We start from the raw sequence: 57,369 nt of genomic DNA on the forward strand, positions 1-57,369 counted from the left end.
TTTTGCATCCGAAGATGCTGGATATCGTCTTGTGGAGTGCCCACACAGATTGTCTGATAAATTGTTAAAGAGCAGTGCCGAGAAACTCATCGGCGCGGGCTGCGTATACTACGCTTTTCGCCCGGAGAGTCAAGCGTTTATTTCGCTTTCTTCTCGCTGACCCGGCGGCTTGTCAGTCGTTGTTCCCGGTCAGTGGAGGCGCATTATAGGGAGTTCTCGGCAGGCCGCAACCCCTAATTGCAAAAAACTTTTCAAGCGCGGATTTTTTCAACAAAAGGGCGAAAAAGCGGCGAATTAATGTCACTTTTTCAGGTAAACAGCCATAAAAGCTGGCGATCACTGGAGTAAAATAGAAATAACGATGTCAGTAAGGATCCGCAGCCATGCCGTTAAATGCACAACAACAGGCCGCCCAACGCAATCTTTCTTATCTGCTTGCAGAAAAACTCGGCCAACAAATTCTGGCAGGCGATTATCAGGCCGGCAGCATCCTGCCTGGTGAAATGGAACTGGGCGAGCAATTCGGCGTCAGCCGCACCGCGGTGCGCGAAGCGGTAAAGATGTTAGCCGCCAAAGGCATGTTGTTGCCGCGCCCGCGCATTGGCACCCGCGTGATGCCGCAAAGCCAATGGAATTTCCTCGATCAAGATTTACTGACCTGGTGGATGACGCGGGAAAACTTCGATCAGGTGATGCAACACTTCCTTATCTTGCGCACCTCGCTGGAGCCGCAGGCCTGCGCGTTGGCGGCAAACCACGCCAGCCCGCAACAAACCAAGTTGCTGGCGGGGCTGATGGCGGAAATGCGCGCGCTGCATACCCAGTTTGATCGCGAGCGTTGGATCCAGGTCGATACCCAATTCCACCAGCTTATCTACGAGGCCAGCGGCAACCCGTTCCTGACCTCGTTCGCCAACCTGTTCAGTTCGGTGTACCAAAGCTACTTCCGCGCCATCACCGGCAATGAAGTGATCAAGCTGCGCCATCATCAGGCTATCGTCGATGCGATACTCGCCGGAGACAGCGCAGGCGCACTCGTCGCCTGCCAGGTGCTGCTGAAAGAGAAAGACTAGACACGCTCCCCGCTTATATATAGAAGAAAGAGACGAGGGACAGACGACCATTTAACCAGGACCGACCATGACCCAATCCGCGCGCAGTATGGCAGGACTACCGTGGATCGCCGCAATGGCGTTCTTTATGCAGGCGCTGGACGCCACTATCCTCAACACCGCGCTGCCGGCGATCGCCCAAAGCCTGGGGCGTTCGCCGCTGGCGATGCAATCGGCCGTCATCAGCTACACGCTGACGGTGGCGATGCTGATCCCGGTCAGCGGTTGGCTGGCGGACCGCTTCGGCACCCGCCGCGTGTTCATCTTCGCCGTCACGTTATTCACCCTCGGTTCGCTGTTGTGCGCCCTCTCCCCCACGTTGAGCGTGCTGGTTGCCTCTCGCGTGCTGCAGGGCATCGGCGGCGCGATGATGATGCCGGTCGCGCGGTTGGCGCTGCTGCGCGCCTACCCGCGCAGCGAACTGCTGCCGGTGCTGAACTTCGTCACCATGCCCGGCCTGGTCGGGCCGATTCTCGGGCCGCTGCTGGGCGGCTGGCTGGTAACCTACGCCACCTGGCACTGGATTTTCCTGATCAATATCCCTATCGGTCTGCTCGGCATCTTCTATGCACGCAAATACATGCCGGACTTCACCACGCCCAAACGCCGCTTCGATTTCCTTGGTTTTATGCTGTTCGGCCTGAGTCTGGTGCTGATCTCTACCGGGCTGGAACTGTTTGGCGAGCGGGTGCTGGCGAGCTACGTTTCGCTGGGCATTCTGCTCAGCGGCTTCGTGATGCTGTTCGGCTACATCGCGCACGCACGCCGCCACCCTCAGCCGCTGATCGGTCTCGACCTGTTCAAAACCCGCACCTTCTCGGTCGGCATCGCCGGCAACGTCGCCTCTAGGTTGGGCACCGGCTGCGTGCCGTTTTTAATGCCGCTCATGCTGCAGGTGGGATTCGGTTACACGGCAATCGTCGCCGGTTGCATGATGGCGCCAACCGCCATCGGCTCACTGATGGCGAAATCCACCGTCACTCAGGTGCTGCGCTGGTTCGGTTATCGTAAAACGCTGGTCGGCATCACCGTTATCATCGGGGTGCTGATCGCCCAGTTTGCCCTGCAAAGCCCAGGCATGCCGCTGTGGCTGATGATCCTGCCGCTGTTCGTGCTGGGCATGGCGATGTCCACCCAGTTCACCGCCATGAACACCATCAGCCTGGCGGATTTGAACGACGCCAACGCCAGCGCCGGCAACAGCGTCCTGGCGGTCACCCAACAACTGTCCATCAGCTTCGGCGTGGCGATCAGCGCGGCGGTGCTGCGTTTTTACGAATCCCTGTCGTTAGGCACCATGATCGACCACTTCCACTACACCTTTATCACCATGGGGATCGTCACCGTGGCGTCGGCGCTGGTGTTTATGTTGCTGAGAAGGAAAGATGGCCGCAATTTGATCAGCGGCCAGGAAAGCAAGAAAGAAGCGAAGGCGGCCAGTTAACGGCGGCCCACCGAAGCGCGTTCCACCAGCTCGGGCGTCAGCACCAGCACCTGGGGCGCGCGCTCCGGGTTTTGCAGGCGGTTGATCAGCGCATCGATCGCCAGCTCGCCCAACGAATCCTTCGGTTGATGAATGGTGCTCAGCGGCGGCGCCAGATAACGCGCCAGCTCAATATCATCGTACCCCATCACCGCCATATCCTGCGGCACGGAAAGCCCGGCCTGATACAGCGCCTGATAAACGCCTACCGCCACCGCGTCGTTGCCGGCGAACACCGCATGCGGCGGTTCGTCCAGCGCCAACAGTTGGCGCATGGCGTTCACGCCGCCCTCAAACTCAAAGTCGCAATGCACTTCATACCCTGTCGGAACCGGTAATCCGGCGCGCCGCATCGCGTTGCGATAGCCTTCCAGCCGGTGACGGGCGGTGGTTTTATCCTGCGGGCCGGCGATGCAGGCGATCTTGCGGTAGCCGCGGGCGATCAGATGATCGGTCGCCATCTCGCCGCCCAGCAGCGAGTTATCCTGAATAATATCGTTCGCGCCCTCGAACGGCGCCCAGTCCATCATCACGATCGGCAATGACGGGTAGCGGCTCAGGGCATCTTGCGATGGCCGGTGGTTTTCGGTGCACATCAACAGCAAACCGTCGACGCGCTTTTGCAGCAGCGTCTCCATGCTGCGGTTCATGCGCGCGGCGTCTTCTTCGGTATTGCACAGGATCAGACTGTAGCCACGTTCATAGCAGCTGCGCTCCACGCCGCGCACCACTTCAGCATAAAACGGGTTGTTGCTGGCGGTCACCAGCATGCCGATGGTGCGGGTCTGATTAAGCTTCAGGCTGCGCGCCAGCGCAGAAGGCGCATAGTTCAACTGTTCCACGGCCGCCATGACCTTGTCGCGCACGCTGTCGCTGACAAAGCGATTGTTGTTGACCACATGCGAAACGGTAGAGGTTGAAACGCCCGCCAGGCGGGCGACATCTTTCATGGTGGCCAAAGGATCACCCCTGTTGCTGCAAGAAGGCGTCAATCTCTTCGCGCCACGGCACCGAAGGCTGCGCGCCGGGGCGGGTTACGGCGATCGCCGCCGCCGCATGGGCGAAACGCACCGCGTCGGCCATGCTGTTGCCTTCCAACAGGGCGGTCACCAGCGCACCGTTAAAGGTATCGCCGGCGGCGATGGTATCCACCGCTTGCACTTTGAAGCCGGGCACCCGTTTGCCGTTGCCGTTTTCGCTCAGCCACACGCCACGGCTGCCGAGGGTGATGATCACCGTCGCGATGCCTTTGTCGTGCAGCGCCTGCGCCGCGCGCGCCGCATCGGCGTCGTTGTCCACAGCGATGCCGGTCAGGCGCTGCGCTTCGGTTTCATTCGGGGTGATCATATCAATCATCCCCAGCAGCTCGTCCGGCAGCTCGCGCGCCGGGGCCGGGTTGAGGATCACCTGCGTTTGATGTTGCTTCGCCAGGCGGGCGGCGGCGATCACCGTCTCCAGCGGCGACTCCAGCTGCATCAGCAGGGCATCGGCGTCGATGACTTTTTGCCGGTAGCGCGCCAGGTAATCCGGCGTTACCGCGGCGTTGGCGCCGGCATTGATGCCGATCACGTTCTCGCCTTCGGCGTTGACGAAGATCAGCGCCACGCCGGTGGTGCTGTCGGCGATGGCTTCAATCGGTTGGGTATCAATGCGATCGCTCGCCAGCTGCCGGCGGACACGCTCGCCGATATCGTCGGCGCCCACGCAGGCGATAAAGGCGATCTCCGCCCCACTGCGCCCGGCCGCCACCGCCTGATTCGCGCCCTTGCCGCCAAACGCCACCTTATACTGCTTCCCGATCACCGTTTCGCCCGGGTGGGGGAATTGTTCAATATTGAGGATATGGTCGGCATTGATGCTGCCCAGAACCACCAGCTTACCTGTTTCCATCGCATTGATTCCTGAATTGCGCGCCATCGTAAACGCCCCGTCCCGATGGCGCTGGTATGACTTACTTAGTGACCAGTTTCAAATCGACCGGAATGGTCGCCGGCACTTTTTCGCCTTTCAGCACTTTATCGGCGGTTTCCACGCCTATCACGCCGATCTGATCGGGACGCTGCGCCACGGTCGCCGCCAGCTTGCCGCCTTCAACCGCTTTCACGCCGTCGGCGGTGCCGTCGAAGCCTACCACGATCACGTCGGTTTTACCGGCGGTTTGCAGCGCACGCAGCGCGCCCAGCGCCATTTCATCGTTCTGGGCAAATACCGCCTGCACATCCGGGTGAGCGGTCAGCAGGTTCTGCATCACGTTCAGGCCCTTGGTGCGGTCGAAATCGGCCGGCTGGCTGGCCAGCAGCTTGAATTTATTCTGATCCAGCGACTGTTTGAAGCCTTCGCCGCGTTCACGCGCGGCGGAGGTGCCGGCAATGCCTTCCAGCTGAATCACCTTGGCGTCGGCGCCCGCTTTCTTGGCGATGAAGTCGCCGGCCATTTTGCCGCCCACGCGGTTATCCGAAGCGATATGGCTCACCACTTCACCCTTGCTCGCCACGCGGTCCAGCGTGATGACCGGGATCTTAGCCTGGTTGGCCATCTTGATGGCGTTGCCGACCGCATCGGAGTCGGTCGGGTTGATCAGCAGCAGCTTAGGCGCCCGCACCATCAGATCCTGCACGTTGGCCAGCTCTTTCGCCGGGTTGTTCTGGGAGTCCAGCACCACCAGGTTGTAGCCCAGCTTATTGGCCTCTTGCTGCGCTCCGTCCTTCATCGAGACGAAGAACGGGTTGTTGAGGGTGGACACCACCAGCGCGATGGTCTCTTTGGCCATGGCATTGGCGCTCAGGGTGGCGCTCAGCGCGATGGCGGAGGCTAAGGTTGCCAGTTTTTTCATTTTCATCATCGTGATTCCTGTAGGGGGAGGTTACTTGTTGCTTTTGTTATCTACCAGAACCGCCAGCAGTATCACCACTGCCTTCACGATCATTTGGTAGTAGGAAGAAACACCCAGTAAATTCAGGCCATTGTTCAGGAAGCCGAGGATCAGCGCCCCGATCAGCGTGCCGACGATGCGCCCCTTGCCGCCAGCCAGGCTGGTGCCGCCCAGCACCACGGCGGCGATGGCGTCCAGCTCATAGCCGGTACCGGCGGTCGGCTGTGCCGACGACAGGCGCGCTACTTCGATCACCCCCGCCAGCGCCGCCAGCAGGCCGCACAGCGAGTAGACGATAATCTTCACTTTATCGACGCTGATGCCGGACAGACGGGTCGCCGCCTCGTTGCCGCCCAAGGCATAAATATAGCGGCCCAGGCGCGTATGGTGCAGCATATACCAGGCGGCGATGAACACGATCGCCATGATCCAGATCGGCGTAGGCACACCCAGCGGACGGCCGATGCCGAACCAACCGAAGGTGTCGGCCACGTCGGTGAAACCGGTATTGATCGGGCTGCCGTTGGTGTACACCATGGTGACGCCGCGCAGCAGCAGCATCATCACCAGCGTGGCGATAAAGGCCTGCACTTTGCCTTTGGCGACGATCACCCCGGTGCAGGCGCCAATCGCGGCGCCCAGCGCCAAGGCCGCCGCCACCGCCACCAGCGCGTTGACTTCAAAGCCGACGATCGACGCCGCCACCGCGCCGGTCAGGGCCAGCAGCGATCCCACCGACAGATCGATGCCGGAAGTGAGGATCACCAGCGTCATCCCCACCGCCATGATGGCGTTGACCGAGGTCTGCTGCAGAATATTGAACAGGTTGTTCAGGGTGAAGAAGTTCGGGCTCATGGAAGAGACCACAGCGATCAGCACCAGCAGCGCAATCAACGACTTCTGCTCTAACAGCCACTCTTTACTGAACCAGCGCTTAGCTGCGATAGTCTGGGAACTCATATCTGATTACTCCTGCTTTACGCCGTATTGCTTGCCGACGGCTGCCGCCATCAACGCTTCCTGGGTGGCCTGTTCAATCGGGAACTCGCCGCTGAGATGCCCTTCGTGCATCACCAGAATGCGATCGCTCATGCCCATCACCTCCGGCATTTCCGAAGACACCAGAATGATGCTCAGCCCTTCCTGCTTGAACTGGTTGATTAACTGATAGATCTCTTTTTTCGCCCCGACATCGACGCCGCGCGTCGGCTCATCGAGGATCAGCACCTTCGGCCGGGTCATCAGGCCGCGGGCGATCGCCACTTTCTGCTGATTGCCGCCGGAAAGCAGACCTATCGGCTGCTCCATCGACGGCGTTTTGATATTGAACAGGCGGATGAAATCTCCCACCGCCTGCCGCTCGTCGGCCTGTTTCAGGCTGCCGTCGGCGCGGCTGAAGTAGCGCAGCGCGGTCAGAGACATGTTTTCCTTCACCGACATGCCCAGCACCAGGCCGTCGCGCTTGCGGTCTTCCGAGATATAGACGATGCCGTTCGCCAACCCATCCTGCGGCGAATGGGCGACCACCTCGCGGCCGTCCAGGCTGACGGTGCCGGCCTTGCGCGGCGCGGCGCCGTACAGGATCTTCATCAATTCGGTGCGCCCGGCGCCCATCAGCCCGGCCACGCCGAGGATCTCGCCGCGGTACAGCGTAAAGCTGACGTCTTCAACGCCGGGGCCGGAAAGATGACTGACTTCCAGCCGCTTTTCACCACGCGGCAAATCCAGGCGCGGATATTGTTCTTCCAGCTTGCGGCCGACCATCATCTCAATCAGCGAATCTTCCTGCAGCTCGCTCACCGGCCGCTCGGCGATAAACTGCCCGTCGCGGAACACGGTCACGTCGTCGCAGATTTCAAAGATCTCTTTCAGACGGTGCGAGATATAGACGATGCCGCGCCCTTCGGCCTTCAGCTCATTGATCACCTTGAACAGCGAGGCGGTTTCGGTGTCGGTCAGCGCATCGGTCGGTTCGTCCATGATGATCACTTTCGATTCGAAGCTCAGCACCTTGGCAATCTCCACCATCTGCTGATCGCCGATCGACAGCTCGCCCACCAGCCGGTGGCTGCTGTAGCGCAGATTGAGGCGCGCCAGCAAGCGATCGGCCTCGGCGTACATGCGCTTCCAGTCAATGCGGCCGAAACGGTTGACGAACTCGCGGCCGAGGAAGATGTTTTCCGCAATCGTCAGCTGCGGGATCAGGTTCAGCTCCTGATGAATAATGCCGATGCCCGCTTCCTGCGAATCCTTTGGCCCGTTGAACGCCACCTCTTTACCGAGAAAATACTGGCTGCCGGCGTCTTTCTGGTAGATGCCGGTCAGCACTTTCATCATGGTGGACTTCCCGGCGCCGTTTTCCCCCACCAGCGCCATCACCTTGCCGGGATAAACGCTGAGGGCAGCGCCGGAAAGCGCCTTCACGCCGGGAAAGGCTTTATCAATCCCTTTCAGTTGCAGTAAAGGTTGCATAAACGCCTCAGAAAGTTACGCCGGCGCACAGGATCACGTTCGCGTAAGGCGAACACTCCCCGCTGCGGATCACCGCCCGGCTGTGCTCGGTTTGCGCTTTAAACGCCTGATGGCTGATATAGCGCACGCTGATGGTATTGCCCTGGCGTTGGCCCAGTGCGGTCAGTTCAGCCAACAGAGCCTCGTGGAGCGACGGATTCTGTTTCACGATCTCTTCCGCCAGAATGGCGCTTTCTACCTGCATCTCTTGCGTGACCGCCGCGAACACCTGCATGAAGGTCGGCACGCCCTGCGTCAACGCCAGATCGATGCGCTGCGTCGCCGCCGGTATCGGCAGGCCCGCATCGCACAGGGTGAGCTGGTCGGTATGCCCCAGCCGGGCAATCACGGCAGACACGTCAGAATTCAGTAATACGCCTTTTTTCATCTTCTCACTCCGCTAGCGAAACGTTTCGCTCTTTGGGGGAGTTTAAAAAAACGGCAGGGGAAGGCAACCGGGACAATGCAGAAGTGTGATCGTTATCGAAACGTTTCGTTCGCGCACGGAGAAAGCGCAAACAAAAGGGGCTCAGCCATGCTGAGCCCCTGTCAGGCGGATTAGATCTCGACCTGCGTACCGAGTTCGATGACCCGGTTCGGCGGGATTTCGAACTGATCCGGCGCGCGCAGGGCATTGCGGCTCAGGGCGACGAACAGTTTGCCGCGCAGGTAGAGGTACCACGGCCGCTTGGTGAGGATCAGCGATTCATGGGACATGAAGAACGACGTCTCCGACATGCGGCACGGCAACCCTTCCAGCCCGCAGCGGTGGAACACCTCCTCGACGTTCGGCGTTTCGCGCCAGCCGTAGCTGGCCACCACCCGCCAGAAGGTCGGCGACAGCTGCTCGATGGTCACCCGGCGCACGTTGTGCACGTAAGGCGCATCCTCGGTGCGCAGCGTCAGCAGCACCACGCGCTCGTGCAGCACCTTGTTGTGCTTCAGGTTGTGCAACAGCGCAAAAGGAATGACGTTGGTGGCGCGCGACAAGAAGACCGCGGTGCCCGGCACCCGTACCGGCGGCGATTTCTCCAGCGAGGCAATCATCGCCTCCAGCGAGTTGCCGTGCTCATGCAGACGACGCAACAGGCGGAAACGCTCGCTCTTCCAGGTAGTCATAATGATGAACATCACCAGCGCCAGGGTCAGCGGTAACCAGCCGCCGGAGAACAGCTTCAGGGCGTTGGCAGAGAACATCGGCACGTCGATGATCAGCAAGATGGTTACGATGCCGATCGCCAGGAAGCGGTTCCAGTGCCAGTTATTAATCGCCACCGAAGTGACCAGAATGCTGGTCAGCACCATGGTGCCGGTGACGGCGATGCCGTACGCCGCCGCCAGGTTGCTGGAGTGCTCGAAGCCGATGATCACCAGCACCACCGAGATGTACAGCGTCCAGTTGATCACCGGAATGTAGATCTGGCCGGATTCCATTTCCGAGGTGTGAATGATGCGCATCGGCGACAGATAGCCCAGGCGCACCGCCTGGCGAGTCAGCGAGAAGACGCCGGAAATCACCGCCTGCGAAGCGATCACCGTCGCCAGGGTCGCCAGAATCAGCAGCGGGATCAGCGCCCAATCGGGCGCCAGCAGGAAGAACGGGTTTTTGATCGCCTCCGGATTTTTCAGCAGCAGCGCCCCTTGGCCGAAGTAGTTGAGCACCAGCGAAGGCAGCACCACGGTGAACCAGGCCAGGCGGATCGGGAACTTGCCGAAGTGCCCCATATCGGCATACAGCGCCTCGACGCCGGTGATCGACAACACCACTGCCCCCAGTGCGAAGAACGACACCTTCTTATATTCAATGAAGAAGTTGAGCGCCCATTTGGGATTCAGCGCCTGCAGCACTTCCGGGTTTGAAATGATGCTGCGCGCGCCCAGCACCGCCAACACGATGAACCACAGCAGCATTACCGGGGCGAACAGCTTGCCGACGCTGCCGGTGCCGTGCTTTTGGATAACGAACAGCAGCGTCAACACCAGAATGGAGAGCGGCACGATATAGGCGTCAAGCGCAGGCGCGGCGATTTCCAACCCCTCTATCGCCGACATCACCGAGATAGCCGGGGTGATCACCACCTCGCCATAGAAGAAGCTGCCACCGATCAGGCCCAGTATCACCAGCACCGCAGTAGTACGCGCCGAGGTATTGCGCCCGGCCAGCGACATCAGCGTCAGAATACCGCCCTCGCCGGCGTTGTCCGCGCGCATCACGTAGGTGAGATATTTGAGGGAAACGATCACGATCAGCATCCAGAAAATCAGCGACAGGAAGCCGAAAACCACGTCTGGACGAACATCGAAGCCGTAATGGCCGGAGAAACACTCTCTCAGCGTATAGAGAGGGCTGGTGCCGATATCACCGTAGACCACGCCGATGGCAGCCAGGGTTACCGCCGATAAGGACTGCTTATGCTCTGCGCTCATAATTCGTTTCTTTATCAGAACATCCGTTAGCGATGCATCCGCATCAGGCAAAATACGGGCTCAAAGATCCGTCACGCCCACCAGAAAGCCGCACAGTATGCACCATTTATACCGCTTGCCTACCCTTATATCAGAGCCGAAAAATAAACAAAATGTGAACCGAATATCCGACTTAACGTAGAAAAATATTACTAATCAACGGGCTATACCACTAAAAATAATGGTGGTTTATCATCGGATTATCGACCAAGATTGGCTAACTCTCGGACAATGCGACAATTATATGACGCCATCATCCCTTCTGGCAGAACGAATTTCCCGCCTCAGCAGCGCGCTGGAGAGCGGTCTTTATGAGCGGCAAGAGGCAATCCGTCTGTGCCTGCTGGCGGCGCTGAGCGGCGAAAGCGTATTCCTGCTCGGCCCGCCCGGCATCGCCAAGAGCCTGATCGCGCGCCGGCTGAAGTTTGCCTTCCGCAACGCCCGCTCCTTTGAATACCTGATGACGCGTTTTTCCACGCCGGAAGAGGTCTTCGGCCCGCTCTCTATCCAGGCGCTGAAAGATGAGGGGCGCTATCAGCGTCTGACCGCCGGCTATCTGCCGGAAGCGGAGATCGTGTTTCTGGACGAGATCTGGAAGGCTGGCCCGGCGATCCTCAACACCCTGCTGACGGCGATCAACGAACGCCGCTTTCGCAACGGCAACAGCGAAGAACCGATCCCGCTGCGCCTGCTGGTCACCGCCTCCAACGAACTGCCCGAAGCGGACAACAGCCTCGAAGCCTTATATGACCGCATGCTGATCCGCCTGTGGCTGGACAAGGTGCAGGATAAACAGAATTTCCGCTCGCTGCTGGTCAACCGCCAGAGCGAAAGCCAAAACCCGGTGCCGGCGGCGCTGAGCATCAGCGACGAAGAGTTTCTGCAGTGGCAACCGCAGATCGACAAAGTCACGCTGCCGGAAACCTGTTTTGAGCTGATTTTCCAGCTGCGCCAGCGGCTGGACGCGCTGGAGCAGGCGCCATACGTCTCCGATCGGCGCTGGAAAAAAGCCCTGCGCCTGCTGCAAGCCTGCGCCTTCTTCAGCGGGCGCGACGCCATCGCCCCGCTCGATCTGATGCTGTTGAAAGACTGCCTGTGGCACGATCTCACCTCGCTGAAACTGCTGCAACAGCAGATCGATCAGCTGCTGACCGAGTCGGCCTATCAGCAGCAGTCGATGCTGATCCAGTTGCAACAGATCCACACCCGCTGGCTGCAGGACCAGCAGCAACAAAGCGACCGGCAGGCCATCAGCCTGGTGAAAAAAGGCGGGATGTTCAGCCGCAAACCGCAATACGCGCCGGCCACGCCGTTCGCCGGCGGCACCCTCACTCTGCTGTTGCAAAAGCCGCTGCAGCTGCATGACATTCAGGTCAACCATCTGAGCATCGAAAGCAGCGCGCTGGACAACTGGCTGCAAAAAGGCGGCGACGTGCGCGCCAAGCTGAACGGCATCGGCTTTGCGCAGCCGATCGACCTGGAAGTGGATGACCAACTGCACCTCACGGTGTTGGACGTCAGCCGCCAGCCGTCGTTGCTGGCGCTGCCGGGCAAACAGGCCACCGCCACGCCGCAGGCGCTGCTGGATGAAATGGATGGATTGGCCCAGCGCCTGGCGGAGCAACGCCGCGCCTTCAGCCAACATCAGCCCTGTCTGTTCACCCCCGCCGCCGGCCTGGCCAAAATCGAAGCCAGTCTGCTGCAGGTCGCGGAACAGGTTAAACAGCAACTGCAGCAAATGCGCGGCCAGTAACCATGCTCAGTCTGGAGACGCTCGATCTGCTGCTGGCGATCACCGAAGGCGAGATGATCGAGGAGATGATCGTCGGCATGCTGGCGGCGCCGCAGCTGTCGGTATTCTTTAAAAAGTTTCCGGCCCTTCGCCGAGCGCTGGATCGCGATCTGCCGCGTTGGAAGCTGCAGCTCAAGGAGCGTCTGCAGGAGGCGATGGTGCCGCCGGCGCTGGCGCAGGAATTCTATCGCTACCAGCAGTGCCAGCTGGAGAACAACACCCAGTTCTATCACAACCTCAACGACACCATGGAGCTGCTGCGCCAGCTGGTCTCACCGTTTTATGAACAGGCGCGCGCGCTGGTGGACGCCGCCGATCTGCCCAATCATCCGCTGGACGACAGCTTTCAAACGCTGTTTCTGCAGCGCTGGCGCATCAGCCTGACGCTGCAGGCCACCATGCTGCACCACCAACTGCTGGAACAAGAGCGCGAGCAGCTGATGGCGGAGCTGCAGGAGCGGTTGGCGCTGAGCGGCGCGCTGGAACCGCTGCTGTCGGAAAACGACACCGCCGCCGGCAGGCTGTGGGACATGAGCAAAGGCCAGCTGCAGCGTGGCGATTATCAGCGGCTGGTGGAGTACGGCAACTTTTTGCAGCAGCAGCCGGAGCTGAAAAAGCTGGCGCAACAGCTGGGCCGCAGCTATCAGGCCAAGGCGGTGCAGCAACAGGACGCGCAGCCGGAGCCGTTCAGGGTCATGGTGCAGGTGCCGGCCACGCTGCCGGAAGAAGTGAGCGGCATTCATCAGAGCGACGACATCCTGCGCCTGCTGCCGCCGGAGCTGGCGACGCTGGGGATTGAAGAGCTGGAATTCGAGTTTTATCGCCGCCTGTTGGAAAAGCGGCTGCTGAGCTACCGTCTGCAGGGCGACGTCTGGCAGGAACAGATCCTGATCCGCCAGGTCACTCACCAGCAGCAGGATCAACAGCCGCGCGGGCCGTTTATCGTCTGCGTGGACACCTCCGGATCGATGGGCGGTTTCAACGAACAGTGCGCCAAGGCGTTCTGTCTGGCGCTGCTGCGCATTGCGCTGGCGGACAACCGCCGCTGCTATATCATGCTGTTCGCCAACCAGATCGTGCATTACGAACTCACCGCCGCCAGCGGCATCGAGCAGGCAGTGCGCTTTCTCGGCCAGCAGTTTCGTGGCGGCACCGATCTGGCGGCCTGCCTGAACGCCACCGTCACCAAAATGGCGGAGAGCGGCTGGTTCGACGCCGATGCGGTGATCATTTCCGATTTTATTGCCCAGCGGTTGCCGGAGGAGGTAATAAAGAAGGTGAAACAGCAGCAGCAAAGCCACCAGCAACGTTTCCACGCGGTGGCGATGTCCGCCTACGGCAAACCCGGCATCATGCGCATCTTCGATCATATCTGGCGCTTTGATACCGGGCTGAAAAGCCGTTTGATGCGCCGCTGGCGGCGCTAGGCGGGATTAGAGCAGACCTTCAACCGCGCCGCGCACTTCCGGCGACCACACGCCGCATTGCACCTGGCCGATATGCGACAGTTGCAGCAACAACATCACCAGACGCGACTGACCGATGCCGCCGCCGATGGTCTGCGGCATATCGCCGCGCAGTAAGGACTGGTGCCATTCCAGCTTCATGCGCTCTTCATCGCCGGTCAGCGCCAACTGGTGTTTCAGCGCGGCGGCGTCAACGCGGATCCCCATGGAGGACAGCTCGAAAGCGTCCTGCAGCACCGGGTTCCACACCACGATATCGCCGTTCAGGCCCGCCAGGCCATCCGCCGTCGGCGTGGTCCAGTCATCATAATCCGGCGCCCGCACATCGTGCGATTTACCGTGTGACAGCTTGCCGCCGATGCCAATCAGGAACACTGCGCCCAATTCTTTGGCAATCGCCCGCTCGCGCCCCTTGGCGTCCAGATCAGGGTAGCGCTGCAGCAAGGTTTCGCTGTGCACGAAGTGGATTTGTTCCGGCAGGAACGGGGTCAGGCCATGCTCGCGGCTGACTTCCGCCTCCGTCGCCTTGATCGCAGCGTAAATACTGCGCACGGTGTTTTTCAGGTAGTCCAGGCTACGCTCACCGTCGCCCATCACCCGTTCCCAGTCCCACTGATCGACGTACACCGAGTGGATAGGCGTCAGGCGGTCTTCATCCGGGCGCAGCGCCTTCATATGGGTATACAGGCCTTCGCCGGCACCGAAATCGTAGCTGCCCAGGGTTTTGCGTTTCCATTTCGCCAGCGAATGCACCACTTCGAAGGTGGCGTCCGGCAAGGTTTTGACTTTGACCTGCACCGCTTTCTCGCTGCCGGAAAGGTTATCCTGCGTGCCGTCGCCCAGGCGGCTAAGGATCGGGGCTTGCACTTCGATCAGACCGAGCTGTTGCTCCAGCTGGCGGGAGAAGAAGGCTTTGACCTGGCTGATTTGTTGTTGTTTTTGGATAAACTGTTTTTTCATTGCCGTATCTCTTGTAAACCTGTCTCTGTTGCCATCGATTAAGCAACAAAATGACACGACAATTCAATATCCATTAATCAATATTGCCTTTTCACTTTTAATCGTTCATTTTTACCCGGACAGAATTCAACAATCGTTAATTAATGGGGGATTAAATGGCGGAAATTTATCAGATCGATAATCTCGATCGCGGCATTCTCAACGCCCTGATGGACAATGCGCGCACACCGTACGCCGAACTGGCGAAAAACTTCGCCGTCAGCCCCGGCACCATTCATGTGCGGGTGGAGAAGATGAAGCAGGCCGGGATCATCACCGGCGCGCGCATCGACGTCAGCCCCAAACAGCTGGGCTACGACGTGTGCTGCTTTATCGGCATCATATTAAAGAGCGCCAAGGATTACCCTTCGGCGCTGAAGAAGCTGGAAAGCCTGGAAGAAGTGGTGGAAGCCTATTACACCACCGGCCACTACAGCGTCTTTATTAAGGTAATGTGCCGATCGATCGACGCGTTGCAACAGGTACTTATCAACAAGATCCAGACCATCGACGAGATCCAGTCCACCGAAACGCTGATCTCACTGCAGAACCCCATTATGCGCACCATCGTGCCGTAACCCGCCAAATTGCATACCCACATTATCCACAGGTAGATCCCAGCCGATTCACAGCGTACAATGCAGCCACTTTGAGTGAGAAGGTTGGGATCGTTGGTTCATGGCAGACATTACTCTGATCAGTGGCAGTACGCTTGGCAGCGCCGAATACGTGGCTGAACATTTGGCTGAAAAGCTGGAAGACGCGGGTTTCTCTACCGAGATGCTGCACGGCCCTGAACTGGATGAACTGCCGTTGACCGGCCGCTGGCTGGTGGTCTCTTCCACGCACGGCGCCGGCGAACTGCCAGATAACCTTCAACCGCTGTTGGAACAGATCGCTGAGCAGCAGCCGGATCTTTCCGAGGTACAGTTCGGCGCCGTCGGTTTGGGCAGTTCGGAATACGACACCTTCTGCGGTGCGATCAAACAGATCGACGATCTGTTGATCGCCAGAGGCGCTAAAAGGATCGGCGATCGTCTCGAGATCGACGTGACCGAGCATGAAATTCCCGAGGATCCGGCCGAGGAATGGGTAAAAAACTGGATTAATTTACTCTAATTCGTCTAAAGAACGTGCGAACGATTGTGGATAACTATACTTAAAAGCAGGGTAAAAGCCGTAGTTATCCCAATAACAACCGTAGTGCGCTTTTTGTCCTGTGTATAACAAGCCTTTTAGATCCCAGCTTATCTGCGTCGGGATCACCGATCATTCACAGCAAACGATCCTCCTTAATCTGCTGATCTTCATCGTGAATAGTCACTTATCCACAGAGGATCGCGATCCTAATAAGAGATCTAATAAAGAGATCTTTAAATAAAAAAGATCTTCTTTTAATTACCGACGATCCTGACCACTTGGTCGATCGTCTAAACTTGAGTAGAATCCCCGACCCCAGGGCAAATACGATCGTTCGCAATACGGCGAGGTGCAGTTCCATGTTTTATCCAGATCAATTTGACGTCATCATCATCGGTGGTGGCCATGCAGGTACCGAGGCCGCCATGGCCGCGGCGCGCATGGGACGTCAGACTTTATTATTGACACACAATATCGATACGCTGGGACAGATGTCCTGTAACCCGGCGATTGGCGGTATTGGTAAAGGGCATCTGGTTAAGGAAATTGATGCGCTCGGCGGCCTGATGGCAACGGCGATCGACCATGCCGGCATCCAGTTTAGGATACTAAACGCCAGCAAAGGCCCTGCTGTTCGCGCCACTCGGGCTCAGGCGGATCGCGTCCTGTATCGGCAGGCGATCCGTACCGCGTTGGAGAACCAGCCCAACCTGATGATCTTCCAACAGCCGGTTGAGGATCTGATCGTCGAAAACGATCGCGTCGTGGGCGCCGTCACCCAAATGGGTCTGAAATTCCGCGCCAAGGCGGTGGTATTGACCGTAGGCACCTTCCTGGACGGCAAGATCCATATCGGTCTGGAGAATTACAGCGGCGGCCGCGCCGGGGATCCTCCTTCGATCTCGCTGTCACAGCGTTTGCGTGAACTGCCGCTGCGCGTTAACCGCTTGAAAACCGGTACGCCGCCGCGCATCGACGCCCGCACTATCGATTTCAGCGTATTGGCACCTCAACACGGCGATACGCCGGTGCCGGTATTCTCGTTCCTGGGCGATGCCAGCCAGCACCCGGAACAAATGGCGTGCTACATCACCCACACCAATGAAAAAACCCATGACGTGATCCGCAATAACCTCGATCGCAGCCCGATGTATGCCGGGATCATCGAAGGGATCGGCCCACGTTACTGTCCGTCGATCGAAGACAAGGTCATGCGTTTTGCCGATCGCAACGCGCACCAGATCTTCCTTGAGCCGGAAGGCCTGACCAGCAACGAGATTTACCCTAACGGGATCTCCACCAGCCTGCCGTTCGACGTGCAGATGCAGATCGTCCGTTCAATGGAAGGGATGCAGAACGCGCGTATTATTCGCCCTGGTTATGCCATCGAGTACGATTTCTTCGATCCACGCGATCTGAAACCGACGCTGGAAAGTAAATTTATTCAGGGCCTGTTCTTCGCCGGCCAGATCAACGGCACCACCGGCTATGAAGAAGCCGCCGCTCAGGGCCTGCTGGCCGGTCTGAACGCCGGCCGCTTCGCCGATGAACAAGAGGGCTGGGCGCCACGTCGCGATCAGGCCTACCTCGGCGTGCTGGTGGACGATCTCAGCACCCTCGGCACCAAAGAACCGTACCGCATGTTTACCTCACGCGCCGAGTATCGTCTGATGCTGCGCGAAGACAACGCCGATCTCCGCCTGACGGAAAAAGGCCGTGAACTCGGTCTGGTGGACGACGTGCGCTGGGCGCGCTACAGCGAAAAGCTGGAGCGGATCGAACGTGAACGTCAGCGCCTGCGCGACATCTGGATGCACCCGCATGCCGAGAACGTCGAACAGGTCAATGCGTTGCTGAAAGCGCCGCTGTCGCGTGAAGCGAACGGCGAAGAGTTGCTGCGCCGTCCTGAGATGGATTACGCGCAATTGACCGGCATCGACGCCTTCGCGCCGCCGTTGGACGACGAACAAGCCGCCGAGCAGGTCGAGATCCAGGTCAAATACGAAGGCTATATCGCTCGCCAGCAGGAAGAGATCGAAAAACAGCAGCGCAACGAGAACACCGTGCTGCCGCTGGATCTTGACTACCGTCAGGTTTCGGGGCTGTCGAACGAAGTGATCGCCAAGCTGAACGATCACAAACCGAACTCCATCGGCCAGGCTTCGCGCATCTCCGGCATTACACCGGCGGCGATCTCGATTTTGCTGATCTGGCTGAAAAAGCAGGGACTGCTGCGCCGCAGCGCATAAATCCCGCATCCAGGCGGCCGTTTGCTCAACCCGTAGCCAAACGGCCGCTGACATCACTTGCGCCCTGAATTATCATAGTCGCCTCATTGCGCCAGCTAACCATCCGCTGGTCGTTCAGCGCCTGCCAGAGGATCCGTTGTGCAAAAAAAATTAGACTCGCTGCTCGCGGCAGCAGGCATTGAGCTGCCCGATCAGCAGAAACAGCAGCTGCTGGGCTATGTCGGCATGCTGGATAAGTGGAACAAGGCTTATAACCTCACGTCGGTGCGCGATCCGCAGCAAATGCTGGTGCGCCACATCCTCGACAGTATTGTGGTCAATCCGCATCTGCAGGGCTCGCGTTTTATCGATGTCGGCACCGGCCCCGGCTTGCCGGGCATTCCGCTGGCGATTGTGCGCCCGGATGCGCATTTCACGCTGCTCGACAGCCTGGGCAAGCGCGTGCGTTTCCTGCGCCAGGTGCAGCATGAGCTGGGCCTGAACAATATCGAGCCGGTGCAGAGCCGCGTCGAAGCGTTTCCGGCCGAGCCACCGTTCGATGGCGTGATCAGCCGGGCATTCGCTTCGCTGCAGGATATGCTGTCCTGGTGCCATCACCTGCCGGCGAAAGGGCAGGGGCGTTTTTACGCGTTGAAAGGCGTGCGCCCGGATGAAGAACTGACGCAGCTGCCGGCTGGCGTTAGCCTGGAGTCTATCGTGCGGCTGCAGGTGCCTGAACTGGAAGGCGAACGTCATCTGGTGATTCTTAAGGCAAACTGAGTTTGCTTTTGATCAAACAAGCGTGAATTAAAGGTCGTACCCAGCAGAAAGATAAGCAGGCTAATTAGTTGGTCGCTTTTTTTAGTTAATTTACTTTCTATTAACACAAAAAACGCGGCTAATTAGCGACAATAGAGTAATTGCATTTAGAAATAGTCACGTTAGCAATCATGTGCGAAAGATTGGCGTTTGCTGCTAATGTTAATTGGCTGTTGGAATATTGCCCCGCTGCTTGTCAATAAAAGGTTTTCATCGGGTATACGGATTGTTTTTGAACAGTTAACTAGTAATGTTTTGATTTATATAATTTTTTGATCGCTCAAATTGCTAAAGACGGTTTGGTTGACCATCGGCTATAAATCAGGAAGGGACATTACTGTGATCAGCTTCGCGTTTCTAAACGCAACGCTGGAATAATCAGACAATTAAATGCGCCCTATTATTCCGACCGTTTTCTTGTGAAAATAGGCTGGAATAGGGAAATTTAAATAATTGTTCACCTTTTCGCTACTTATCGATTGAATTCGTTGGTATGCCCCGTATAATTTGCTCGTTTTTTGCTGCTTGACTCAGGACAGCAAAAACAGTTGTATACGTCACTCAGCATACCCCCTCTGGGGTACGGAGAGAACAAACGTCATGTCTGTGTCCCTTTACAGCGGGAAAGTCGCACGCAAACTGCTGTTTTTGCAGTTAATGACTTTTGTTCTGATCAGCGTTGCTTTCTGGCTGAAAAGCCCGGAATGGAGCGCTTCGGCGTTGGCAGGCGGTCTCGCCGCCTGGTTGCCGAGTGCAATGTTTATGCTGTTTGCCTTGCGCCATCAGGCGCAAACGCCGGCGCCCGGTAGGGTTGCCTGGTCGTTCGCCATCGGCGAGGGGCTAAAGGTCGTGATCACCATCGTTTTGCTGATCGTGGCGCTGGGGGTGTTCAAGGCGGAGTTTATACCGCTTGGCCTGACCTATTTAGCGGTGTTAGTGGTGCAGATAGTGGCACCGGCCGTGATTAACAGTTACCGAACTTAACTAAATAAGGGTAAGAGGCATCATGTCTGCAGGAGAAGTCTTGACTCCACAGGAGTATATCGGTCACCACCTGACGCAGCTTCAGGTCGGGACTGGGTTCTGGTCGATCAACATCGACTCGATGTTTTTCTCCGTCGTCCTCGGGGCGCTTTTCCTGGTGATCTTCCGCAAAGTGGCCAAAAACGCCACCAGCGGCGTGCCGGGTAAACTGCAAACCGCCGTGGAGCTGGTGGTCGGTTTCGTCGACAGCAGCGTGCGCGACATGTACCACGGCAAGAGCAAGGTGATTGCGCCGCTGGCGCTGACCGTGTTCGTCTGGGTGTTCCTGATGAACCTGATGGACCTGCTGCCCATCGACTTCCTGCCTTATGTTGGCGAACACATCCTCGGCCTGCCTGCGCTGCGCGTGGTGCCTACCGCCGATGTGAACGTCACGCTGTCGATGGCGCTGGGCGTGTTTATCCTGATTCTGTTCTATAGCATCAAAATGAAAGGCGTTGGCGGGTTTGTTAAAGAGTTGACCATGCAGCCGTTCAACCACCCTGTATTCATTCCTATCAACCTGATTCTTGAAGGTGTCAGCCTGCTGTCCAAACCTGTTTCACTGGGTCTGCGACTGTTCGGCAACATGTATGCGGGTGAGTTGATCTTCATCCTGATTGCCGGCCTGTTGCCGTGGTGGTCACAGTGGGTCCTGAGCTTGCCTTGGGCTATCTTCCACATCCTGATCATTACGCTTCAAGCCTTTATTTTCATGGTTCTGACGATCGTCTATCTGTCGATGGCGTCTGAAGAGCACTGATTTTCTTAAAACACTTGCACTTTTAAACTGAAACAAACTGGAGACTGTCATGGAAAACCTGAGTATGGATCTGCTGTACATGGCTGCCGCTGTGATGATGGGTTTAGCGGCAATCGGTGCTGCGATCGGTATCGGCATCCTGGGTGGTAAATTCTTGGAAGGCGCTGCTCGTCAGCCTGACCTGATTCCTCTGCTGCGTACACAGTTCTTTATCGTTATGGGTCTGGTCGACGCCATCCCGATGATCGCTGTAGGTCTGGGTCTGTACGTGATGTTCGCCGTCGCGTAAGTAGAGCAACCCTCTACGACGTAACCAAACTATTAACTTTTAAAGAGGCATTGTGCTGTGAATCTTAACGCAACAATCCTCGGCCAGGCCATCGCGTTCGTTCTGTTTGTCTGGTTCTGCATGAAGTACGTATGGCCGCCGATCATGGCTGCCATCGAGAAGCGTCAGAAAGAAATCGCTGACGGCCTCGCTTCTGCAGAGCGTGCCAAAAAAGATCTGGACTTAGCGCAAGCCAATGCGACCGACCAGCTGAAAACTGCCAAAGCAGAAGCTCAGGTGATCATCGAGCAAGCGAACAAACGCAAAGCTCAGATCATGGATGAAGCGAAAGCCGAAGCCGAGCAGGAACGTAACAAAATCGTGGCGCAGGCTCAGGCTGAGATCGAAGCCGAACGTAAGCGCGCTCGTGAAGAGTTGCGTAAGCAAGTCGCGATGCTGGCAATTGCCGGCGCCGAGAAGATCATCGAACGTTCCGTGGATGAAGCTGCTAACAGCGACATCGTTGATAAACTGGTCGCTGAACTGTAAGGAGGGAGGGGCTGATGTCTGAATTTGTAACTGTAGCTCGCCCCTACGCCAAAGCAGCTTTTGACTTTGCCGTTGAGCACCAAAGCGTAGAGCGCTGGCAGGACATGCTGGCGTTTGCGGCTGAAGTCACTCGCAATGAACAGATTTCTGAACTGCTGTCTGGCGCGGTTGCGCCAGAAACGCTGTCCAAGACGTTCATCGCGGTTTGTGGCGATCGGCTCGACGAACATGGCCAGAACTTTATCCGTGTAATGGCCGAAAATGGACGTTTACTGGTTCTTCCTGCCGTGCTGCAGCAGTTCATCGAACTGCGCGCCTCGCTGGAATCCACCGTCGAAGTCGAAGTGCTCTCTGCGAGCGCGCTGAACGACGAACAGCAGGCGAAAATCGCCGCTGCGATGGAAAAACGTCTGTCACGCAAAGTTAAGCTGAATTGCAAAATTGACAAGTCTGTACTGGCCGGCATCGTTGTTCGCGCCGGCGATATGGTGATTGATGGCAGCGTTCGCGGTCGTCTTGAACGCCTGACAGACGTCTTGCAGTCTTAAGGGGACTGGAGCATGCAACTGAATTCCACCGAAATCAGCGAACTGATCAAGCAGCGCATTGCTCAGTTCAATGTAGTGAGCGAAGCTCACAATGAAGGTACTATCGTTTCCGTCAGCGACGGGATCATCCGCGTACACGGCCTGGCCGAAGTTATGCAGGGCGAAATGATCGCGCTGCCTGGCAACCGTTACGCAATCGCATTGAACCTGGAGCGCGACTCCGTTGGTGCCGTGGTCATGGGTCCGTACGCGGATCTGGCCGAAGGCATGAAGGTGAAATGCACCGGCCGTATCCTGGAAGTTCCAGTCGGTCGTGGTCTGCTGGGCCGCGTAGTTAACACCCTGGGCGCACCAATCGACGGCAAAGGCCCGATTGAGAACGACGGTTTCTCTCCGGTAGAAGCTATCGCGCCAGGCGTTATCGAGCGTCAGTCCGTTGATCAGCCGGTTCAGACTGGCTACAAATCCGTTGACGCCATGATTCCAATTGGCCGTGGCCAGCGTGAGCTGGTGATCGGTGACCGTCAGACCGGTAAAACCGCGCTGGCGATCGATGCGATCATCAACCAACGCGACTCCGGCATCAAATGCGTTTACGTGGCTATCGGCCAGAAAGCGTCCACCATCGCTAACGTGGTGCGCAAACTGGAAGAGCACGGCGCACTGGCCAACACCATCGTGGTGGTGGCGACCGCTTCCGAATCCGCTGCACTGCAATACCTGGCGCCATATGCCGGTTGCGCAATGGGCGAATACTTCCGTGACCGCGGTGAAGATGCGCTGATCGTGTACGATGACCTGTCCAAACAGGCCGTTGCTTACCGCCAGATTTCCCTGCTGCTTCGTCGTCCGCCAGGTCGTGAAGCTTACCCAGGCGACGTATTCTACCTGCACTCCCGCTTGCTGGAGCGCGCAGCGCGCGTCAACGCCGAATACGTTGAAGCCTTCACCAAAGGTGAAGTTAAAGGCCAAACCGGTTCACTGACCGCTCTGCCGATCATTGAAACCCAGGCGGGTGACGTTTCCGCGTTCGTTCCGACCAACGTAATCTCGATTACCGATGGTCAGATCTTCCTGGAATCCAACCTGTTCAACTCCGGTATTCGTCCGGCAGTTAACCCGGGTATCTCCGTATCCCGTGTTGGTGGCGCCGCGCAGACCAAGATCATGAAGAAACTGTCCGGCGGTATCCGTACCGCGCTGGCGCAGTATCGTGAACTGGCTGCGTTCTCCCAGTTCGCCTCCGATCTGGACGACGCGACCCGCAAACAGCTGAGCCACGGTCAGAAAGTGACCGAGCTGCTGAAACAGAAACAGTATGCGCCGATGTCGGTTGCACAACAGTCTCTGGTGCTGTTTGCCGCAGAACGCGGTTACCTGAACGACGTCGAAGTCGCCAAAGTGGTGAGCTTCGAAGCCGCGCTGGTCGCCTATGCGGACCGCGAGCACGCCGAACTGCTGAACCACATCAACCAAACTGGCAACTTCAATGATGAGATCGAGGGCAAGTTGAAAGACATCCTCGAGACCTTCAAGAAAACCCAGTCCTGGTAACGCCGAACGGTCCTGCTGTTGAAAGACAGCAGGCCGTCTGGCACTGAGGAGAAGCAGAGATGGCCGGCGCAAAAGAGATACGTAGTAAGATCGCTAGCGTGCAAAACACGCAAAAGATCACTAAAGCGATGGAAATGGTCGCCGCCTCCAAAATGCGTAAATCGCAGGATCGCATGGCGGCCAGCCGTCCTTATGCAGAGACCATGCGCAAAGTGATTGGTCACCTTGCGTTAGGGAATCTGGAGTACAAGCACCCGTACCTGGATGAGCGTGACGTTAAGCGCGTTGGGTATCTGGTGGTGTCTACTGACCGTGGTCTCTGCGGCGGCTTGAACATCAACCTGTTCAAAAAGCTGCTGGCGGAGATGAAAGCCTGGTCCGAAAAAGGCGTCGAAACCGATTTGGCGCTGATTGGCTCTAAAGCGGCCTCTTTCTTTGGTTCCGTGGGCGGCAACGTGGTTGCCCAGGTGACCGGCATGGGGGATAAACCTTCCCTGTCGGATCTGATCGGGCCGGTGAAAGTGATGCTGCAGGCCTACGACGAAGGTCGTTTGGACAAGCTGTACATTGTCAGCAACAAATTTGTTAATACGATGTCCCAAGAGCCGCAGGTGCTTCAGCTGCTGCCGTTACCGCCAGCCGATGACGAAGAGCTGAAGAAAACGCCTTGGGATTACCTGTATGAACCGGATCCAAAAGTGCTGCTTGATACCTTGCTGCGCCGCTATGTGGAGTCGCAGGTTTATCAGGGCGTCGTGGAAAACCTGGCCAGCGAGCAGGCCGCACGAATGGTCGCGATGAAAGCCGCAACCGATAACGGCGGTAGCCTGATCAAAGAGCTGCAGTTGGTATACAACAAGGCGCGTCAGGCCAGCATCACTCAGGAACTCACCGAGATCGTTTCGGGAGCCTCCGCGGTTTAAGCTAGGTTTACGAATTACGTAGAGGATTCAAGATGGCTACTGGAAAGATTATCCAGGTAATCGGCGCCGTGGTGGACGTCGAGTTCCCTCAGGATGCCGTACCGAAAGTGTACGACGCCCTTGAGGTAGAAAACGGCACCGAAAAACTGGTGTTGGAAGTTCAGCAACAGCTGGGCGGTGGCGTGGTTCGCTGTATCGCAATGGGGACCTCCGACGGTCTGCGTCGCGGTCTGAAAGTGAACAACCTGAACCACCCGATTGAAGTGCCGGTGGGTAAAGCTACCCTGGGCCGTATCATGAACGTATTGGGTCAACCGATCGACATGAAAGGCGACATCGGCGAAGAAGAGCGTTGGGCGATTCACCGCGCGGCGCCAAGCTACGAAGAGCTGTCCAGCTCCCAGGAACTGCTGGAAACCGGTATCAAGGTAATGGACCTGATTTGTCCATTCGCCAAGGGCGGTAAAGTCGGTCTGTTCGGCGGTGCGGGCGTAGGTAAAACCGTAAACATGATGGAGCTGATCCGTAACATCGCGATCGAGCACTCCGGTTATTCCGTGTTCGCGGGCGTGGGCGAGCGTACTCGTGAGGGTAACGACTTCTACCACGAAATGACCGACTCCAACGTTCTGGACAAAGTATCTCTGGTTTACGGCCAGATGAACGAGCCACCAGGTAACCGTCTGCGCGTTGCGCTGACCGGTCTGACCATGGCGGAGAAATTCCGTGACGAAGGCCGTGACGTTCTGCTGTTCGTTGACAACATCTACCGTTACACCCTGGCCGGTACCGAAGTGTCCGCACTTCTGGGCCGTATGCCATCCGCGGTAGGTTATCAGCCAACGCTGGCGGAAGAGATGGGCGTTCTGCAAGAACGTATCACCTCGACCAAGACCGGTTCCATCACTTCCGTACAGGCCGTTTACGTTCCTGCGGATGACTTGACTGACCCGTCTCCAGCCACCACCTTTGCGCACTTGGACGCAACCGTGGTACTGAGCCGTAACATCGCTTCTCTGGGTATCTACCCGGCCGTTGACCCGCTGGATTCCACCAGCCGTCAGCTGGATCCGCTGGTTGTTGGCCAGGAGCACTACGACGTAGCGCGTGGCGTGCAGTCCATTCTGCAACGTTACCAGGAACTGAAAGATATCATCGCGATCCTGGGTATGGACGAGCTGTCTGAAGAAGACAAACTGGTCGTATCCCGTGCGCGTAAGATCCAACGCTTCCTGTCTCAGCCGTTCTTCGTGGCAGAAGTCTTCACCGGTTCTCCGGGCAAGTTCGTATCGCTGAAAGACACCATCCGTGGTTTCAAAGGCATTATGGACGGCGACTATGACCACCTGCCGGAGCAGGCGTTCTACATGGTTGGCACCATTGAAGAAGCAGTGGAAAAAGCCAAGAAACTGTAACGCCTTGAGAGGAGGGTGATATGGCTATGACTTACCATCTGGATGTAGTCAGCGCGGAAAAACAGATGTTTTCCGGCCTGGTGCAGAAGATCCAGGTGACAGGCAGCGAAGGTGAACTGGGGATCTTCCCTGGCCATGCGCCGCTGCTGACTGCCATCAAGCCTGGCATGGTGCGTATTGTTAAGCAGCACGGTGAAGAAGAGTTCATCTACCTGTCCGGCGGCATCCTCGAGGTGCAGCCGAGCGTGGTTACCGTGCTGGCGGACACTGCTATCCGTGGTACTGACCTCGACGAAGCGAGAGCGTTGGAAGCTAAGCGTAAAGCTGAAGAACACATTCGCAGCTCTCATGGCGATGTCGACTATGCTCAGGCATCCGCTGAACTGGCGAAAGCGATCGCAAAACTGCGCGTTATCGAGCTCACCAGAAAAGCGATGTAATGTTTGGGTGCCCGGCACCCAACTTTAAGAAAGCGGCCTATAGGGTCGCTTTTTTTTTACTTTAAAATAAGCATTTCAGCCCGGCGGGCGGTGTGGTGTATAACCGCTGATATCGGGAAATAAACGTCGCCGATCGCCGACAGTTTTTTCGTCCCGACGCCGAATTAGCCGTGATAGCGGCAGACCAAGGCCCACGCGGCCTGCGCCGGGTTCGTGCAGAGAAATATGTAGTAATATCGTCGCTAAACGGTTTTACTTTCGTCTATCAAAATGGAGTTATCAGGTTGCTTATGTCGAACAGCGCAATGAGCGTGGTCATCCTCGCCGCGGGCAAGGGAACACGCATGTATTCCGATCTTCCCAAGGTTTTACATCCGTTGGCCGGCAAGCCGATGGTGCAACACGTCATTGATGCCGCGATGAAACTGGGCGCGCAACAGGTTCATCTGGTATACGGCCACGGCGGCGATCTGTTGAAAAGCACGTTGACCGAAGGCGCGCTGAACTGGGTGCTGCAGGCCGAGCAACTGGGTACCGGCCATGCGATGCAGCAGGCCGCGCCGCACTTTGCCGACGATGAAGACGTGCTGATGCTGTACGGCGATGTGCCGTTAATCTCCGTGGATACGCTGCAACGCCTGCTGGCGGCCAAGCCGCAGGGCGGCATCGGCCTGCTGACGGTCAAGCTGGACGATCCGAGCGGTTACGGCCGCATCGTGCGTGAGCAGGGCAACGTGGTGGGCATCGTCGAACACAAGGACGCCAGTGAGGCACAGCGCCAGATCAACGAGATCAATACCGGCATCCTGGTGGCGAACGGGCGCGATCTGAAGCGCTGGCTGGGAATGTTGAATAACGACAACGCACAGGGCGAGTTTTACATCACCGATATCATTGCGTTGGCCCATGCCGACGGCAAGAAAATCGAAGCCGTGCACCCGTCGCGTTTAAGTGAAGTGGAAGGCGTGAACAACCGTCTGCAGCTGGCGACTCTGGAGCGCGTATTCCAGTCGGAACAGTCTGAAAAGCTGCTGTTGGCCGGCGTGATGTTGTTGGATCCGGCGCGTTTCGATCTGCGCGGGGAACTTGTTCACGGCCGTGACATCACTATTGATGCGAATGTGATTATCGAAGGTCACGTCAAGCTGGGCGACCGGGTGAAAGTCGGCGCCGGCTGCGTGCTGAAAAACTGCGTGATTGGCGATAACTGCGAGATCAGCCCTTACAGCGTGCTGGAAGACAGCGTGCTGGAAGCAGACTGCACGGTGGGGCCGTTCGCCCGCCTGCGCCCAGGCGCGGAGCTGGCGGCAGGGGCTCACGTCGGCAACTTCGTGGAAATGAAAAAGGCGCGTCTGGGCAAAGGCTCCAAGGCCGGCCACCTCAGCTACCTGGGCGATGCCGAAATCGGTGATGACGTGAATATCGGCGCCGGCACCATCACCTGTAACTACGATGGCGCCAACAAGCACAAAACGCTGATCGGCGATGGCGTGTTCGTCGGTTCCGATACTCAGCTGGTGGCGCCGGTGTCGGTCGGCAAAGGATCCACCATCGCCGCCGGCACCACGGTGACGCGCGATATCGCCGAGAACGAACTGGTGCTGAGCCGCGTCAAGCAGGTGCACATTCAGGGTTGGCAACGTCCGGTGAAGAAGAAGCCATAGTGTGTTTTGCGTTGGGCTCCGTTCAGAGCCCAATACAAAACATAATAACCCCCACCATCTACAGGCTCGGGGGGACGCACGGTAAAAACCGGCAAAAATCAGGTCAAGGCATCGAAAGCGCCCATGAAGGGCGTTCATTAGGAATATAACTGATGTGTGGAATTGTAGGCGCAGTAGCGCAACGTGATATCGCAGAAATCCTGTTGGAAGGTTTACGTCGTCTCGAGTATCGCGGTTATGACTCCGCTGGTCTGGCGGTGGTCGATGAAAAAGGCAACGTCAGTCGCCTGCGTCGCGTTGGCAAGGTACAAAAGCTGGCCGAAGCGGCGGAACAAACCGATCTGCACGGCGGTACCGGCATCGCTCACACCCGTTGGGCTACGCACGGTGAACCGACCGAAGCGAACGCGCACCCGCATGTTTCCGACTACATTACCGTGGTGCATAACGGCATCATCGAAAACCACGAGCCGCTGCGCGAACTGCTGATTGAACGCGGTTACCGTTTCAGCTCTGAAACCGACACCGAAGTGATTGCGCACCTGGTGCACTGGGAACAACTGCAAGGCGGTACGCTGCTGGAAGTGGTTCAGCGCGTGATCCCGCAGCTGCGCGGCGCTTATGGCACCGTGGTGATGGACAGCCGCGATCCGAGCGTGCTGGTCGCGGCGCGTTCCGGCAGCCCGCTGGTTATCGGCCGCGGCGTCGGGGAAAACTTCATCGCTTCCGATCAGCTGGCGCTGCTGCCGGTCACCCGCCGCTTCATCTTCCTGGAAGAGGGCGACGTGGTGGAAGTGACTCGCCGCACCGTCAACATCTTCGACAAACAGGGCAACGCCATCGAGCGTCCTGAGATCGAATCCCAGGTGCAGTATGACGCCGGCGACAAGGGCGCTTATCGCCACTACATGCAAAAAGAGATTTACGAACAGCCGCTGGCGCTGAAAAACACCCTGGAAGGGCGTTTCAGTCATGGTCAAATCAACCTGAGTGAGCTGGGGCCGCACGCCGACGAGTTGCTCGCCAAGGTGCAGCACGTGCAGATTATCGCCTGTGGGACTTCTTACCACTCCGGTATGGTGGCGCGTTACTGGTTCGAAGCGCTGGCTGGCGTGCCGTGCGATGTCGAGATCGCGTCCGAATTCCGTTACCGCAAATCGGCGGTGCGTCCGGGCAGCCTGATCATCACTCTGTCACAGTCCGGCGAAACCGCCGACACCCTGGCGGCGCTGCGCCTGTCCAAAGAGCTGGGTTATCTCGGTTCGCTGGCCGTTTGTAACGTTGCCGGCTCTTCGCTGGTGCGCGAATCCGATCTGGCGCTGATGACCAAAGCGGGTACGGAAATCGGCGTAGCCTCGACCAAAGCCTTCACCACGCAGCTCACCGTGCTGTTGATGCTGGTGGCGCGCCTGGGCCGTCTGAAAGGCATGGCGGAAAGCGTGGAGCACGAGATCGTGCATGGTCTGCAGGCGCTGCCGGCGCGTATCGAGCAGATGCTGTCGATGGATAAAGAGATCGAAGCGCTGGCGGAAGGCTTCTCCGACAAGCACCATGCGCTGTTCCTCGGCCGCGGCGATCAGTATCCGATCGCCATGGAAGGGGCGCTGAAGCTGAAAGAGATCTCCTATATTCACGCTGAAGCTTATGCGGCGGGCGAGTTGAAACACGGCCCGCTGGCGCTGATCGACGCCGATATGCCGGTGATCGTGGTGGCGCCAAACAACGAACTGCTGGAAAAGCTGAAGTCCAACATTGAAGAAGTGCGCGCGCGCGGCGGCCAGCTGTACGTGTTCGCCGATCAGGACGCCGGCTTCGTCAGCAGCGAAGGCATGACCCTCATTCCTCTGCCGCACGTCGAGGAAATCGTCGCGCCGATCTTCTACACCGTGCCGTTGCAGCTGCTGTCTTACCACGTGGCGCTGATCAAGGGCACCGACGTTGACCAGCCGCGCAACCTGGCGAAGTCTGTCACCGTAGAGTAATTTGTTACAGGTAAACTGCAAAAGCCGGCCTTAGCGCCGGCTTTTTTCATGAGTGACCTTAAAGATGACAGCGCTGCCGTTTCGGTGATAAACGTTGTCATATTCAAGCGGATAGGCCGCGCCAAGCCGGTTTTTTATTGCTTGGGAAATGTGCTGTTTCACGGCTAACCTTCTGATTTACATAAAAACAAATACCTATCAAATACGCTGTAATATAACTGTCATATTGCGTACATTTTTCTGTCACCAAACTGTCCTATTTTCCCTCCTGCAGCAATACTTACTCTGATTAAAACGACTCGAAGTCGATTTTAAGTATCCCATTAGGAGGGATTATGAAACTGATGCGTACCACCGTCGCCAGTATTGTGGCAGCGACCTTCTCCCTGACCGCCGTGTCCGCGTTCGCTGCTGCCAGCCTGACCGGTGCAGGTGCGACATTCCCCGCTCCGGTTTACGCCAAGTGGGCAGATTCTTATCAGAAAGAAACCGGCAACAAAGTTAACTATCAGGGCATCGGCTCCTCTGGCGGCGTGAAGCAAATCGTGGCCAACACCGTTGACTTTGGTGCCTCCGACGCCCCGCTGTCTGACGACAAGCTGGCGGCCGACGGCCTGTTCCAGTTCCCGACCGTGATTGGCGGCGTGGTGCTGGCGGTGAATATCCCGGGCATCAAATCCGGCGAACTGACGCTGGACGGCAAAACCCTGGGCGATATCTACCTGGGCAACGTCAAAAAGTGGAACGATCCGGCTATCACCAAGCTGAACCCAGGCGTGAAACTGCCTGACCAGAACATCGCCGTAGTGCGCCGCGCCGACGGTTCCGGCACCTCGTTCGTGTTCACCAGCTACCTGTCCAAGGCCAATGCGCAGTGGAAAGAAAAGATTGGCGCCGGTTCTACCGTTAACTGGCCGACCGGTCTGGGCGGTAAAGGCAACGACGGCATCGCCGCCTTCGTTCAGCGCCTGCCAGGCTCTATCGGCTACGTAGAATACGCTTACGCCAAGCAGAACAACCTGGCTTACACCAAGCTGGTGTCCGCCGACGGCAAACCGGTCAGCCCGACCGAAGAGAGCTTCAGCAACGCCGCCAAAGGCGCGGATTGGAGCAAAACTTTCGCTCAGGATCTGACTGACCAGAAAGGCGACAACGTGTGGCCAATCACCTCCACCACCTTCATCCTGGTGCACAAAGAGCAGAAAAACCCTGCTCAGGGCGCCGAAGTGCTGAAGTTCTTCGACTGGGCGTATAAAACCGGTGCAAAACAAGCTAACGAGCTGGATTACGCCACCCTGCCGGCAGAAGTGGTTGAGCAGGTGCGTGCGGCCTGGAAAACCAACGTAAAAGACAGTTCAGGTAAAGCGCTGTACTAACAACGCAGGGGCGCGGGTTCGCCGCGCCCCACACAGTTCTTCAGGCTCCGATCCCGATTGGGGCTGCCAGGGTTCAAACAGAGAGTAATCTATGGCTGAGTACAAGCCGACCATCAAAGCACCGGGCAAAAACGGTGACATCATTTTCAGCGCGCTGGTGAGACTGGCTGCGCTGATTACCCTATTGTTGCTGGGTGGCATCATCGTTTCGCTGATCTTCGCCTCCTGGCCAAGCATGCAGAAATTCGGCTTTGCGTTCCTGTGGACCAAAGAGTGGGACGCGCCGGCGGAGCAGTTCGGCGCGCTGGTGCCGATCTACGGCACCGTGGTCACCTCGCTTATCGCGCTGATCATCGCCGTGCCGGTGAGCTTCGGCATCGCGCTGTTCCTGACCGAACTGGCGCCGAACTGGTTGAAGCGGCCGCTGGGCATCGCCATTGAGCTGCTGGCGGCCATTCCGAGCATCGTCTACGGCATGTGGGGCCTGTTCGTGTTCGCCCCGCTGTTCGCCGAATACTTCCAGACGCCGGTGGGCGAAGTACTGTCGGGCATTCCAATCGTCGGCGAGCTGTTCTCCGGCCCGGCCTTCGGCATCGGCATCCTGGCCGCCGGGGTGATCCTGGCGATCATGATCATTCCTTACATTGCTGCGGTGATGCGCGACGTGTTCGAACAGACCCCGGTAATGATGAAAGAGTCGGCCTACGGTATCGGCTGCACCACCTGGGAGGTCATCTGGCGCATCGTGCTGCCGTTCACCAAAAACGGCGTCATCGGCGGCGTGATGTTGGGCCTGGGCCGCGCGCTGGGGGAAACCATGGCGGTGACCTTTATCATCGGCAACACCTACCAGCTCGACAGCGCTTCGCTGTACATGCCGGGCAACAGCATCACCTCGGCGCTGGCCAACGAATTCGCTGAAGCCGAGTCCGGCGTGCACACCGCCGCGTTGATGGAGCTGGGCCTGATTCTGTTTGTTATCACCTTTATCGTGCTGGCGCTGTCGAAACTGATGATCATGCGTCTGGCCAAGAATGAGGGGCGTTAACATGGCGACGATGGATATGCAAAACGCAGTCGTTCTGGCGGAAAGCCGCCGCAAAATGCAGGCCTGGCGCCGGCAGAAAAACCGCCTCGCGCTGTTCCTGTCGATGGCGACCATGGCGTTCGGGCTGTTCTGGCTGATCTGGATCCTGATCGCCACCGTCACCAAAGGCTTCGACGGCATGTCGCTGGCGCTGTTCACCGAGATGACCCCGCCGCCGAATACCGCGGGCGGCGGCCTGGCCAACGCCATCGCCGGCAGCGGTCTGTTGATCCTGTGGGCGACCCTCTTCGGTACGCCGCTGGGCATCATGGCCGGCATCTACCTGGCGGAATACGGCCGTAAATCCTGGCTGGCGGAAGTGATCCGCTTTATCAACGACATTCTGCTCTCCGCACCGTCGATCGTGGTGGGCCTGTTCGTTTACACCATCGTGGTGGCGAAGATGGAACACTTCTCCGGTTGGGCCGGCATCGTGGCGCTGGCGCTGCTGCAGGTGCCGATCGTCATTCGCACCACCGAGAACATGCTGAAGCTGGTGCCGGATACGCTGCGCGAGGCCGCTTATGCGCTGGGCACGCCGAAATGGCGCATGATTTCCGCTATCACGCTGAAGGCGTCGGTGTCCGGCATCATCACCGGCGTGCTGCTGGCGATTGCGCGTATCGCGGGGGAAACGGCGCCGCTGCTGTTCACCTCGCTGTCGAACCAGTTCTGGAGCACCGACCTGATGCAGCCGATCGCCAACCTGCCGGTGACCATCTTCAAATTCGCCATGAGCCCGTTCGCCGAATGGCAGCAGCTGGCCTGGGCCGGGGTGCTGTTGATCACCCTGTGCGTACTGTTACTGAATATCCTGGCGCGCGTAATTTTCGCCAAGAAAAAGCATTCATAAAATTTTGAGCGCCGCTTTGGCGGCGCTGATGAAAAGAGAGAAGTCTTGATGAGTATGGTTACTGACGCTTCCAGCAGCAAAATTCAGGTACGCGATCTGAACTTCTACTACGGCAAATTCCATGCGCTGAAGAACATCACGCTGGATATCGCCAAGAACAAGGTCACCGCGTTTATCGGCCCCTCCGGCTGCGGCAAATCCACCCTGCTGCGCACCTTCAACAAGATGTACCAGCTGTACCCGGAACAGCGTGCGGAAGGCGGCATCCTGCTGGACGGCCAGAACATCCTGACCGACAACTCGGATATCGCGCTGCTGCGCGCCAAGGTCGGCATGGTGTTCCAAAAGCCGACGCCGTTCCCGATGTCGATTTACGACAACATCGCCTTCGGCGTTCGCCTGTTTGAAAAGCTGTCGCGCGCCGATATGGACGAGCGCGTGCAGTGGGCGCTGACCAAGGCGGCGCTGTGGAACGAAACCAAGGACAAGCTGCACCAGAGCGGCTACAGCCTCTCCGGCGGCCAGCAGCAGCGTCTGTGCATCGCCCGCGGCATCGCCATTCGTCCGGAAGTGCTGTTGCTGGATGAGCCTTGCTCGGCGCTGGATCCGATCTCCACCGGCAAGATTGAAGAGCTGATCAGCGAACTGAAGGCCGATTACACCGTGGTGATTGTGACGCACAACATGCAGCAGGCGGCGCGCTGCTCCGACTCTACCGCATTTATGTATCTGGGCGAGCTGATCGAGTTCAGTGATACTGATAACCTGTTCACTGCGCCGCAGAAAAAGCAGACTGAAGACTACATCACTGGCCGTTATGGTTGATAGGAAGCATCATGGATAACCTGAATTTAAACAAACACATTTCCGGCCAGTTCAACGCAGAGCTCGAGCATATCCGCACCCAGGTGCTGACCATGGGCGGGCTGGTGGAGCAGCAGCTGACCGATGCCATCACCGCGATGCACAATCAGGATGGCGAGCTGGCCAAGCGCGTGATCGAAGGCGACGCCAAGGTCAACATGATGGAAGTGGCGATCGACGAAGCCTGCGTGCGCATTATCGCCAAGCGCCAGCCGACCGCCAGCGATCTGCGTCTGGTGATGGCGATCATCAAAACCATTTCCGAACTGGAACGCATCGGCGACGTGGCGGACAAGATCTGCCGCACCGCGCTGGAGAAGTTCTCGCACCAGCACCAGCCGCTGCTGGTCAGCCTGGAGTCGCTGGGGCGCCACACCGTGCAGATGCTGCACGACGTGCTGGACGCGTTCGCGCGCATGGATCTGGACGAGGCGATCCGTATTTACCGGGAAGATAAAAAGGTCGACCAGGAATATGAAGGCATCGTGCGTCAGCTGATGACCTACATGATGGAAGATTCGCGCACCATTCCGAGCGTGCTGACCGCGCTGTTCTGCGCCCGTTCTATCGAGCGTATCGGCGATCGCTGCCAGAATATCTGCGAATTTATCTTCTATTTCGTCAAAGGACAGGATTTCCGTCATTTGGGCGGCGACGCCCTGGAAAAGCTGCTGTCTCCGGGCGGTAAAGACGAAAAAGACGACTAACCCTTTCCGGGTAATATCCTTCCAAGGCGCGGTTTCCCGCGCCTTTATTCCATCTTAAGCGCGTAAAGATAAAAAGGTTATAAATATAGCTTTTTATATTATTTCCTGACCTATGTGGCGCTTGCTAGCTTATCCGCCAGCAGGACATCAACCACTTAGGAGCTTTCTATGAAACATCGCGCTTTGGCCTTAACGTTGTTAGCCAGTCTGACCGGTTTCGCCGCCGGCGCCGCGCACGCGGACAAACTTGACGATATCAAGCAAGCCGGCGTGGTGCGCATCGCGGTGTTCGACAGCAATCCGCCGTTCGGTTACATCGATCCGCAGAGCAAGAAGCTGGTGGGCTACGATGTGGATGTCGCCGACGCGATCGGCAAAGCGCTGGGGGTGAAAGTGGAGCTGCGCGCCACCAACCCGGCCAACCGCATTCCGCTGCTGGTGTCGAAGAAGGTTGACCTGATTGCCGCCAACTTCACCATTACCGACGAGCGCGCCAAGGAAGTGAACTTCAGCGTGCCGTATTTCGCCACCGGCCAGAAATTCATCGCCCGCAAAGGCGTATTGAAAACGCCGGAGGACATCAAGAAGCTGCGCATCGGCGCGGATAAGGGCACGGTGCAGGAAATCACCCTGCGCGAGCGTTTCCCGACGGCGAAAGTGATCTCCTACGATGATACCCCGCTGGCGTTCGTGGCGCTGCGTAACGGCAACGTGCAGGCGATCACTCAGGACGACGCCAAGCTGGTCGGCCTGCTCGGCAACCTGCCGGCAGCGCAAAAGGCGGAGTTTGAAATTTCGCCGTTCAGCCTGACCAAAGAGTATCAGGGTGTCGGCATTCCCAAGGGCGAAGATCGCCTGACCGCCGCGGTGAACGAGACGCTGATCAAGCTGGAAAAAGACGGTGAAGCGGTTAAGATTTACGATCGCTGGTTCGGGCCGGAAACCCAATCCGCCCAGCCGCGCGGCGATTTCAAAATCGCGCCTTTGGATCAGCAACCGAAAGCCTGATTTAACCGCGCGCGGTGAGATCGGTACGGAGGGGCGCAGCTTGCTGCGCCCCTGATGCATTCTGCAAGACAAGGATTGAACATGAATCTGGACTGGCTGCTGGCGCCGCAATACCTGAGCTGGCTGTGGCACGGCTTTCTGCTGACGCTGTGGCTTTCCGCCTGCGCGGGCCTGGCGGCCACGCTGCTGGGCTTCGTGCTGGCGGCGATGCGCGACAGCAGCCTGCGGCCATTGCGCTGGCTGGCGATGGGCTACAGCTCGCTGTTTCGCAATACGCCGCTGCTGGTGCAGCTGTTCTTCTGGTACTTCGCCGCCGGGCAGATCTTGCCGTCCGCCGCCATGCAGTGGCTGAACAGCGCCCATCAGATCGGCCCGCTTGAGTGGCCGTCGTTCGAGTTTCTCGCCGGTTTCTTCGGCCTGACGCTCTACTCCACCGCCTTTATCGCCGAAGAGATCCGTTCCGGCATTCGCGGCGTCGCCGGCGGGCAGAAATATGCCGCTCAGGCGCTGGGGCTGACCGGCTGGCAGGCGATGCGCTACGTGGTGTTGCCGCAGGCGCTGAAAATCGCGCTGCCGCCGCTGCTGGGGCAATACATGAACGTGATCAAGAACTCGTCGCTGACCATGGCGATCGGCGTGGCCGAACTCTCTTACGCCTCGCGTCAGGTCGAAACCGAAACCCTGCGCACCTTCCAGGCGTTCGGCGTGGCGACGGTACTGTACATCGCCATCATCGCGCTGCTGGAAGGCTGGGGCATGTGGCGACAACAGCGTAAACCGCTGGGAGGGCATTGAGATGGATTTCAGCGTGATTCACGACAACCTGGGCTACCTGCTGTGGGGCACCTGGCCGGATGGGCCGCTGGGCGGCGCGGCGCTGACGTTGGCGATCAGTCTGATGGCCGGGGTCGCCTCGGCGGTGCTCGGCACCCTGCTCGGCGTGGCGCTGGCGATGTCGCGCGGCATCGCCGCCGGGCTGCTGGCGGCGGTGTTGGGCTTTTTCCGCGCCATTCCGGTCATCATGCTGATCTTCTGGACCTATTTCCTGCTGCCGATGGTGTTTGGCGTAGAGATCCCGGAAATCACCACCGTCGTGTGCGCGCTGGCGCTGATCGCCTCGGCCTATCTGGCCCATGCGGTGAAAGCCGGCATCGCCGCGATCGGCCCCGGCCAGTGGCAGGCCGGGCTCTCTCTGGGGCTGACCCGCTGGCAGACGCTGCGCATGATCGTGCTGCCGCAGGCGCTGCGCATGATGGTGCCGTCGTTCATCAACCAGTGGATCTCCCTGATCAAAGACACCTCGTTGGCTTATATCGTCGGCGTTGGCGAACTGACCTTCCTGGCGACCCAGGTCAACAACCGCAGCATGGTCTACCCGATGGAAGTGTTCCTGTTCGTGGCGCTGGTCTATTTTGTGTTTTGCCTGGCGCTCGATCTGCTGGCCAATGCGGTCAACCGCCGCTTCGGCGCGCAAACCCGCGCGCTGAAACGGTCCTGGCGCTGGTGGCGCAACAAGCCGCCGTTGCCGGCCAGTTAATCGGCCGTCAGCCGCCAGCCGCGTTCGCGCCACAGCGTGGGCAATTGAGCCAGGTCGTCAAACGTTGTCACCAGCGGGTGATCGATCGGCGGGTTATGCGGATCGGCGCAGAAGTAAAAGACCGGGATGCCGGCATTGATGCCGGCCTGCGCGCCGGCGGGCGAGTCGTCCACCAGGATGCAGCGCGTCACCGGCACCCGCATCTGTTCGGCGGCGTGAAACACGATCGCCGGATCCGGCTTCCAGCGCTGAATGTCATAGCCGCTGAACAACCGGTCATCAAAATAAGGCAGCATGCCGGTCAGGCCGAGTGAGTGCTGCATCTTGCTGACCGGCCCGTTGGAGACGGTGCAGACGGGCACCGTCACCTGCGCCAGCAGCTCGCGGGCGCCGGCAATCTGCTGCAGCTCGCTGTCGAACAACCGCGCCACTTCCTGCCGATACAGCGGCTCCAGCGTCTCTTTTGCCAGGTCAGTGCCCTGCTCGGCGTTGACCCGATCGATGATCTCGTACAGCTTCACCCCTTTGTATTTCTTGAACACCTCTTCCAGCGACAGATGAATGCCGTAGCGGGCGAACATGTGCACATAGGCTTTGCTGCACAGCACTTCGCTGTCCACCAGCGTGCCGTCGCAGTCGAACAAAATGCAGTCAATCTGATTCATGCGGGACAGGTTCCTTCGGGTTAACGCCGCTGAGGCGACTCAGCGATCACTTGATCAGGTTACGCGCCTTGAGATCGTGCAAAATCAGCGCGGCGACGTGTGAGCACTGCGGCAGATCGCGGCTGTCGCACCACTTCAGCTCGGCGATTTCGGCGGCCGGCTGCAACTGCCCGGTAAAGCCGGCCTGGTAGCAGCGAATGCGCACCTGGGTGCCGTCCTGCTTGCCGTCTGCCGGGCCGGAGAACTCGCCGTAAAACGCGATGGAGTTCGGCTGCAGCGCGACGGTCAGCTCTTCGTCGATTTCGCGGCACAGCGCCTGTTCGTCGGTTTCACCCGCTTCGCGCTTTCCGCCTGGCATATAAAACAGCGTCTTGTTGTGTGAGCGCACCAGCGCCACTTTGTCATCTTTCAGCGCGATCAACGCCAGCTTATCGATAAAGGTCGAAGACATGCGGATTCCTGTTTGTTAACGGATAGGGAAAGAGGGGCGATAGGCCATTTTATCGGCCGTGCCGACAAACGGCAACGCAGCGGGCGGTCGGGGGATGAATGTCTGTAAATACAAGCCGTTGACGCATTTAGCCGTAAAGACGGCGAAAAAAACCTGTGACCGGCGTCAAAAGCCCCACTTTTTGTTATAGGATAGCCGGCGACTGTCCATTCCCATTTTCGGAATTCTGATAATGACCAAACCAGTATCTGGCCTTGACGCTGAGCAAGGCTTGCTTGGGCGCGTGTTTAAACTCAAGCAACATGGCACGACGGCGCGTACGGAAACGATTGCCGGTATCACCACCTTCCTCACCATGGTGTATATCGTGTTCGTTAACCCGCAAATTTTAGGCGCGGCGGGCATGGATACCCAGGCGGTATTTGTCACCACCTGTTTGATCGCCGCCTTCGGCAGCATCTTTATGGGCCTGCTGGCGAACCTGCCGGTGGCGTTGGCGCCGGCGATGGGGCTGAACGCTTTCTTCGCCTTCGTGGTGGTCGGGGCGATGGGCATCTCCTGGCAGGTGGGCATGGGCGCCATCTTCTGGGGCGCGGTCGGCCTGCTGCTGCTGACCATTTTCCGCATTCGCTACTGGATGATCGCCAACATTCCGGTCAGCCTGCGGGTCGGCATCACCAGCGGCATCGGCCTGTTCATCGGCATGATGGGGCTGAAAAACGCCGGCATCGTGGTGGCCAACCCGGACACCCTGGTGACCATCGGCAGCCTGACCTCGCACAACGTGCTGCTGGGGGCGCTCGGCTTCTTCATTATCGCCGTGCTCTCTTCGCGTAACTTCCACGCGGCGGTGCTGGTGTCGATCGTGGTCACCACCCTGATCGGCTGGATGCTGGGCGACGTGAAATACGGCGGTCTGTTCTCGCTGCCGCCGAGCATTACCTCGGTGGTGGGCCAGGTCGACGTGGCCGGCGCGCTGAACATCGGGCTGGCCGGGGTCATCTTCTCGTTTATGCTGGTGAACCTGTTCGACTCCTCCGGCACCCTGATCGGCGTCACCGATAAAGCCGGCCTGACCGACAACCAGGGTAAGTTCCCACGCATGAAGCAGGCGCTGTACGTTGACAGCATCAGCTCGGTGGCCGGTTCGCTGGCGGGCACCTCTTCCGTGACCGCTTATATCGAAAGCTCATCCGGCGTCGCCGTCGGCGGCCGCACCGGTTTGACGGCGGTGGTCACCGGCCTGCTGTTCCTGCTGGTGATCTTCCTGTCGCCGCTGGCGGGCATGGTGCCGGCGTATGCCGCCGCCGGCGCGCTGATCTACGTCGGCGTGCTGATGACCTCCAGCCTGGCGCGGGTGAAATGGGACGATCTGACCGAAGCGGTGCCGGCGTTTGTCACCGCGGTGATGATGCCGTTCAGCTTCTCGATCACCGAAGGCATCGCGCTCGGCTTTATCTCCTACTGCGTGATGAAGCTGGGCACCGGCCGCTGGCGTGAAATCAGCCCGTGCGTGGTGGTGGTGGCGCTGCTGTTCGTGCTTAAGATTGTCTTCGTCGACGGCCATTGACAGCCAAAGGGCCGACGGCGGTCGGCCCTGAATCCCTAGACGCCCGGCGTCGCATCCGGCGCCTGATCCAACACCCACTGCAACGGCCGTCTGAAGCGCGCCTGCCAGCTGCCGGCGGCATCCTCTCCCTGGGCGAAGTGCAGCGTCTGCACCTGATTATCCTCCCCGAACAGATTGGCGAAGTGCAACGCCAGCGCCTGCTCGCTGAAGGTCTGCCGATCGTAATACGCCATCACGATTTTCTTTTTCGCCGCCAGCGACTGCTGGGCCGGCTTGATCTCGCCGTGGGGGGCGATCAGGAGCGCGCCGGCGTAAAACTGTGGGTACTTCGCGAGCAGGTTAGCGGCATGCAGCGCGCCCTGGCCGCGGGCGCTGAGATAAATCCGCCGGGGATCCAGCTTTAGCTGCGGAGCCAGCTGTTGCACCGTGCGCTGCAGGGCGGTTTGGGTGCTCTCGTCGCTGTAATTTGACCAGCGGAAGCTGTTTTCCGACAGCATCTGCGTGCCGTTGATCTCGATGTAGGCCACGCCCATTTCGCCGAACAGCAGCCGCTCCTCGGGGCTGATGGCGGCGGCTTTGCCGTAGGTATGCAGGAAGATCACCGTTGGCCAGCCTGCGGGCGGCGCTTCGCCGTCCGGCACCGCGTAGCTGGCTTTGCCTTCATACTGACGGGCGTGCTGCAGATAGCGCGCTTTGGTGACGGCCAAAATGGATTGGTAAGTGGCGGAGTGTTGGATGCTGTTGAAGGCGTCGTCCTCCAGCAGGTTGTAGTAGTACCACAGGCCGCGGTCGGCGCTCAGCTGCAGGTAACGCTCCGCCAGTTCGGTTTGCCCTTTCTCCGCCGACGACACCGCCAGCTGGTAGGGCGCCCAGACGTTGCGGCCGTCTTCGCGCATCAGCGTCAGGTACAGCGACATGGCGCCGAGCTTTTTGTCTTCCTGGGTTTGCGCGGAACGCGACAGTTGGGCGTTGAGCGCGCTGTGCGCCGGCAGCTCCAGCGGCTCTTCACCGGCGGGATAACGCATGTCTGCGGCGAAAGCGGGACTGGTGATGGAAACGAAAAATAACGCTAAAATGAAAAAATACATGATGCTATGGCTTTAATTTCAATAAATTGACGGACGTCATGTCCTGTTGCGGCGCCCAGCGGGCGCCGCGAGACCTTCACTCCACGCGGCGAATAAAATCGCTGAACGCGGACAGCTGGCCGGTCAGGAAATCCAGCGTTCCCTGATCGCTCAGTTCACCGGCCTGTTCATCGACCTTGCTCTGGATCACGCCGCCCATAAACTCAGGCTTGTTCATTACCATCGCATCGAGGAACACCAGGATCTGGCGCAGATGGTATTGGCAGCGCGCGCCGCCGATCGGCCCCATTGAGCTGGTTTGAATGGCGACCGGCTTGCCGGCCAGCGGCTGATTCGGTACGCGAGACAGCCAGTCGATGGCGTTCTTCAACCCGCCGGGCACGGAATAGTTATATTCAGGGGTGACGATGATCACGCCGTCGGCCTGGCGGATCTGCTCGGCGATCGCCTCGACCGCGGCAGGGAAGCCTTCACCCTGTTGCATGTCGGCGTCGTACAGCGGGATATCGCGGATGGAGGGCAGCGCTTCAATGGTGACGCCCTGCGGGGCCAGGCCAGGCAGGGCGCGGGCCACCATGGCGTTGTAGGAGCCTTTGCGCAGGCTGCCGAGTAGAGTGACGATTTTTAAGGCTTGGTCTGACATGGTGATTCTCCCTTTCGAATGAGCAGATTCAGCGTACAACATGGGCGAATAGTAGGCTAAAGCGCGGGTCGAGAATAGGCGATTGCTCAACATTTAGCTGTCTTTACAATTTAATCCAGTAACTCGTGCGGTAAAGACCGCGTTATCCGCTTTGCGCCGCGTCAACCTGGCGTCTTTAGGCCCGTCAGTTTAACGAAGCGTGAGGATGCCGCCGGGCTGCGCGGCGAGATTTCCCCGTCTTTGTGCAGGCCGCCGCGCTCTTCGTAGCGCCAGCACAGCAGGCGATCCAGCCCGGGGCTGCCGGCGCAGGCCCAGCTCAGATATTCGTCGGCGTCGCTCATCACCTGAACGTCCGGCGTGGCGCTGGAGCGCAGGTGGCCGGAGAAGGGATGCAGACGCAGCGTAGACTGGCCGCTGTTGCCGAGGCCGGAAATTTTCAGCACGCTTTGCCGAATGCTCCACAGCTGAGTTTCCGCCTCCAGCCGATCGTCCTGCGCGCCGATCCAGGCGCTTTCCGCCGGCGTCTGGTGCGCGTTCTGCAGCGCGCTTTGCCGGCTGCCGCGCGCCCGCATCACTTCGATATCCAGTCCGACTTTGCCTTCGTCGCTGAGCAGCACGCCCACGGTGTTGCTGGCATAGGCGAGGCTAAAATCGGGCAGCTGATGATCGGCGAAGCAGGGGCGGCCGGTGGGCGTGGTGGCTATAGGGGGAAGCGTCGGCAGGCCGTACAGGTAGAACATCATTTCGGCGAGCAGAATGCGCCCTTGCAGGTAGCGCGTGCGGCGCTTAACGGAAAAGGTGCGGGTGGCGGCTATCACTTCGTCGGCGAGTCTCTGGGTATCCAGGACAGCGGAGGCCGGGGTCCATCGGGCAAAATGACACGCCATTGTTCACTCCATGACAGAGAGTCGCTAAGAACGCAGGGGTGTTAGATTAAGACTAAGTTGAGGATTTATCATCAAAAAACACTATGCGTTTTATCCGATTTGTTGGCTTTGCGCCGTATAGGCGGGGGGAGAAGATCGTACGGACCTGAATAGGTGCGTGCACAAAATTAATCAGTTCCGAAACCAACCACATCCGAATCGACGGCGTCCAATGAGCCTATAAAAGTAGCTATCAGACAAGAAAGAGTTGGCGGAGAGAGCAGGATTCGAACCTACGACACGATAACTCGTGTGGATTTAAGAAACGGTTAGTTTCTTAAATCTGGCTTAAACCACTCGCCCACCTCTCCGCATTCGTTTGTTGGAAACATAAAACCACAAAATAAAAATGGTTAAAATAACCTAAACTTGGAAATGTGACTAAAGCCACAAAAGCCCTATTTTATATGTGTGTTTGTTAATTATCGGAGTCAGATCACTAAATTTACATTAGCTATTGTTATAAAAAGTTGGCGTCATTGGCTACGAATAGGGAAGAAGGGCATGCCAGATCTCGAGTTAATGCCGCTGCAAAGCGCCGAATTTTATAAGACAGCTGAACGTGTTGTTTTTAAAGAATATAAATGCAACTGCAAAAAAGGTTGGAAGGGCGAAGATCGCTTTATCGTCTACAAGGCCGATCAGAATGGAATCATTGAGGTCGTCAACAATGAGGTTTCAAATAATAACCTCGAAGAGCTCATCGCGCTGGCATCGTCTTTTTTGACGGATAAGGTGGTGATTTCCGGCGGGCATACCGTGGTTAATTTGGACGATCGTTTTTCTGTCAGCAGTGAAGTGGAAAAGTCCGCGCGATTCTGCATTGACTACATAGCCGAATCCATCCGACAGCTCAACGTTCAGCCTGACTTCTTGATGGAAATAAATGATTTCTATATGGAAAAAAACGATGGCAGCGAGATAGACGGCGCTAACGAATTCAGGAGGATGGCGACATCTCCGTATATTATTCCAGAAAAAATAAACAACTACATTCTGGCGTCGAATCAACGTCATAACATTGATATCAATGCATTTTATGTCAGTGAGAAAAACATGGCGGATCGCTTTAAACGCCACATTAAAAACCGTATGGATAAAGAGGCGTATTTTCAGCGCCAAGACGGTAATGTGAAGATGGCGGTGGGAGAGCACGAGTTCGATATCATCAAGGAAAATAAACCGACCTGTGCGGCGGGCAATGCCGCGACGTTCAGGGCTATTCGGTATCGTATTTCCTCTAATAAAGTCTTCGATAATTACACGTCGCATATTGGCGTTTTTCCGCTGTGTTCACGCGTTAACGTACTTAACGGCTATCGCGCGGCCGCGACTTTTTACGATAACTTTTCCTTGCCTTCCTTACTGGTTTTCTTCGGCAGATCCTGTTTTGAATGACATTTTTTGTGCCAGCTGGCTATGTGTCGCTGCATAGCCATGATGGTCGAGCATTATCATGAAAATTTCACACCTGTATTGGCCAGTCACTTTCTTCTCCACGGCATTCGGCGCCGGGATTTTCTTTTTGCCTCAGGCGGTGGGGCCGGGCGTGCTGGGGATGAAGGCGTTCATGCTGTTTATCGTCATCGCCATGTCGGTATCGATGATGGCGCACTATCTTTTTTTCAAATTCATCATCTCGCACCCGCAGAAAGATTTCCTGGCGGCATCGTCGACGTTTATCGGTGAGCGGGCGGCGGCAATCGTCTGTGTGCTGTTTATTCTGTCGATGATCATTATCGTGCTGATAAATTTCATCACCCTGGTTAACGTGGTCGCGTCTTTTCTCCACGATGGATTTTGGGTTCGGGGCGGTGTTTCGCTGTTGCTGAGTGCGGCGCTGTCGGCCGCATGGCTGGCATTTAGCCAGCGAATCGAGCACTTGATCTCCAGAATGGCACTGGTTTCTATCGTTCTGGTGGCGATCCTTACGCTGTTTTTCCTGTTACAACCTGCAGGGGCTCAGCGGACGCCTGCGCCGCCGAGCATTTCATTGCAAACGTTGGTGCTGCTGCCTATTTTTCTTTTTACGTTTAACTTTACCCCGTGTATCCAGCGGTTTGCGCAAAGTGCCGTGCGGCCGCAGGCGCGCAGTATTCTGTTCGGCAAGATACTGATCCTGGCGTTTATCGCCATGATCGTTATCGCTATCAGTCGCTTGCTGACGTTGGATGATATCTCGATCATTAACGGCCGCAATGTGGATTCGCTGTTTTATACCGCAGGTTTGACCGGTAACTCGATGGCGTGGTTAGGCGCAGCCCTGCTGCTGTGCTTGCTCACCGGCGGCGCTTATATCGGCACCTTGACCGGGGTCATCGACGGTATTACGTCCTTCGGCATGGCGGGAAAAAAGGGCATCATCGCGGGGAACATTGTTGTCTGTACGCTTATCGGCACGATTAATCCGAGCATCATCAAGATCATCTCAAGCTGGTCGATACCCGTTATCGTGATGACCGTCTTTTTCATCCCATCACTGTATTTTTTACAGCGGGGCGACGGCCAGCAAAAGATGGTAGGAATAGCGGTGCTGTGCTGCGGCATCGCGGTGATAGCGACGCTATTCGTGTAAAGCGGTACGTCTAAGCCAGAATCAGCGTATCGCCGGTGGCCGGCGCGATCCCTTCCGGCAGCCATAGCCGGCCCCACGCGCCGGTACAGTGGCAACCCATGATCTTTTCCGGCTGGTGCTGCCGTAAAAAACGGCGGACGCGCCAGAGCGTGCGCGGGGAAGCGCAACGCAGATGAAAACCGCCAATCAAGGCGTGGATCCGATCGATACCGGTGATTTTCTGGCAGTGGCGCACGATATTCACGATCCCGCGATGCCCGCAGCCGGTCACGATCACCAGACCGCGATCCGATTTGTAAATCAGCACCCCTTCGTCGATAACGTAATCCACCGCCGCATTTTCCCCGGTAATCACCCCGTAGGCGCGCGGTGCGGGCACGGCGATTTCACCTGACCACATAAAGCGATCGCCGATCGCCAGCGGTTCGCGACTGTAGTGCATGTTATGGCGCGAGTAGTCGATGTCCAAAGAGAGCTTTTTGATTTTGTGGGTGTGGCCCAGCACCTTCAGCGCCGCATAGCGTTCATCACCGATTTGGGGATGGCAGATGATGCGACTGTTGTCCGGCAGCCAGGCGACGCCGCCGCAGTGGTCATAGTGGCCGTGGGAGAGCACCGTCGCGGTGATGCGGGAGAGATCGACGCCCATCAGCGCCGCATTGTGCAGGAAGCTGTCGTCGGGGCCGGTGTCGAACAGTATGGAGGTCGTCTCGTCTTCAATCAGCAGGCTTAACCCGGCCTTGGCCTGCAATAGCGGGTTGGCGCCGGCGGCGCGGCGGTTTTCCAGCAATACCTTGAGGGTTAACGCCATGTTGACTCGTTCCTGAGAAAGACACCTGACCGTCCAGTATATCGCGGGCAGTTGCGGCGGCGCTGTGAGCCAGCGCGCAGAGCGAGAGCGAGAGCGGGAGCGGGAGCGGGAAAGAAAAACGGCCGGAACAAGGGCTTATCCCGGCCGTGAAGGCCTCTGGCAGCGCGTTATTTACCGATACAGAAGCTGGAGAAAATGCGGCCCAGCAGGTCGTCGGAGGTGAATTCGCCGGTGATTTCGCTCAGGGCCAGCTGCGCCTGACGCAGTTCCTCGGCCAGCAGCTCGCCCGCGTAAGCGCTCACTAACTGTTCTTTGCCCTGCACCAGATGCTGCGCCGCCAGTTCCAGCGCCTGCAGGTGGCGACGGCGCGCCAGGAAGCCGCCTTCCATGTTGCTGGTGAAGCCCATGCTCTGTTTCAGATGATCGCGCAGCACATCGACGCCTTCGCCGGTGCGGGCCGACAGGCGAATAAGTGAGTGGTTATTCACTTCCGTCAGGCCCAGCGTTTCACCGGTGATGTCGGCCTTGTTGCGCACCACGGTGATCGGCAGCGTGCCCGGCAGGCGCGCCATAAACTCCGGCCAGATCTCCGCCGGCTCGGTGGCGGCGGTGGTGGTGCCGTCCACCATAAACAGCACCCTGTCAGCTTGTTCGATCTCGTTCCAGGCACGTTCGATGCCGATACGCTCCACTTCGTCGCTGGCGTCGCGCAGGCCGGCGGTGTCGATGATGTGCAGCGGCATGCCGTCGATATGGATATGTTCGCGCAAGACGTCGCGGGTGGTGCCGGCGATATCGGTGACGATCGCCGCCTCGCGCCCGGCCAACGCATTGAGCAGGCTGGATTTACCGGCGTTAGGACGCCCGGCGATCACCACCTTCATCCCTTCGCGCAGCAGGCTGCCCTGGCGCGCTTCACCGCGCACGTTGTCCAGATCCGCCATGACGTCGTTGAGCTGCGCCTCGATTTTACCGTCGGACAGGAAGTCGATTTCCTCGTCCGGGAAGTCGATCGCCGCTTCCACGTAGATTCGCAGGTGAGTGAGCGCTTCCACGAGCTGGTGGATGCGGGTGGAAAATGCGCCCTGCAGCGAGTTCATCGCCGAACGCGCCGCCTGCTCGGAGCTGGCGTCGATCAGATCGGCGATCGCTTCGGCCTGCGCCAGATCGAGTTTGTCGTTGAGAAACGCGCGCTCGGAGAACTCGCCGGGCCGCGCAATGCGCACGTCGGGCAGCGCCAGCACGCGCTTGAGCAGCAGATCGAGGATCACCGGCCCGCCGTGGCCCTGCAGCTCCAGCACGTCTTCGCCGGTAAAGGAATTTGGCCCCGGAAACCACAGCGCGATGCCCTGATCGAGGGTGGCACCGGCGGCGTCGCGGAACGGCAGATAGTCAGCGTAGCGCGGCTTCGGCAGCTTGCCGAGCAACGCCTGGGCGACGTCTTTGGCCTTGCTTCCGGAAATGCGCAGAATGCCGACGCCGCCGCGTCCCGGCGGGGTGGCTTGGGCTACGATGGTATCGGTGGTGCTCATAACGGTTCTCTCTGACGATTAAGATGCAAAAAGGCGGTCTAATGACCGCCTTTGGTGTGACTGCAAGGGTCGGCGCGCCGAACCCCTACACTACGCTTAGCTTTTTTTCTTGTCGCGGCTGTGCAGACCGCGTTTTTCCAGACCACGGTAAATCAGCTGCTGCTGCAGGATGGTCACCAGGTTGCTGACGATGTAGTACAGCACCAGACCGGACGGGAACCACAGGAAGAACACTGTGAAGATCACCGGCATGAAGGTCATGATTTTCTGCTGCATCGGGTCAGTCACGGTGGTCGGCGACATCTTCTGAATGAAGAACATCGTCACGCCCATCAGGATTGGCAGGATGTAGTACGGGTCTTGCGCCGACAGGTCATGGATCCACAGGGCGAACGGCGCGTGGCGCAGCTCGACCGAACCCATCAGCATGTAGTACAGCGCCAGGAAGATCGGCATCTGAATGATCAGCGGCAGACAGCCGCCGAGCGGGTTCACTTTCTCCGCCTTGTACAGCGCCATCATCTCTTGGCTCATGCGCTGTTTGTCATCGCCGATGCGCTCGCGCATCGCCTGCAGCTTCGGCTGCAGCATGCGCATTTTCGCCATCGAGGTGTACTGCGCCTTGGTCAGCGGGTACATGATGCCGCGCACGATGAAGGTGATGATGATGATGGAGAAGCCCCAGTTACCGATAAAGCCGTGGATGAACTTCAGCAGTTTGAACAGCGGCTGGGAGATGAACCACAGCCAACCGTAATCCACGGTCAGATCCAGGTGTGGCGCCAGTTGGGCCATCTGGTCCTGCAGCTCCGGGCCGACCCACAGGGTCGCGTTCAGCTGTTGCTGAGCGCCCGGCTGCACCACGACCGGTGTAGATTTGAAGCCGATGGTGGACAGGTTGTCACCCGGTTTGGCGGTGTAGAAGGTGTTGTCACCCTTGGTCGCCGGCACCCACGCGGTGGCGAAGTACTGCTGCAGCATCGCAACCCAACCGTCTTTGGTGGTGACGCTCAGGTTTTCGTCTTTGTCGAACGCGTATTTCTGGTACTTGTCCTCGCTGGACGAGTACGCCGCGCCGCGGAAGGTGTGCAGCGCGAAGTTGCTGCTGCCGGTATCACGGTGCTTAGGCAATTCGGTGGTCTGCTTCAGCTGGCCGAACAGGGTCAGCTCCAGCGGCGTCGCGCCTTTGTTGTCGATGCTGTAATCCACGCCGACCGCATAGTGGTTGCGTTTGAGCACGAAGGTCTTGGTGTAGATCGCGCCGTCTTTACCGGTGTAGGTCAGCGGGATGCGCAGCTCGTCCTGGCCTTCCGGCAGGGTGTAGCTGTCTTGCGCCGCCTGATACAGCGGGCGTTCGCCGTTGGCCGGGTTGTCCGGGCCGTTTTTACCGGTCAGGCCGCTTTGCGCCTGATAGACGAACGACGGAGTGGTTTCCAGCAGTTGGAACGGAGTCGATGAACCCAGAGTATCCGGGTAGGCCAACAGTTTAGCCTGCTCGATATCGCCACCACGGGTGTTGATGGTCAGTGACAGCACGTCGGTGTTCACGGTAATCAGCTTACCCTGACCACTGGCTGGCACGGCCTGGCTGGCGGCATCACCGGCTACTGCGTTCGAAGTCTGTTGCGTGGTCTGTGCGGCCGGCTGCGGAGCGTTGTCCGTTTGCCATGCCTGCCAGATCATGAAAGACACGAACAGCAGAGCGATGAGAAGAAGATTGCGTTGCGAATCCATCGTTAGTGTTCTCTGTTATCGTCGGTTTTTGGCGGCACCGGATCATCGCCACCTGGGTTCAAAGGGTGGCATTTTAATACGCGTTTCAATGCTAACCAACTGCCTTTTATCATGCCAAACCTGCTTAATGCCTCAATTGCGTAATGAGAGCATGTCGGCTGGAAGCGACAACGAGGCCCTAGCAGCGGGCTGATGACGAGCTGATAGGCCCGCACCAGCCCGATCAGGATGCGGGAGCCTGGCGACAGTGGCGACGCCATAATTTATCCAAAGCTTCCGTCAGCGCGCGGTTATCCAAATCCGCTATCCCCTTTTTGGCCACCACGACAAAATCCATCGCCGGTAATTCGTGCTGGCGCAGGCGGAAGCTTTCGCGGGTTAGGCGTTTGATCCGATTACGCTCGTGCGCGCGTTTGACGTGTTTTTTGGCGACGGTAAGACCGATGCGGGGATGCCCCAGCTGGTTCAGGCGGCCGAGGATGGTGATTTGCGGCGTGCCAGCCCGTTGTGGCTGCTGGAAGACGAAAGTGAAATGAGTGGGAGTTAACAAACGTAACTCCCTGGGAAAAGCGAGCTTAACCACTCAGCGGGTTAGCTTTATTACTTAGAAACAGTCAGACGAGCACGGCCTTTCGCACGACGGCGGGCCAGAACTTGACGACCATTTTTGGTGGCCATACGAGCACGGAAACCGTGGCTACGGTTGCGCTTCAATACGGACGGTTGGAAAGTGCGTTTCATAGCGATTTCTACCTAAACTTAAAATAATTACTGATCAGTAAACGCGTTTGGCTACTCGGCGTGAAGATGACCGACGCCTCAATCGCAATACATAAAGAAGCGGGATTGTAATAATTGTACAGTCCTGAGTCAATTCGCATCGCGCCAGCCTACCTGGTTGTCTGCCAGTAACGGAACAAAATCCGCTCTTGGCCCGTGGTCACCGCAGAATCCTGTCTGGCTAATGACGCACCATAAGGAACCAGGTATCACACGTAGGGCGAAGATTATACGGACTCGGGGTGAAATCGCAAGGATCCCCGTGAGATCCTTTGCGCGCGATCGCAGGATCCGACGTGGATAACAGGGTATAACCGGTTGACAATGTAAAAAATGCGGCGCAGCGGCCGGGATCTGCGCGGTCATTCGGCGCCGGCGGCGAAAAGATCGCCGCCGGCCGCGGCCTGTGGATAAAATGGATCTAATCTGTGAGGAAGGGGAGGATCTCTTGCGCGGATTGCGCTATGATCCGTCATTCCGATCGCGATCCCTCATGCCGGGATCGTGAGGGACACAAACCGTGAAAGGCGGTTCGCATCCCCCACAGGCAAACAGCCGATGCCGGGTATGTGTCAAAAATCATGAGTTATAAAAAAGTTGCCCGTTTCTTTTCTTTATTGATCTTGTTCGAGTGGAGTCCGCCGTGTCACTTTCGCTTTGGCAGCAGTGTCTTGCCCGATTGCAGGATGAGTTACCTGCCACAGAATTTAGTATGTGGATTCGCCCATTGCAGGCGGAACTGAGTGACAACACCCTGGCGCTGTACGCGCCTAACCGTTTTGTGCTGGATTGGGTTCGCGATAAGTACTTAAACAACATCAATGGTCTGCTGAATGATTTCTGCGGCACGGATGCGCCTTTGCTGCGTTTTGAAGTCGGCAGCAAGCCGATCACGCAGGTGATCAGCCAGACCGTGACCGCCAGCGTCAGCAGCGCCCCTGCGGCTCCGGCGGCGCGCACGGCTGCGCCCTCGCGCCCGAGCTGGGACAACGCGGCGGCGCAACCCGAGCTCTCTTACCGCTCCAACGTCAACCCTAAACACACCTTCGACAACTTCGTCGAGGGTAAGTCCAACCAGCTGGCGCGCGCGGCGGCTCGCCAGGTGGCGGACAATCCGGGCGGCGCCTACAACCCTTTGTTCCTGTATGGCGGCACCGGCCTGGGTAAAACTCACCTGCTGCACGCGGTCGGCAACGGCATCATGGCGCGCAAGGCCAACGCTAAAGTGGTCTACATGCACTCGGAACGCTTTGTGCAGGACATGGTCAAAGCGTTGCAGAACAATGCCATCGAAGAGTTTAAGCGCTACTACCGTTCGGTCGACGCGTTGCTGATCGATGACATCCAATTCTTTGCCAACAAGGAGCGTTCGCAGGAAGAGTTCTTCCATACCTTTAACGCCCTGTTGGAAGGCAATCAGCAGATCATCCTGACTTCGGATCGCTACCCTAAAGAGATCAACGGGGTGGAAGATCGTCTGAAGTCCCGCTTCGGCTGGGGGCTGACGGTGGCGATCGAGCCGCCGGAACTGGAAACCCGCGTGGCGATCCTGATGAAAAAGGCCGACGAAAACGACATTCGCCTGCCGGGTGAAGTGGCGTTCTTCATCGCCAAGCGCCTGCGTTCCAACGTGCGTGAGCTCGAAGGGGCGCTGAACCGCGTGATCGCCAACGCCAACTTTACCGGCCGGGCCATCACCATCGATTTCGTGCGCGAAGCGCTGCGCGATCTGCTGGCGCTGCAGGAAAAGCTGGTCACCATCGACAATATCCAAAAGACGGTGGCGGAGTATTACAAGATTAAAGTCGCGGATTTGCTGTCCAAGCGGCGTTCGCGATCCGTTGCCCGCCCGCGCCAGATGGCGATGGCGCTGGCGAAGGAACTCACCAACCACAGCCTGCCGGAAATCGGCGATGCGTTTGGTGGCCGCGACCATACCACGGTGTTGCACGCCTGCCGGAAGATCGAGCAGTTGCGTGAGGAAAGTCACGACATCAAAGAAGATTTCTCCAATTTAATCAGAACATTATCTTCATAGCGCTATGAAATTTATCGTTGAACGTGAGCATCTGCTAAAACCGCTGCAACAGGTGAGCAGCCCGCTGGGCGGCCGCCCGACCTTGCCGATCCTGGGCAACCTGCTGCTGCAGGTGACGGAAGGCTCCCTGCTGCTGACCGGCACCGATCTGGAGATGGAGATGGTGGCGCGCGTCGCCCTGTCCCAGCCGCACGAGCCGGGCGCGACGACTGTGCCCGCGCGCAAATTCTTTGATATCTGCCGTGGCCTGCCGGAAGGGGCGGAGATCGCCGTCACGCTGGAGAGCGAGCGCATGCTGGTGCGGTCCGGCCGCAGCCGCTTCTCGCTGTCCACGCTGCCCGCGGCGGACTTCCCGAACCTGGACGACTGGCAGAGCGAGGTGGAGTTCACCTTGCCGCAGGCGACGCTGAAGCGCCTGATCGAAGCCACCCAGTTCTCGATGGCCCATCAGGACGTGCGTTACTACCTGAACGGCATGTTGTTTGAAACCGAAGGCGAAGAGCTGCGCACCGTCGCGACCGACGGCCACCGCCTGGCGGTGTGCTCGATGCCGATAGGCCAGCAGCTGCCATCGCATTCGGTGATCGTGCCGCGTAAAGGGGTGATGGAACTGGTGCGTCTGCTGGACGGCGGCGACTCGCTGCTGCAGCTGCAGATCGGCAGCAACAACATCCGCGCCCACGTTGGCGATTTCATCTTCACGTCCAAGCTGGTTGACGGCCGTTTCCCGGACTATCGCCGCGTCTTGCCGAAGAATCCGGACAAAACGCTGGAAGCCGGCTGCGATCTGCTCAAGCAGGCGTTTGCCCGCGCTGCCATTCTCTCGAACGAGAAATTCCGCGGCGTGCGGCTGTACGTCAGCCAGAACCAGCTGAAGATCACCGCCAACAACCCGGAGCAGGAAGAGGCGGAAGAGATCCTCGACGTCAGCTACGACGGCGCGGAGATGGAGATCGGCTTCAACGTCAGCTACGTGCTGGACGTGTTGAACGCGCTCAAGTGTGAAGACGTGCGCCTGCTGTTGACCGACTCGGTCTCCAGCGTGCAGATCGAAGACGGCGCCAGCCAGGCGGCGGCCTACGTTGTCATGCCAATGCGGTTGTAGTCTCGTTACCTTGAATTACAGCACCGTCATCGGTAAAGAGATTGCATGGCTCTGACGCGTTTATTGATTAAAGATTTCCGCAATATCGAGGCGGCGGATTTGGCGCTGGCGCCGGGATTCAACTTCTTGGTCGGCGCCAACGGCAGCGGCAAGACTAGCGTGCTGGAGGCGGTGTATACGCTCGGCCATGGCCGCGCCTTCCGCAGCCTGCAGGCCGGTCGGGTGATCCGCCACGACCAACCGGAGTTCGTGCTGCATGGCCGCATCGAAGGCGCGGAGCGCGAGCTGTCGGTAGGATTGAGCAAGAGCCGTCAGGGTGACAGCAAAGTACGCATCGATGGCAGCGACGGCCACAAGGTGGCCGAGCTGGCGCAGCTGCTGCCCATGCAGCTGATCACCCCCGAAGGTTTTACCCTGCTGAACGGCGGGCCGAAATTCCGGCGCGCTTTCCTGGACTGGGGCTGTTTTCATAACGAACCCGGTTTTTTCACCGCCTGGAGCAACCTGAAACGGTTACTGAAGCAGCGCAATGCCGCGCTGCGCCAGGTGAGTCGCTATGCGCAGATCCGCGCCTGGGATCAGGAACTGATCCCGCTCGCGGAGCGCATCAGCGAATGGCGGGCGGAATACAGCGACGCGATCGCCGCGGATATCACCGCGACCTGCGCGCAGTTTCTGCCTGAATTTGCCCTGAGCTTCTCCTTCCAGCGCGGCTGGGACAAAGAGAGCGACTACGGCGAGCTGCTGGAGCGCCAGTTTGAGCGCGACAGGGCGTTGACCTATACCGCGGTGGGGCCGCATAAAGCGGACTTTCGCATTCGTGCCGACGGCACGCCGGTAGAGGATTTGTTATCGCGCGGTCAGCTTAAGCTGTTGATGTGCGCGTTGCGCTTGGCGCAGGGTGAGTTTCTCACCCGGCAGAGCGGGCGGCGTTGCCTGTATCTGATTGATGATTTTGCCTCCGAGCTGGACACCGGCCGTCGCCGGTTGCTGGCCGATCGCCTGAAAGCCACCCAGGCCCAGGTTTTTGTCAGCGCGGTCAGCGCTGAACAAGTGACCGACATGGCCGGTGAAAAGGGCAAGATGTTCCGCGTGGAACAGGGTAAAATAGAGGTTCAACCACAGGACTAAAATGAGCGAGAAACGTTGATGTCGAATTCTTATGACTCCTCAAGTATCAAGGTATTAAAAGGGCTGGATGCGGTGCGCAAGCGCCCGGGCATGTATATCGGCGATACCGATGACGGCACCGGTCTGCACCACATGGTATTCGAGGTTGTGGACAACGCTATCGACGAAGCGCTCGCGGGCCACTGTAGTGACATTCAGGTCACCATCCATGCCGACAACTCGGTATCGGTACAGGATGACGGCCGCGGCATTCCGACCGGCATTCACCCGGAAGAAGGGGTTTCAGCCGCAGAGGTCATCATGACCGTGCTGCACGCCGGCGGTAAATTCGACGACAACTCCTATAAAGTTTCCGGCGGCCTGCACGGCGTGGGCGTCTCGGTGGTTAACGCCCTGTCGGAGAAACTGGAGCTGGTGATCCGCCGCGAAGGCAAAGTGCACGAACAAACTTACAGCCACGGCGAGCCGCAGGCGCCGCTGAACGTGGTGGGCGAAACCGAGCAGACCGGCACCATGGTGCGCTTCTGGCCGAGTCACCAGACTTTCACCAATGTGACCGAATTCGAGTACGACATTCTGGCCAAGCGTCTGCGCGAGCTGTCCTTCCTCAACTCCGGCGTGTCTATTCGCCTGAAGGATAAGCGCACCGACCGTGAAGACCACTTCCATTACGAAGGCGGCATCAAGGCGTTTGTCGAGTACCTGAACAAGAACAAAACCCCGATCCACCCGAACGTGTTCTACTTCTCCACCGTGAAAGACGATATCGGCGTGGAAGTGGCGCTGCAGTGGAACGACGGTTTCCAGGAAAACATCTACTGCTTCACCAACAACATTCCGCAGCGCGACGGCGGCACGCACCTGGTCGGTTTCCGTACCGCGATGACCCGTACGCTGAACAGCTACATGGAGAAGGAAGGCTACAGCAAGAAGGCCAAGGTCAGCGCCACCGGCGATGACGCGCGTGAAGGCCTGATCGCCGTGGTGTCGGTGAAGGTGCCGGATCCGAAGTTCTCTTCTCAGACCAAGGACAAGCTGGTCTCTTCCGAGGTGAAAACCGCGGTTGAAACGCTGATGAACGAGAAGCTGGTGGATTACCTGATGGAGAATCCGGGCGACGCGAAAATCGTGGTCGGCAAAATCATCGACGCGGCGCGCGCGCGCGAAGCGGCGCGTAAAGCGCGTGAGATGACCCGCCGCAAAGGCGCGCTGGATCTGGCCGGCCTGCCGGGCAAGCTGGCGGACTGCCAGGAACGCGATCCGGCGCTGTCCGAACTGTACCTGGTGGAAGGGGACTCCGCGGGCGGCTCTGCCAAGCAGGGGCGCAACCGCAAGAATCAGGCTATCTTGCCGCTGAAGGGGAAAATCCTCAACGTCGAGAAAGCGCGTTTCGACAAAATGCTCTCTTCGCAGGAAGTGGCGACGCTGATCACCGCGCTGGGTTGCGGCATCGGCCGCGACGAGTACAGCCCGGACAAGCTGCGTTATCACAGCATCATCATCATGACCGATGCCGACGTCGACGGTTCGCACATCCGTACGCTGCTGTTGACCTTCTTCTACCGCCAGATGCCGGAAATCATCGAGCGTGGCCACGTGTTCATCGCACAGCCGCCGCTGTACAAGGTGAAGAAAGGCAAGCAGGAGCAGTACATCAAAGATGACGAGGCGATGGATCAGTACCAGATCGCCATCGCGATGGACGGCGCTACGCTGCACACCAACGCCAGCGCGCCGGCGCTCGGCGGCGAGCAGTTGGAAAAACTGGTGGCCGAGCACTACGGCGTGCAGAAGCTGATCGGCCGCATGGAGCGCCGCTACCCGCGCGCGCTGCTGAACAGCCTGATCTATCAGCCGACGCTGAACGAAGGCGATCTCAGCGATGAAGCCAAGGTGAAGACCTGGATCGCGTCGCTGGTGCAGGCGCTGAACGACAAAGAGCAGCACGGCAGCAGCTATGACTTCGTGATCTTCGAGAACCGCGAACGCCAGATGTTCGAGCCGGCGCTGCGCATCCGCACCCACGGCGTGGATACCGACTACAAGCTGGACTTCGACTTCATCCACGGCGGTGAATACCGCAAGATCTGCCAGCTGGGCGAGCAGCTGCGCGGGCTGATCGAAGAGGGCGCGTTCATCGAGCGCGGCGAACGCCGTCAGCCGGTAGACAGCTTCGAGCAGGCGCTGGAGTGGCTGGTGAAAGAGTCGCGCCGCGGCCTGTCGGTGCAGCGTTATAAAGGTCTGGGCGAGATGAACCCGGAGCAGCTGTGGGAAACCACCATGGACCCGGAAAGCCGCCGCATGCTGCGCGTGACCGTCAAGGACGCCATCGCTGCCGATCAGCTGTTCACCACGCTGATGGGCGATGCGGTTGAACCGCGTCGCGCCTTTATCGAAGAAAACGCCCTGAAAGCGGCGAACATCGATATCTGATGCGTTAATGGCTGTGAAAATCCGCGCCGGGCGACCCGCGCGGATTTTTTTTGGCCTTTTTTGGCGCTGACAGCCGAGGCTGAAACGCGTTAGCATGAATAAAAACCACTGGGAGAAGCGTTGAATGGCTATTGAACTGATTGCGATCGACATGGACGGCACGTTGCTGGATCCGCAGCATCAAATCACGCCGGCGGTAAAGCAGGCTATCGCGGCGGCGCGGCGCAAAGGGGTGCACGTGGTGCTGGCCACCGGGCGGCCTTATGTCGGCGTGCAGGACTATCTGCGCCAGTTGGACATTCAGGGCCCCGGCGATTTCTGTATCACCTATAACGGCGCGCTGGTGTTGCGCGCGGTCGACGGCGCCTGCATCCTGCAGGAAACCCTGGGCTTCGAGGATTATCTGCACTTCGAGCAGATGGCGCGCGAGTTAGGCGT

The 57,369-nt window shown here is 58.3% G+C and carries 54 protein-coding genes and 1 pseudogene (1 of these 55 only partly in view); 35 read left to right on the forward strand and 20 right to left on the reverse strand.

Annotated elements, in window-relative coordinates:
• The first annotated feature begins 383 nt into the window (after nt 1–383).
• Both AC2CGI_RS19915 and mdtD read left to right on the forward strand, forming a co-directional pair.
• Entirely contained in the window at nt 384–1,073 is a 690-nt protein-coding gene (locus AC2CGI_RS19915; RefSeq protein WP_004933751.1) for a FadR/GntR family transcriptional regulator, read from the forward strand.
• A gap of 67 nt (nt 1,074–1,140) precedes the next feature.
• Complete coding sequence (gene mdtD / locus AC2CGI_RS19920) at nt 1,141–2,556, forward strand: multidrug transporter subunit MdtD (protein WP_015379462.1); 1,416 nt, start codon at nt 1,141–1,143, stop codon at nt 2,554–2,556.
• On the opposite strand, the gene rbsR is transcribed toward mdtD, so the two are convergent.
• The 7 genes from rbsR to kup form a co-directional block, all read right to left on the reverse strand.
• Complete coding sequence (gene rbsR / locus AC2CGI_RS19925) at nt 2,553–3,554, reverse strand: ribose operon transcriptional repressor RbsR (protein ID WP_021504176.1); 1,002 nt, start codon at nt 3,552–3,554, stop codon at nt 2,553–2,555. The genes mdtD and rbsR overlap by 4 nt on opposite strands.
• Before the next feature lie 4 nt (nt 3,555–3,558).
• Complete coding sequence (gene rbsK / locus AC2CGI_RS19930) at nt 3,559–4,485, reverse strand: ribokinase (RefSeq protein WP_015379464.1); 927 nt, start codon at nt 4,483–4,485, stop codon at nt 3,559–3,561.
• Nucleotides 4,486–4,546: 61 nt separating this feature from the next.
• The gene (gene rbsB / locus AC2CGI_RS19935) at nt 4,547–5,434 is read right to left on the reverse strand and encodes a ribose ABC transporter substrate-binding protein RbsB (protein ID WP_049240409.1); all 888 of its coding nucleotides are present in this window, start codon (nt 5,432–5,434) and stop codon (nt 4,547–4,549) included.
• A gap of 24 nt (nt 5,435–5,458) precedes the next feature.
• Nucleotides 5,459–6,427: a ribose ABC transporter permease gene (gene rbsC / locus AC2CGI_RS19940; protein ID WP_033652333.1), complete on the reverse strand. Its 969-nt coding sequence runs from the start codon at nt 6,425–6,427 to the stop codon at nt 5,459–5,461.
• 6 nt (nt 6,428–6,433) lie between these two features.
• Nucleotides 6,434–7,939: a ribose ABC transporter ATP-binding protein RbsA gene (rbsA, locus tag AC2CGI_RS19945; protein ID WP_004933767.1), complete on the reverse strand. Its 1,506-nt coding sequence runs from the start codon at nt 7,937–7,939 to the stop codon at nt 6,434–6,436.
• Between the two features lie 7 nt (nt 7,940–7,946).
• Nucleotides 7,947–8,366, reverse strand: coding sequence for a D-ribose pyranase (gene rbsD, locus AC2CGI_RS19950; RefSeq protein ID WP_015379466.1), 420 nt, complete (start codon nt 8,364–8,366; stop codon nt 7,947–7,949).
• A 170-nt stretch (nt 8,367–8,536) separates the two neighbouring features.
• Complete coding sequence (gene kup, locus AC2CGI_RS19955) at nt 8,537–10,405, reverse strand: low affinity potassium transporter Kup (protein WP_049240407.1); 1,869 nt, start codon at nt 10,403–10,405, stop codon at nt 8,537–8,539.
• A gap of 283 nt (nt 10,406–10,688) precedes the next feature.
• On the opposite strand from kup, the gene ravA reads away from it, so the two are divergent.
• Nucleotides 10,689–12,197, forward strand: coding sequence for an ATPase RavA (gene ravA / locus AC2CGI_RS19960; protein ID WP_088382021.1), 1,509 nt, complete (start codon nt 10,689–10,691; stop codon nt 12,195–12,197).
• A gap of 2 nt (nt 12,198–12,199) precedes the next feature.
• Nucleotides 12,200–13,663 carry an ATPase RavA stimulator ViaA gene (gene viaA, locus AC2CGI_RS19965; protein ID WP_004933781.1) on the forward strand — a complete coding sequence of 488 codons (1,464 nt, stop codon included), beginning with the start codon at nt 12,200–12,202 and terminating at the stop codon, nt 13,661–13,663.
• A gap of 6 nt (nt 13,664–13,669) precedes the next feature.
• Here the strand turns inward: viaA and asnA are convergent, their stop codons facing one another.
• On the reverse strand, nt 13,670–14,662 hold the full coding sequence (gene asnA / locus AC2CGI_RS19970; RefSeq protein ID WP_044030153.1) for an aspartate--ammonia ligase: 993 nt from the start codon (nt 14,660–14,662) through the stop codon (nt 13,670–13,672).
• 155 nt (nt 14,663–14,817) lie between these two features.
• Here asnA and asnC point away from each other — a divergent pair, with 155 nt between their 5' ends.
• The 23 genes from asnC to AC2CGI_RS20085 all read left to right on the forward strand — a co-directional run bounded on the left by asnC (nt 14,818) and on the right by AC2CGI_RS20085 (nt 37,449).
• Nucleotides 14,818–15,279, forward strand: coding sequence for a transcriptional regulator AsnC (gene asnC / locus AC2CGI_RS19975; protein WP_004933786.1), 462 nt, complete (start codon nt 14,818–14,820; stop codon nt 15,277–15,279).
• Between the two features lie 100 nt (nt 15,280–15,379).
• Nucleotides 15,380–15,820, forward strand: coding sequence for an FMN-binding protein MioC (gene mioC / locus AC2CGI_RS19980; RefSeq protein ID WP_016929621.1), 441 nt, complete (start codon nt 15,380–15,382; stop codon nt 15,818–15,820).
• A 380-nt stretch (nt 15,821–16,200) separates the two neighbouring features.
• Complete coding sequence (mnmG, locus tag AC2CGI_RS19985) at nt 16,201–18,090, forward strand: tRNA uridine-5-carboxymethylaminomethyl(34) synthesis enzyme MnmG (RefSeq protein ID WP_004933791.1); 1,890 nt, start codon at nt 16,201–16,203, stop codon at nt 18,088–18,090.
• Between the two features lie 138 nt (nt 18,091–18,228).
• Nucleotides 18,229–18,849: a 16S rRNA (guanine(527)-N(7))-methyltransferase RsmG gene (rsmG, locus tag AC2CGI_RS19990; RefSeq protein WP_015379471.1), complete on the forward strand. Its 621-nt coding sequence runs from the start codon at nt 18,229–18,231 to the stop codon at nt 18,847–18,849.
• 639 nt (nt 18,850–19,488) lie between these two features.
• Complete coding sequence (atpI, locus tag AC2CGI_RS19995) at nt 19,489–19,872, forward strand: F0F1 ATP synthase subunit I (RefSeq protein WP_004933796.1); 384 nt, start codon at nt 19,489–19,491, stop codon at nt 19,870–19,872.
• A 22-nt stretch (nt 19,873–19,894) separates the two neighbouring features.
• The gene (atpB, locus tag AC2CGI_RS20000) at nt 19,895–20,674 is read left to right on the forward strand and encodes a F0F1 ATP synthase subunit A (RefSeq protein ID WP_015376132.1); all 780 of its coding nucleotides are present in this window, start codon (nt 19,895–19,897) and stop codon (nt 20,672–20,674) included.
• Between the two features lie 49 nt (nt 20,675–20,723).
• The gene (atpE, locus tag AC2CGI_RS20005; RefSeq protein WP_004093904.1) at nt 20,724–20,963 is read left to right on the forward strand and encodes a F0F1 ATP synthase subunit C; all 240 of its coding nucleotides are present in this window, start codon (nt 20,724–20,726) and stop codon (nt 20,961–20,963) included.
• Nucleotides 20,964–21,020: 57 nt separating this feature from the next.
• Nucleotides 21,021–21,491, forward strand: a complete 471-nt coding sequence (gene atpF, locus AC2CGI_RS20010; RefSeq protein ID WP_004933804.1) for a F0F1 ATP synthase subunit B — start codon at nt 21,021–21,023, stop codon at nt 21,489–21,491.
• Between the two features lie 14 nt (nt 21,492–21,505).
• The gene (gene atpH, locus AC2CGI_RS20015; RefSeq protein WP_015376133.1) at nt 21,506–22,039 is read left to right on the forward strand and encodes a F0F1 ATP synthase subunit delta; all 534 of its coding nucleotides are present in this window, start codon (nt 21,506–21,508) and stop codon (nt 22,037–22,039) included.
• A 12-nt stretch (nt 22,040–22,051) separates the two neighbouring features.
• Nucleotides 22,052–23,593 (forward strand): F0F1 ATP synthase subunit alpha, encoded by a 1,542-nt coding sequence (gene atpA / locus AC2CGI_RS20020; protein ID WP_004933808.1) that lies wholly within the window; start codon nt 22,052–22,054, stop codon nt 23,591–23,593.
• A 59-nt stretch (nt 23,594–23,652) separates the two neighbouring features.
• The gene (gene atpG, locus AC2CGI_RS20025) at nt 23,653–24,516 is read left to right on the forward strand and encodes a F0F1 ATP synthase subunit gamma (RefSeq protein ID WP_004933811.1); all 864 of its coding nucleotides are present in this window, start codon (nt 23,653–23,655) and stop codon (nt 24,514–24,516) included.
• A 32-nt stretch (nt 24,517–24,548) separates the two neighbouring features.
• Entirely contained in the window at nt 24,549–25,931 is a 1,383-nt protein-coding gene (gene atpD / locus AC2CGI_RS20030) for a F0F1 ATP synthase subunit beta (protein ID WP_075685610.1), read from the forward strand.
• Between the two features lie 20 nt (nt 25,932–25,951).
• Nucleotides 25,952–26,371 carry a F0F1 ATP synthase subunit epsilon gene (locus AC2CGI_RS20035; protein ID WP_004933814.1) on the forward strand — a complete coding sequence of 140 codons (420 nt, stop codon included), beginning with the start codon at nt 25,952–25,954 and terminating at the stop codon, nt 26,369–26,371.
• A 290-nt stretch (nt 26,372–26,661) separates the two neighbouring features.
• Nucleotides 26,662–28,035 carry a bifunctional UDP-N-acetylglucosamine diphosphorylase/glucosamine-1-phosphate N-acetyltransferase GlmU gene (gene glmU / locus AC2CGI_RS20040; RefSeq protein ID WP_015376135.1) on the forward strand — a complete coding sequence of 458 codons (1,374 nt, stop codon included), beginning with the start codon at nt 26,662–26,664 and terminating at the stop codon, nt 28,033–28,035.
• A 152-nt stretch (nt 28,036–28,187) separates the two neighbouring features.
• Nucleotides 28,188–30,017: a glutamine--fructose-6-phosphate transaminase (isomerizing) gene (glmS, locus tag AC2CGI_RS20045; protein WP_004933817.1), complete on the forward strand. Its 1,830-nt coding sequence runs from the start codon at nt 28,188–28,190 to the stop codon at nt 30,015–30,017.
• A gap of 335 nt (nt 30,018–30,352) precedes the next feature.
• The gene (gene pstS / locus AC2CGI_RS20050) at nt 30,353–31,393 is read left to right on the forward strand and encodes a phosphate ABC transporter substrate-binding protein PstS (protein WP_004933819.1); all 1,041 of its coding nucleotides are present in this window, start codon (nt 30,353–30,355) and stop codon (nt 31,391–31,393) included.
• Nucleotides 31,394–31,484: 91 nt separating this feature from the next.
• Nucleotides 31,485–32,441 (forward strand): phosphate ABC transporter permease PstC, encoded by a 957-nt coding sequence (gene pstC / locus AC2CGI_RS20055; RefSeq protein WP_004933822.1) that lies wholly within the window; start codon nt 31,485–31,487, stop codon nt 32,439–32,441.
• A gap of 1 nt (nt 32,442) precedes the next feature.
• Complete coding sequence (pstA, locus tag AC2CGI_RS20060) at nt 32,443–33,333, forward strand: phosphate ABC transporter permease PstA (RefSeq protein WP_004933824.1); 891 nt, start codon at nt 32,443–32,445, stop codon at nt 33,331–33,333.
• A 54-nt stretch (nt 33,334–33,387) separates the two neighbouring features.
• Nucleotides 33,388–34,158 carry a phosphate ABC transporter ATP-binding protein PstB gene (gene pstB, locus AC2CGI_RS20065; protein WP_016929614.1) on the forward strand — a complete coding sequence of 257 codons (771 nt, stop codon included), beginning with the start codon at nt 33,388–33,390 and terminating at the stop codon, nt 34,156–34,158.
• Nucleotides 34,159–34,169: 11 nt separating this feature from the next.
• Nucleotides 34,170–34,904 (forward strand): phosphate signaling complex protein PhoU, encoded by a 735-nt coding sequence (phoU, locus tag AC2CGI_RS20070; protein ID WP_004933833.1) that lies wholly within the window; start codon nt 34,170–34,172, stop codon nt 34,902–34,904.
• Between the two features lie 168 nt (nt 34,905–35,072).
• Nucleotides 35,073–35,912: an ABC transporter substrate-binding protein gene (locus tag AC2CGI_RS20075; RefSeq protein WP_015376136.1), complete on the forward strand. Its 840-nt coding sequence runs from the start codon at nt 35,073–35,075 to the stop codon at nt 35,910–35,912.
• Nucleotides 35,913–35,993: 81 nt separating this feature from the next.
• Entirely contained in the window at nt 35,994–36,707 is a 714-nt protein-coding gene (locus AC2CGI_RS20080) for an amino acid ABC transporter permease (RefSeq protein ID WP_015376137.1), read from the forward strand.
• 1 nt (nt 36,708) lies between these two features.
• Nucleotides 36,709–37,449: an amino acid ABC transporter permease gene (locus tag AC2CGI_RS20085; protein ID WP_015376138.1), complete on the forward strand. Its 741-nt coding sequence runs from the start codon at nt 36,709–36,711 to the stop codon at nt 37,447–37,449.
• Here AC2CGI_RS20085 and yieH read toward each other — a convergent pair.
• The gene (gene yieH / locus AC2CGI_RS20090; protein WP_015376139.1) at nt 37,446–38,114 is read right to left on the reverse strand and encodes a 6-phosphogluconate phosphatase; all 669 of its coding nucleotides are present in this window, start codon (nt 38,112–38,114) and stop codon (nt 37,446–37,448) included. The two genes, AC2CGI_RS20085 and yieH, sit on opposite strands and share 4 nt — an antisense overlap.
• A 46-nt stretch (nt 38,115–38,160) precedes the next feature.
• Nucleotides 38,161–38,565 (reverse strand): NUDIX hydrolase, encoded by a 405-nt coding sequence (locus tag AC2CGI_RS20095; RefSeq protein WP_015376140.1) that lies wholly within the window; start codon nt 38,563–38,565, stop codon nt 38,161–38,163.
• Between the two features lie 232 nt (nt 38,566–38,797).
• Here AC2CGI_RS20095 and AC2CGI_RS20100 point away from each other — a divergent pair, with 232 nt between their 5' ends.
• Nucleotides 38,798–40,135, forward strand: coding sequence for an NCS2 family permease (locus AC2CGI_RS20100; protein WP_004933851.1), 1,338 nt, complete (start codon nt 38,798–38,800; stop codon nt 40,133–40,135).
• 35 nt (nt 40,136–40,170) lie between these two features.
• Here AC2CGI_RS20100 and AC2CGI_RS20105 read toward each other — a convergent pair whose 3' ends face one another.
• The 4 genes and pseudogenes from AC2CGI_RS20105 to AC2CGI_RS20120 all read right to left on the reverse strand — a co-directional run bounded on the left by AC2CGI_RS20105 (nt 40,171) and on the right by AC2CGI_RS20120 (nt 43,103).
• Nucleotides 40,171–41,223, reverse strand: a complete 1,053-nt coding sequence (locus AC2CGI_RS20105) for an alpha/beta hydrolase (protein ID WP_015376141.1) — start codon at nt 41,221–41,223, stop codon at nt 40,171–40,173.
• A 76-nt stretch (nt 41,224–41,299) separates the two neighbouring features.
• Nucleotides 41,300–41,866, reverse strand: coding sequence for an NADPH-dependent FMN reductase (locus tag AC2CGI_RS20110; protein WP_004933859.1), 567 nt, complete (start codon nt 41,864–41,866; stop codon nt 41,300–41,302).
• 161 nt (nt 41,867–42,027) lie between these two features.
• Complete coding sequence (locus AC2CGI_RS20115) at nt 42,028–42,753, reverse strand: 4'-phosphopantetheinyl transferase family protein (protein ID WP_004933861.1); 726 nt, start codon at nt 42,751–42,753, stop codon at nt 42,028–42,030.
• A gap of 248 nt (nt 42,754–43,001) precedes the next feature.
• Nucleotides 43,002–43,103 (reverse strand): annotated as a pseudogene (locus AC2CGI_RS20120).
• 193 nt (nt 43,104–43,296) lie between these two features.
• Between AC2CGI_RS20120 and AC2CGI_RS20125 the strand changes: the two are divergent.
• A complete protein-coding gene (locus tag AC2CGI_RS20125; RefSeq protein WP_076741177.1) occupies nt 43,297–44,190 on the forward strand; it encodes a hypothetical protein in 894 nt (297 codons plus the stop codon).
• Between the two features lie 58 nt (nt 44,191–44,248).
• Nucleotides 44,249–45,367, forward strand: a complete 1,119-nt coding sequence (locus tag AC2CGI_RS20130; RefSeq protein WP_015376143.1) for an amino acid permease — start codon at nt 44,249–44,251, stop codon at nt 45,365–45,367.
• A gap of 10 nt (nt 45,368–45,377) precedes the next feature.
• Here AC2CGI_RS20130 and AC2CGI_RS20135 read toward each other — a convergent pair whose 3' ends face one another.
• From AC2CGI_RS20135 to rpmH, 6 genes are all read right to left on the reverse strand, one after another.
• A complete protein-coding gene (locus AC2CGI_RS20135) occupies nt 45,378–46,178 on the reverse strand; it encodes an MBL fold metallo-hydrolase (RefSeq protein ID WP_076741176.1) in 801 nt (266 codons plus the stop codon).
• Between the two features lie 167 nt (nt 46,179–46,345).
• Entirely contained in the window at nt 46,346–47,710 is a 1,365-nt protein-coding gene (mnmE, locus tag AC2CGI_RS20140; protein WP_015376145.1) for a tRNA uridine-5-carboxymethylaminomethyl(34) synthesis GTPase MnmE, read from the reverse strand.
• 96 nt (nt 47,711–47,806) lie between these two features.
• A complete protein-coding gene (gene yidC, locus AC2CGI_RS20145) occupies nt 47,807–49,444 on the reverse strand; it encodes a membrane protein insertase YidC (RefSeq protein ID WP_004933876.1) in 1,638 nt (545 codons plus the stop codon).
• Nucleotides 49,445–49,446: 2 nt separating this feature from the next.
• Nucleotides 49,447–49,704, reverse strand: a complete 258-nt coding sequence (yidD, locus tag AC2CGI_RS20150; RefSeq protein WP_004933881.1) for a membrane protein insertion efficiency factor YidD — start codon at nt 49,702–49,704, stop codon at nt 49,447–49,449.
• Nucleotides 49,668–50,027, reverse strand: coding sequence for a ribonuclease P protein component (gene rnpA / locus AC2CGI_RS20155; RefSeq protein WP_004933883.1), 360 nt, complete (start codon nt 50,025–50,027; stop codon nt 49,668–49,670). The genes yidD and rnpA overlap by 37 nt, the downstream gene beginning before the upstream one ends.
• A gap of 17 nt (nt 50,028–50,044) precedes the next feature.
• A complete protein-coding gene (rpmH, locus tag AC2CGI_RS20160) occupies nt 50,045–50,185 on the reverse strand; it encodes a 50S ribosomal protein L34 (RefSeq protein WP_000831330.1) in 141 nt (46 codons plus the stop codon).
• A gap of 682 nt (nt 50,186–50,867) precedes the next feature.
• Here rpmH and dnaA point away from each other — a divergent pair.
• The 5 genes from dnaA to yidA all read left to right on the forward strand — a co-directional run.
• Entirely contained in the window at nt 50,868–52,262 is a 1,395-nt protein-coding gene (gene dnaA / locus AC2CGI_RS20165; protein ID WP_004933889.1) for a chromosomal replication initiator protein DnaA, read from the forward strand.
• A gap of 4 nt (nt 52,263–52,266) precedes the next feature.
• Entirely contained in the window at nt 52,267–53,367 is a 1,101-nt protein-coding gene (dnaN, locus tag AC2CGI_RS20170) for a DNA polymerase III subunit beta (RefSeq protein WP_004933892.1), read from the forward strand.
• Nucleotides 53,368–53,412: 45 nt separating this feature from the next.
• A complete protein-coding gene (gene recF / locus AC2CGI_RS20175; RefSeq protein WP_004933895.1) occupies nt 53,413–54,498 on the forward strand; it encodes a DNA replication/repair protein RecF in 1,086 nt (361 codons plus the stop codon).
• 18 nt (nt 54,499–54,516) lie between these two features.
• Nucleotides 54,517–56,931, forward strand: coding sequence for a DNA topoisomerase (ATP-hydrolyzing) subunit B (gene gyrB / locus AC2CGI_RS20180; protein ID WP_004933898.1), 2,415 nt, complete (start codon nt 54,517–54,519; stop codon nt 56,929–56,931).
• A gap of 124 nt (nt 56,932–57,055) precedes the next feature.
• On the forward strand, nt 57,056–57,369 hold the 5' portion of the coding sequence (gene yidA, locus AC2CGI_RS20185) for a sugar-phosphatase (RefSeq protein WP_021504165.1). Its footprint extends 502 nt past the window's final position; the window shows 314 of its 816 coding nt (coding positions 1–314); it begins with the start codon at nt 57,056–57,058; its stop codon lies off the right edge, out of view.

The organism is Serratia sp. LSHTC3 (assembly GCF_057197125.1).

Coding starts and splice junctions, on each gene's coding strand:
- AC2CGI_RS19915 (WP_004933751.1), top strand. CDS start 384: ATGCCGTTAAATGCACAACAACAGGCCGCCCAACGCAATCTTTCTTAT.
- mdtD (WP_015379462.1), top strand. CDS start 1,141: ATGACCCAATCCGCGCGCAGTATGGCAGGACTACCGTGGATCGCCGCA.
- rbsK (WP_015379464.1), bottom strand. CDS start 4,485: ATGGAAACAGGTAAGCTGGTGGTTCTGGGCAGCATCAATGCCGACCAT.
- rbsB (WP_049240409.1), bottom strand. CDS start 5,434: ATGAAAATGAAAAAACTGGCAACCTTAGCCTCCGCCATCGCGCTGAGC.
- rbsC (WP_033652333.1), bottom strand. CDS start 6,427: ATGAGTTCCCAGACTATCGCAGCTAAGCGCTGGTTCAGTAAAGAGTGG.
- rbsA (WP_004933767.1), bottom strand. CDS start 7,939: ATGCAACCTTTACTGCAACTGAAAGGGATTGATAAAGCCTTTCCCGGC.
- rbsD (WP_015379466.1), bottom strand. CDS start 8,366: ATGAAAAAAGGCGTATTACTGAATTCTGACGTGTCTGCCGTGATTGCC.
- kup (WP_049240407.1), bottom strand. CDS start 10,405: ATGAGCGCAGAGCATAAGCAGTCCTTATCGGCGGTAACCCTGGCTGCC.
- ravA (WP_088382021.1), top strand. CDS start 10,689: ATGACGCCATCATCCCTTCTGGCAGAACGAATTTCCCGCCTCAGCAGC.
- viaA (WP_004933781.1), top strand. CDS start 12,200: ATGCTCAGTCTGGAGACGCTCGATCTGCTGCTGGCGATCACCGAAGGC.
- asnA (WP_044030153.1), bottom strand. CDS start 14,662: ATGAAAAAACAGTTTATCCAAAAACAACAACAAATCAGCCAGGTCAAA.
- asnC (WP_004933786.1), top strand. CDS start 14,818: ATGGCGGAAATTTATCAGATCGATAATCTCGATCGCGGCATTCTCAAC.
- mioC (WP_016929621.1), top strand. CDS start 15,380: ATGGCAGACATTACTCTGATCAGTGGCAGTACGCTTGGCAGCGCCGAA.
- mnmG (WP_004933791.1), top strand. CDS start 16,201: ATGTTTTATCCAGATCAATTTGACGTCATCATCATCGGTGGTGGCCAT.
- atpI (WP_004933796.1), top strand. CDS start 19,489: ATGTCTGTGTCCCTTTACAGCGGGAAAGTCGCACGCAAACTGCTGTTT.
- atpB (WP_015376132.1), top strand. CDS start 19,895: ATGTCTGCAGGAGAAGTCTTGACTCCACAGGAGTATATCGGTCACCAC.
- atpE (WP_004093904.1), top strand. CDS start 20,724: ATGGAAAACCTGAGTATGGATCTGCTGTACATGGCTGCCGCTGTGATG.
- atpH (WP_015376133.1), top strand. CDS start 21,506: ATGTCTGAATTTGTAACTGTAGCTCGCCCCTACGCCAAAGCAGCTTTT.
- atpA (WP_004933808.1), top strand. CDS start 22,052: ATGCAACTGAATTCCACCGAAATCAGCGAACTGATCAAGCAGCGCATT.
- atpG (WP_004933811.1), top strand. CDS start 23,653: ATGGCCGGCGCAAAAGAGATACGTAGTAAGATCGCTAGCGTGCAAAAC.
- atpD (WP_075685610.1), top strand. CDS start 24,549: ATGGCTACTGGAAAGATTATCCAGGTAATCGGCGCCGTGGTGGACGTC.
- AC2CGI_RS20035 (WP_004933814.1), top strand. CDS start 25,952: ATGGCTATGACTTACCATCTGGATGTAGTCAGCGCGGAAAAACAGATG.
- glmU (WP_015376135.1), top strand. CDS start 26,662: ATGTCGAACAGCGCAATGAGCGTGGTCATCCTCGCCGCGGGCAAGGGA.
- glmS (WP_004933817.1), top strand. CDS start 28,188: ATGTGTGGAATTGTAGGCGCAGTAGCGCAACGTGATATCGCAGAAATC.
- pstS (WP_004933819.1), top strand. CDS start 30,353: ATGAAACTGATGCGTACCACCGTCGCCAGTATTGTGGCAGCGACCTTC.
- pstC (WP_004933822.1), top strand. CDS start 31,485: ATGGCTGAGTACAAGCCGACCATCAAAGCACCGGGCAAAAACGGTGAC.
- pstA (WP_004933824.1), top strand. CDS start 32,443: ATGGCGACGATGGATATGCAAAACGCAGTCGTTCTGGCGGAAAGCCGC.
- pstB (WP_016929614.1), top strand. CDS start 33,388: ATGGTTACTGACGCTTCCAGCAGCAAAATTCAGGTACGCGATCTGAAC.
- phoU (WP_004933833.1), top strand. CDS start 34,170: ATGGATAACCTGAATTTAAACAAACACATTTCCGGCCAGTTCAACGCA.
- AC2CGI_RS20075 (WP_015376136.1), top strand. CDS start 35,073: ATGAAACATCGCGCTTTGGCCTTAACGTTGTTAGCCAGTCTGACCGGT.
- AC2CGI_RS20080 (WP_015376137.1), top strand. CDS start 35,994: ATGAATCTGGACTGGCTGCTGGCGCCGCAATACCTGAGCTGGCTGTGG.
- AC2CGI_RS20085 (WP_015376138.1), top strand. CDS start 36,709: ATGGATTTCAGCGTGATTCACGACAACCTGGGCTACCTGCTGTGGGGC.
- yieH (WP_015376139.1), bottom strand. CDS start 38,114: ATGAATCAGATTGACTGCATTTTGTTCGACTGCGACGGCACGCTGGTG.
- AC2CGI_RS20095 (WP_015376140.1), bottom strand. CDS start 38,565: ATGTCTTCGACCTTTATCGATAAGCTGGCGTTGATCGCGCTGAAAGAT.
- AC2CGI_RS20100 (WP_004933851.1), top strand. CDS start 38,798: ATGACCAAACCAGTATCTGGCCTTGACGCTGAGCAAGGCTTGCTTGGG.
- AC2CGI_RS20105 (WP_015376141.1), bottom strand. CDS start 41,223: ATGTATTTTTTCATTTTAGCGTTATTTTTCGTTTCCATCACCAGTCCC.
- AC2CGI_RS20110 (WP_004933859.1), bottom strand. CDS start 41,866: ATGTCAGACCAAGCCTTAAAAATCGTCACTCTACTCGGCAGCCTGCGC.
- AC2CGI_RS20115 (WP_004933861.1), bottom strand. CDS start 42,753: ATGGCGTGTCATTTTGCCCGATGGACCCCGGCCTCCGCTGTCCTGGAT.
- AC2CGI_RS20125 (WP_076741177.1), top strand. CDS start 43,297: ATGCCAGATCTCGAGTTAATGCCGCTGCAAAGCGCCGAATTTTATAAG.
- AC2CGI_RS20130 (WP_015376143.1), top strand. CDS start 44,249: ATGAAAATTTCACACCTGTATTGGCCAGTCACTTTCTTCTCCACGGCA.
- AC2CGI_RS20135 (WP_076741176.1), bottom strand. CDS start 46,178: ATGGCGTTAACCCTCAAGGTATTGCTGGAAAACCGCCGCGCCGCCGGC.
- mnmE (WP_015376145.1), bottom strand. CDS start 47,710: ATGAGCACCACCGATACCATCGTAGCCCAAGCCACCCCGCCGGGACGC.
- yidC (WP_004933876.1), bottom strand. CDS start 49,444: ATGGATTCGCAACGCAATCTTCTTCTCATCGCTCTGCTGTTCGTGTCT.
- yidD (WP_004933881.1), bottom strand. CDS start 49,704: ATGGCGTCGCCACTGTCGCCAGGCTCCCGCATCCTGATCGGGCTGGTG.
- rpmH (WP_000831330.1), bottom strand. CDS start 50,185: ATGAAACGCACTTTCCAACCGTCCGTATTGAAGCGCAACCGTAGCCAC.
- dnaN (WP_004933892.1), top strand. CDS start 52,267: ATGAAATTTATCGTTGAACGTGAGCATCTGCTAAAACCGCTGCAACAG.
- recF (WP_004933895.1), top strand. CDS start 53,413: ATGGCTCTGACGCGTTTATTGATTAAAGATTTCCGCAATATCGAGGCG.
- gyrB (WP_004933898.1), top strand. CDS start 54,517: ATGTCGAATTCTTATGACTCCTCAAGTATCAAGGTATTAAAAGGGCTG.